Genomic DNA, 45,805 nt, shown 5'->3' on the forward strand with positions numbered 1-45,805 from the left:
TAGGCAGACCACAAACCAACGGCAAAGCTGAACGGGTCATACGAACATTGATGGAGCTTTGGCATAATCAATATGAGTTTGTCAGCAGTGAACACAGAAAGCAAGAATTAACCAGATTTCTTAATTTCTACAACACTGTTAGACCACATTCATCTTTAACCAAGAAAGATGAGATTACAGGAAAAACTTTAACTTTTACTCCTTATGAGTGGTTGGAGTTTTATTTTAAACAAAGTGTAAATAACGGGTGAGTTTCTTACATTTTAGGAAAAAAAGATTATGGCTAAAACAGTTGAACAACTTAAAGCCGAATTTGCCACAGAAGGTAAGACTTTTGTCTCTTGGGCAAATGAACGAGGCTATGACCCAACCTATGTCAGTCGTATCCTAAATGGCTCAATCCAAGCCAACTATGGCAAGGCTCACAAAATCGCTGTTGAGCTTGGCTTAAAACAGGAGAATAGCGATGATTAGTCAAGAAACCCTATCCGTCAGCCAAAGCATTGTTGTGATTGACGACACGCCACTAACCCAAAACGAGACCGAAAGCTATGACAACCTGTCCGCCCTTGAACAGCTTTTGATTGATGACTTTCGCAAGCTAGATAAAGACGACCAAAAAATCGCCTTTGGGTCGGTGCATTCTTTGGTAACGAGTAATTGGGAGTGGACACAATGAGCGGTAAAGGTACTCGTATCCTGCAAGTTTTTAAGGCATTGCACAACCATCCCTTGATTGGGATTAGCAACAAAGAAATTGCCGATAACTTAGGATTTACCCCCACTCAAGTCAGCCGTGATTTGGCGGACTTAATCAGTGAGGGCTTGGTGCAAAAACTGGATAATGGCAACTATGCCTACTCTATCCGCACCCTGCAAATCGCTGAAAATTATCGCAAACAGCACGAGAGACTAAAAGCGAGAATGGATGAAATCCAACGCAATGTCGGTATCGGGCTTTGATGGTGCGATTGGCTTTGCTAATGCCTGTGGAGAGTGCCTTTAACACAACAACAGACGGCGGATAGCGGTATTCAATCTCGCTAATCTCAAATCGCCCAAGCGACATAAGCTCGCCTGTATCATCCGCCAGCGACAATTCCACGCCATCGCCATTGTCAGGATACCAATCATACAGCCAGTCGCCATTCACATCCTCAAGCGTTAAAGTAATTTCGTCCGATTGGTCGGAGAGATAATCGGTATAAGTGATTTCCAGTAGGTATGGCGTAATGGCGTTTGTGATGTCTTTTTGCTCATAGATGACGGCAAATTTGGGCTTGTCGGTGTTTTGTATCATTGTGGGTCTCCAATGGTCAGTCTCTAAACCAAGGGGGCAAATTGGCATTTTTGGCTTGCGATTTTTGGATAATCGGCACAAAGACAGTTGTGCCTGCGGTCAAAGTTTCAGACAGGGCAAGCCGTGGATTGGCGTCCATAATCCGCCCAATCTCATCCACCGTGCCATAATAGCGATGGGCGATTAAATCAAAGCGGTCGTGTTCATTGCAGGTGTGGATTAGTACGCTACTCATTTTTTAAATAATCCTATCTTTTAAATAGTTTTAGGGGTTTTTTACTGGCGATTTTGGCGGTGAGTTTAGACACGGTGGATTTACCCACGCCCATTGCACCGATTGCCCCTGTAAAGGCGGTCTTTGCCTGTGTCAGGTTGCCACTTTGCACCGCCCCAATGCCAACGCCCACCTTGCCTAGCGTATACGCCACCGCACCGCCAAACTTGCCCATACCGTCCAATTTATCAGCATAAGCGGACAAAGCAGGAATGTTTGACAAGCCTTTGATAATGCCAGTGCCGTCTGATACGATTTCTGATAAGGTCAAGGCATAACGAGCAGGGTCATTACCAAGTTCGCCAAGCAAGGCGATTTTTGCCCCGATACCATCAAGCAGTCCGTCGCTTCTGTGCCACGCTCCCACATCTGCCATTAGGCTTGCCGTTTCAATGTCTATGGGAGCATTGATACTGTCGTCTTTAACCGATAAAAGTGGCACGCTGTCCATCGTGGCAATGGCTGGCGTGGGATTGGGGGCGGTCGGGTCGCCGATAAACTCGGTCAAATCCACATCAATGTCCATCGCCAAAGTATCGCCCGTGTCATTTTGGGCAGTGGTGGTAACGGATAATTTATCAATGATGTAAAAGCCTATCATCTGCCCTGAGCCTGTAACGAGTGCCTGTGCATCTTGTGAGATAAAGGCTTGGTGCAATGCCTGATACTGCTGACCCACATCGCCCAGTCGCCAATGCAGGCGTAAGCTGAATTTGAGCTTGTCAAGGAGTAGCCCCAAGCCTTGTGTGCGTGGCTTGCCCTGTATAACTTCGTGATGGACAAATTTGGCGTTGTGTGTGGTGGTCAAGGCGGTAAAACTGTCGGTCATAAGAAAGGGGATTTGCCCAAGCATGGCGTACATCAGTAAGCTCTCCGTAGTTTGTCTTGTTGCATTCTAGCGAACATTTTTTCAAATTCGGCTTGTGATAACTGCAAGGCTCTTTCAATTTTACCCATATCATTGCCATTTGCGTTAATGGTAGGATTAAAATGAATGGTAATGTTGCCTTGTTGTTGGTTGTTTAAGTTATTGGCATTGGTGGCGTTGGTGTTTGTCATTCTTGCTTGATGTTCACCCACACTTGTGCTGATTTGGGCGGACAGATTGCCCATTTTTGCCCCAAAGTTTGCCGTTACGCCACTTGCGACAGAGCCAATGGCGGACACAGGTTTTTGACCGCCTTTGTCAATGCCAATGGCTAAGCCCTCAGACACCCACAAGCCAAACTGACGAAACACACGGCTAGGACTATTAATGCCAAGCATTCTTTTAGCAGTGCCAGCAACATTGCCTATGGTACTACTAATCGCCCCCACAACCGCTCCCGCCATAGATTTAATACCACCAATAAGCCCTTGAATGATATTGACCCCAAAGGTGCGAAAGCGACCCACAAGCCCACTTAAAAAGCCCCAAACGGCGGAAAAGGCGGTAGAGAATGCGGAGACGGGGCTAAATCCAGCGATAACTGCACGCAGTCCTGCCACCGCCACCGCAAAGAGTGAACGAATGCCATTCCAAATACTGCCTGCCACCGCAAAGAGCGTGGATAACGCACCGCTCCACACACCAATGATGGTGCTTGCTACTGAGGCAATAATATTAACAATGCCAATAATGACTGCCCCAACGGTTTGACCCATTGACCTTGCTCCATCGCCTGCCCTTTGACTTTGGGAAAAAAATTGACCGAACCAATCTATGATTGGGGCAACAAGTGGGGAAATACTCGCCCATAGTCCACCAAGCACCGCCACCACAGGGGCGAAAGTGGCCGATAATTGACTGCCAATACCGCTAAAAGTTGCCAATAATGGGGCAACGCCTGTCATAATACCGTCCCACAGACCCATAAAGAATGAGCTAATCGGTGTCCAATATTTATAAACCACCAACGCCACACCTGCCAACGCAAGGGCAAGCCAGCCAATCGGTGTGGTCAAAAGAGCCCGACCAAAGCCCATGACCGCCACTCGTAGAACATTGAACACGCCAGAGAGTGAACCAAGCCTACCAAAGGCGGAAGTTAGGGCGGTAATGCCTGATTTGACAAAAGTCATACCTTTGCCAAATGCCAATACCGCCGTTCTTGCTTGGCGTAAAGTTAAGCCAAATAACTGCAAGGCGGACGCTGGTTTGTTCATACTAAATAAGGCAAACGCCAATCTAAACTTTTGAAAAATCCCCACAAAACCAAGCAACTGACCGCCCAAGCCAAAAATGGACAATGACAACCCATTTAACAAAAATCTGACAGCAATACCACTGGCACGAAAAGCAAACAAAGAACCCACAATCGTTACCAATCCTTTAACCAAAGCAGGATTGGCAGAAGCCCATTCAATCAGTCTGGTAACGATTGGGCTAATCTGACCTACCAGTCCCACAATGGTTGGCAATACCGCAGAGCCAACTTTGACCCCCAAATCCACCAGTTGATTTTTTAGGGTTTTGATATGATTTGCGGTTGTGGCGGCTTGGTTGTCAAATTCTCGGCTCATTGAGCCAAGATAGCTTAGATTGCCTGATGGGTCTTTTTCATTGAGTAGGTCAAGCTGTCGCCCATACTCACCAACGCTATTTGCCAACAATTGCACATCATCGTTATAGTTACTACCAAACAATTTTGTCAAAAAGGGATACTGGTCATCTTCTGGCAACTCTTTGATTTTTTGCAAAAATTGGGTGATTGCTCCTTGTGCATCTTCGTTCATCATACGGGCAAATTCGCCTGTCTTGTAGCCAAGCCTTGCTAAGTCGTCATCGTATTTGCCCGTTTTCATCATCGCCATTGTAGAGAGCATACCCTCCATTGCTTGTGCAGCAAGTTCTGGCGGTTTACCCATACTCAAAAAAGTAGAGCCAAGAGCCGCCGCCTGATTTTCGGTCAATTTTAATTGTCTAGCAGTACCGCCCACACGAGTAAGCACATTGACAATGTCGGCGGCATTTGAGTTGGCATTGTCTGACAAATGGTTAATGGCATCGCCAAGACGGTCAATGTTTTCAATCGGCACTTTTAGGACATTAGACAGCGTTGCCATTGCCTTACCAGCGTCTCCTGCCGCCATATCAAAGGCAACACCCATTTTGGCGGCGTTAGTTGCAAAGCCGAGCAGGTTTTCACGAGCCACGCCTGATTGCCCACCTGCGGCAACGATTTGTGCAATCTCTGTTCCTGCCATTGGAATGGTATGGGTCAGCCTTAAAATGTCGTCTTGCATTTGTTTGAACTGCTGTGGCGTGTCAAAATCCACCACTTTTTTGACATCTGCCATCGCACTTTCAAAGTCAATGGCAAGCTTGACAGGCATCGCAACCGTCGCCCCAAGACCCACCAAATCCATCGCTTCGCTCATCAGACTGCTACGAATTTGCCTAGCATTTTCAATATGGGCATCCACACGAGTTCGCATATCTGCCACACGATTGACACTTCTGATACTATCGCCAAGCCGATAATACTGCCCAATCAACTCGCCCACATTGCCAGACCCTCTGGTCATCGCACGGTCAATCTGTCCGCCCAGTCGTCTGTGTTCATCGGTTGCAATGCGAGTGGCTGACCGCAAGGATTGTACGCCACCGCCAAGCTGAGTAAAGGCTCTCATTGCCCCACCGATGGCGGCGGTTGCGACAATGGATATTGATAATTCGGTTGCCATAAGGTACAATAATCCTAATTATTTAAGGGGGAGTGTATGCTTGCAAGTGCGATTATTGGGTTTTTGCTTGGCTATGCGTTTGTTGCTTTGTTGCCCGCGGTGTGGAGTTTGCTTAAAATCTCCTTTGAGATTGTGCGTGCCTTGTTTGAGCTGTTTAGAGAGATTTACGAGTTAATTCGCTATGGCGTACAAGACCCCACAAAAGAACCCACCCCAAACCGCCCCTAAAAGGCGGTTTTTTGATAGCCTGCTTTGATTTGCCGTGTGGCTTGGGCTATCCATCGCTTTATCTCGCTGATTGTCATTTCTTCTAAGTCAAAATGCGAAAAGCCAAACCACCACGCAAGGTCAGCGAGCGCCTCGTCCAGCTCCTCTACTTTCCCGCCGCCATCTCCTTCATCACTTCTTGTAACTTGGCATAGTCGCTGATGTCAAGGTTATCAAGGTCTTCTGGCACAAGCCCTGTCAAGCTAGACAGTAGGTGCATTTCTTTGTCTGCATCGTTTTTGTGTTCGCTCATTTTTCGGATGTCTTTGACTTTGGCACGGCGGACACTTAGGGTGTCAAGCACTTCGCCTGTGCCAAGCGTGATGGGAAAGTTAAGGGTAATGCTAATGCTCATAACAGCTCCAATAAGTGAATAAAATGTGTGGGGCAACCGTGATTGCCCCACCAGCGTTGCACGGATTATTATAGGGCGTGGCAAAGATAGGGTCTTTTAAAGGGTTTTAAGAAAATTTTAGATAAAAAAAGTGAAAGGCTGTTGCATACAGTGAAAAAGTGGGGTATAATATCCCCCAACAGGCGTAGAAACCTGAATTACAAGCGGACATCCGCACCCGACAGACTTTGCGGTATTTTTATGTCCAAAATTTGCCTTGATGTGAAATTTTGGCAAGACTATCTCAATTATGCCGACAGGGCGGAGAATACAATACCCCACTTGTGGGGGAATAATCCCGACCGACTTGTAACGGTTTTCTAACCTGTTGGCACCCTATTTTAGGGTTAAACTTAGAAACTTTTTACAAGGAGACATTTATGTCTACAATCCTACCTACTGGCAATCGCCAAACAATGTCAAGCCGTGAAGTTGCAGAACTCTGTGGCAAAAAGCACCGCCACGTTTGCCGTGATATTGACAATCTCAACACTACCTATGAAAAAATGGGTATGCCCAAAGTTGGACACACCCCCTACATCAACCACCAAAACGGTCAAGAATATAATGAATTCTTGCTTACCAAAGAGCAATGCGTTGATTTGATTAGTGGCTATCATACCGAAACACGAATTCGCATTAACCGCCGTTGGCAAGAACTAGAAAACAACCAACACGCCCTACTAGACAAAGTGGATAACGACACCGCTTGGCTGATTGATGAACTTCAAGATGAAGTACTGCGGACACAGCCAGAGTTGTTAAAGCTCATCACTTATCGCAAGATGGGATTATCACAGCGAGAGATTGCCCTGCTTTTGGGTGTGTCTGACACCACCATTCGCCACCGCTTATCAAAACTTGCTCGCTTGGGCTTTATTGACTACACACCCAATGAAAAGTATCAACAAATGGGGCGATTGGGCTACCAAGCCAAACAAGCAAAACAGCTAACTTTGGGGGTGTAAGATGAAGATGATGATTGAAGAATGGGACACCATTCCCCTAAGCGAAGTGATTGGCTTGCTTGATGTGATGATTGATTTGGGGGCATCACAAACTGACACAGACACCATTCAGCTGTCGCACACCAGTTTTATTGACACCTTATCAATGATAAAAGAACGCCTAAAAACCGTAGAGCTAAAACTTACCCCAATGCCCTAAGCTCAAATACCAATAAACCCCCAAATCTCACGGTTTGGGGGTTTTGTTTGGGTCTGGGCTTTACGCCCCCACCACACGGCGAAAGCTCGCCAGCACATCCGTGCCACCCACACGGTATTCATTTTTAAAGGCATTAAAATAAAACACTTCTTTGCCGTCCACGAGCTGACGCACTTCGTGGGCTTGAAAAGTGCTGGAAAACTCCGCCTTTTCTTTGGGTTTGTAGCTTCCCATAGGGTTTTTGGAGAATGTGCCTGTTAGGATTGTAACCAGTGGTACTTCTGCTGCCAAGCCTTGTGCATCGTGCTTTTGAATATCAGCACGCACCATCAGCTGAACCGCTTTAAATGGATGGTAGATGGTAGCAAATACTTCTTCATAAAAGCTGTTCCAAGTGATTTCCCCTTCCATTGCTTCTACACCGCTAGGAAGTTTAATCGTACCGACCAGTCCAAGACCCTTATATTCATCTTGACTGACTTCCACATCAGGTAGCTTGATTTCACTGGCTTGACCCAGTAGGCTGTTACCATTGACATAAATATTGGCGTTAAAAATGGCGTTAATTTGCATTGTTATCTCCTAAAAAGTCGCCTTATTTCTTACCAGTCAAATTGACCAGGTATTTTCTTGTCATTACGCTGGCATTGGTAATGCGTTCGGCAGGCAGTTTTGGTGTGTAGTCATAGACGAGCGGAATTTGCCCTTTGCTAAATGCGTCCACAAGGTCGTATTCATAATCCAATGACACCGAGTAGCCAACAATGGATTTAAGTGTTCCCAAATAAGTGCGAATGCCCTCGATAAGACTGTCAATCAGAGCATCATCAATGGGTCTGTCCACATATTGCAGCTCAAACTGGCGGATAGATTCATCAATGATGTCGCCTGTACGCTGTGCCACTTCAAAGTTTTTGATATGACTGACGGACGGAAAACACGCCAAGCGGTTACCCCAAGCCCGAAAGCCTGTGCCATAGCTGTTAAAGACGGTGGTAATGCCTTTTTCGTTTAAGCGGTTGGTCTCGCTTTGTGGGTCATCAATACGAGCGGTGAGCGGGATTTCTAGGGCAGTTACACCAAGTAGCTCGTGGTTGGATTTTGAATGCCAATAGCCTTTGTCCACATCGACTTTCATACGCAGACCTGCCAAATGCGTGGCAAGGTGTTCTGTGCCAAGAATACCCACGACATACGGATAACACAGCTCGGCACGGTCGGAACTTGTGTTAAAGTTAATCGTGCCACTTGCCCCACGCCCTTGTAGGACGATGGATAAGTTGGTCCCTTTGGGGGCGTTGATGTAGGCGATGGCGTTTAGCTTGTTTGCCACGGCAATCATCGCACTGCTTGCCGTGGCGGTCTTATCATACTCTGGCACGATGATGATTTTGGCATCCGCCCCAAACTTACCAAAACCTTCGGTCAAAAGCTCCAAGCCTGTGCGTTTGCCTGTGCTTGCCACAAATCCGCCCAAAATGTCGGCTTCGGTAACTTTGGCAGGGTCGGTGTAAGTATAGCTAATGGTTGGGGCGGTGGGGCGAGCGTTAAAGGCAATCTCGCCTGTCAGCGTGTTAATGGTGTATTGGTTGGCATTTAGTACGGTTTGACCGTCTTTGACAGTATAACCCCGTTGAATGGCAGGTTTGCGGGTTTTGGCAGTCAAAGTATTAACATCTACGGTTAAGACTTCATCAGTAACGACAGTCTTGTGGCGAGCAGGGTCGCAGACATTAACCACATAAGCAAGACCTGCTTTGTAGCGTGTCCAGATATGAGAAGCATCAGGCAAGGTAAAGCCTGCTTTGGTGGCTTCATCACCACCAAACTTGGCAAAATCTTTATTGGTTTGACATAGGGTTAGCACATTGACATCACCAATGGGGGCAGTCCCCACAATGGCAGTAATTGCACCGTTTACAGTATAGACAGGACTAGAACCACCGTCAATGCGTTTGGTTTCGGTGCCGTGATGAAAAGACATAAAATACTCCTTTTAAGTTAAGGGGTTTTCTTTTTAAGGGTTGAATTTAAAGGGTCAAAGGGGCGTCTTGTGTGGACTTGCACCACTTTGGGGCGATTATCAGGCTGACAGACTTCCACGCTTTGGGTCTCGATGCGTATCTTTAACTCATATTGCCACGCCCCTCCGTCTTGATGCAGATAGCGTTCACTGACCAGATGAATTTTGTTGCAATGCTTAGGGCGAAAACCTGTGATGACCGCTCGCACTTTGTCTAGTAAAGCAATCGCTCCTTTATCGTGATGGACGCCACGCCCAAAGACCGTTAGCGAAAAGGTTAATTTACGAGTTTGGACAATGGCGTGCGTATCGTCCGTCATCTCATAATCCGACCCCTGATAGCCAATCAGTACCGCCCCAACAGCGTGCATAAAGCGATAAGTGGCAGGATTATCAGGAAATAAATCCACTTCTATACTTGGCAAATCCTGACGGAGCTTTTCTCGCACACTTGCCAAAATCGCCAAAGTAATGCTGTCTGTCATCAGTAACCACTCCAATCACTCTTGCCACGAGAGCGTACTCGGTACGCCCCACGCTCTTTGTGTAAGGCGTTTTCGTTTTTGGTAAGGTCGGTGGCAAATAGGTGCATTTTGCCATTTTGAACAAGATTTAACATTTTTAAAGCATCATCATAGGCAGTTTGCAAGGTTTTTGGCATTTCACTGGCGTTAATCCGTCGTTTATGCAACCAATAGCGGGCAATGTCGCCACACCAAGTATTTAAAAGCGTTGGCACAGATTGCAAAGGCAGAGCATAACGCCCCGCCAAATAGCCGTCCGCCACTTGGCAAGCATGGCTGATTGCTTTATCCACCACCGCCCAATCAGGCTCGATATCTTGATAATCATAGTGATTGGTAAGGTCATCACGGCTAAGCTGGATAAGCTCTACCTTGCTACACAAGGCAATCATATCTTCACGGCTGACATAAGGGGCGGTATGGGTCATTATTTAAGCCTTTTTGCGAGTGGATTTTTTGGGTTCGGCAGTTTCGCTGTTGGTTGGGGCGTCGCTAGTAACTGCTTCATCGCTGATAGCTTCACCACTTTCGGTGTCATCCGCTTGTGGGGCGACTTCGTCAAGGCTTGGCTCATCTTGGACTTCTAGTGTTGGCTCTGATTCAAAAACTGGCTCGGATACAGGTTCATCGACTGGCTCATCTGACACATCATCAAGTAGCGTGGTATGGGCAGACACCTCGGCATACACTTCGTCAGTCAAATCAATGATTTGACCTGTTTCAATGCGTACCATTTCGCCATTTTGCTCAAGGATTAAAGGCGTGTTTACTTGGACTTTTTTCATTGCTTGCTCCTTATCTTAATAGGACTTTGACAGGTTTGTTTGCACCGCTTGCCGATGATAGGGCGAGAAATTGCCCTGTTTCGGACTTGATGGCACAGCCTTGGGCGTCTGAGCCGACTTTGTCGCCTTGGGCAATCGCACCGCCAGACTCCACAATACCTACACCCAAAATTTCTACCGCCACGGACTCACCTTGTTTTGCGTCCACAGGCACAATACCAAAAATAGGGTCGTCAGCGGTGGCTTGTCTTCCCTTGGCGGATACAAAACGATTGCCGATAAGTTCGCTCATTGCCAGCATAGTAACGGCAACGATTGCTGATTTGGTTGGATTTGCCATTGTTATTCTCCTTGCAAAAGCGTGTTTTTGATGTGATAGCCGTGCAATGCCCACAGCTCGTTAATAGCATTATCAAAGGCAATTTTACGCCCAATGTTTTCATCAAATTGTTTGGGGTCAATACAGCCAGATTTACCAATCACGGTATAGCCACTTTTTAAAGTCAAGGCACACACCGTGCAGGTTTCGCCAAAGCGGGCATATTCTTCCTTGTCAATCAAGGCTTGCAAGTCTTCTTGGGTAATTTTGGTCATTTTAATCTCCAAAGGTTAAATCACATTTTCAAACAAGAAACCACACGCACCGCCCACGACAGCAGCTTTGCGAATGTCGGTATAACGCACATACTGCACCTTACCGCCTTCGCCATCATATCTGTCCACGACAGGCAACCCACGGCGACGGAAAGTATAGCCAAACGCAGGTACGCCCTCATCATTACCGCTTGGTACTTGGTCTGGGCGGACAATCAGACTGGCAAAATTACCCCAAATCGGTTTGGTTTGCTTATTGCCCACTGGGATTGATACCGCATTACCGATGAGAATTTCATCTAGCTCTAACAGCTCTTTGAGCGTGGCGACATTGAGCAGTGGCTTATTGGCACTATCGCTAATCAGCGAGCGAAGTTTGGCACTTCGGCGGATTTGGGTATAGACCTGACCGCTTAGTACGAGCGTCTTTGGGGTTACGCCTGTTGCACTTCGCACCTGCTCTTTGGCATCGTCAATGATGGTCTGAATGTCGGCATCGTCTGCTGTCCACTTGGCGGATGCAAAGTCCTTGCTGTGGGCGTTGGCATAGACCGATTTTGTTTGGATAAGGCGAGCGATTTCGGCTTCTTGGCGAAGTTGCACCCCTTGGGTGACACGGCGGGTGGCTTTGGCGTGTTCGTCAAATTGGCTCTCGTGCTGTTCACGGTAATCCACGCCTGCGGCTAAGTCGTGTTCTTCTAGCACCACAGGCATTGTCGTGGTTTTATCTAGCGTGATGATGTTGCTGGCTGCACCGACTGCTCGCTCGGTTTCATATTCCACCAGCGAACCCTTGCCAAAAATCGGCACTTTAATGCCTTCTTTATCGGTATAAACCACAGGCATAATCTGCTCGCCAATAAAATCCGACTGCATATAGCCTAGGGCAAGATTGGTTAAAACTTCGTCTTTGCCACGCAAGTTTTGTAAATGTGTTGCACTCATAAAAACTCCTAAAATTATTTAAAAATCAAGCCGTGCGGCGGGCAGCTTCTTCATAACTGATGTTTTCGGATTTCATCAAGGCGACCGCTCGCTCGTGGTGGGACATATTTTCGCTAAAATTGACCGTGCTTTTGGTAACTTTGTCGGTCAAATGTGAATGCTGTTTTGGCAAGTTGCCCAAAAATTCTTTAAAGGCGACCGCCAATGGCTTTTTGTCATCGCCTTCGCCAAAGTCAGCGGTGGTGTCGTTTGGAAATTCGGCAAAGTTTAACACTTGGGTCAATAGCTCCTTATCACAGGGCTTAATCTTGCCGTCTTTGACAAGGCTTTCAGCAAAATTGGCATTGACGGTATTTGCCACATCTCGCTCTTTTTTGGCTTGAAGGGCTTTAAACTTGGCAAGTTCGGCTTCGGCTTTTTCGGCTCGTGCCAGTGCTTCGGTTACATCTTGATTCATTGTATTCTCACTTTGGTTGCTTTGGGTTGGGGTGGAATTTAGGTCATCGGATTTGCTATCGCCATCAGTATTGGTTTTTGGTTGAGTGTTGGTGTCCACGCTTGGATTTACTGTGTCAGCTTGATTTGTAGGAGCTTCACTAAAATTAAAAAATCTGGCAAAGACGCTCTTAATATCAAAGACAAGTTTTTCACTCTCGGACAGCTCGCCAAAGCTGACAACGCCGTCGCTATTATCATTAAAGCTGACAGGCGATAAGCCTTTGACCGCAGGGGCAATGCTCCTAAAAACCCAATATGGCGTAAATACCAGTTATCAGGCTTAGGATTGCTTGGGTGTTTGGGCGGGTAGAAGCTGGCGGAGAGTTTCTTATAACGACCTTGTTTAACCAAGTCCACAAAGCCTGCGTCCATTTCGCCAAACTGGGCATACAGTTTGTCGCCTTTGGCGGATAGGGATTTGACCCAGCCATAAGCAGGGGCGTTATCGTCTGGATGTCCGATGACGATGGGGGCTTCGTGAAAGCTCGGATTGTAGCCCTTTGCAATGGCATTAAGGTCGTCAGGCGTGATGGTAACTTCTTTGCCCGAGTTATCGGCTCGTGTGCCAGCGATAAAGATTTCGTGTTGTATGGTTTGCATAACATTAACCCCATATTTTTGGGTTATTATGCAAGACTTTGTGGGATTGGTCTTTTAAAGTGTTTTAATAATTTATTTGCTAGGCACAATCTTGTATAATATGTTTTGTCTAACGACATTAACATAATTTCTACTATTGTAGATAAGCGTTTTAAGAAATTCGGTGGATACATTAAGGATTTTACTAGGATTTGAAAATGGGCGATTTTAGGGGGCTATTTTGGGGCTTTTAGGGCGTATTTGGGGTGGTGTGGGGATTTGGTGGGATAAGGGCGTTAAAAGCGGTTTTGACCGTTTTTGACCGCCTTTTGTGGGGCGTTTGGATAACATCAATCGTCCCACAAGGAGAATTGGCGGGTATTAAACTCAAATTGGCGTTGTTCTTTGATAATGGCGTAAATGCGTTGCAAGGTTACACCATACTTTTTGGCAAGGACTTCGTGGTTGTCGCCCGTGAACTCATCATAGATTTGGCGGTTACGGCGGGCGGCTTTGCCAGAGATGTTTTTGGGAATGTACAAATTCTCACCGCCAAACTCATCAAGCACGGTGTCGGTGCTTTCTTCTGCGACCGTGAGTGCCTGATGACTTGTCATGCCCTGACGGATTAGGGCGTGATAGATGATGTCATAGAGGGCTTGACTAAATTCGTGTTGGCGGGATTTGCTCATTTTGGCTTCCTTTGGTTAAGTGTTGGTTTGGTTTTTTCTACCCGTTTACGCCAGTTTTTTAAGCGTTCTATGACATTACTGGCTTGCTCACCACTCAAATCATCTATGGCGGTTTGGGTTTGATTTTTGATATAAGTTGCCAGTGCTTGCTCACTCTCATTTCTAACCGCTCCGAGTGCGTGTAAATCCAGCCACAGATGGCGGATAAGTTTGATTTGTTGTTCTATGTCAAGACTTGCCTTATCGTCTATGGGCTTTGGGTCTTTTTTCTTGTGTGTTACCACAAACCCAAGCTGTTTTAATCTTGTCAATACCTTGTTTAATTCATAGACATTCATCGCTTTGGTGCTGTCTTTGCTAGTCATCGCCACAAGGAGCGAGCGGTAGGTATCGTCATCTAGGCACAGTTTACTTTTGCCGATATGGATAAGCTGAATGAGTTTGGGCTTATTTAATGCAGTTAGTTTGGTTTTGTGTTGGCTCATTTTGATTTTCCTTAAATTGGTGATGATAAGCAAGGCTTACCCCTGCTTATCATTTGGGCTTGGTGTGTTTAATTAACGGCTTCTTTTAGCCCTTTGCCCGCTTTAAACGACGGTACTTTTTTTGCTAAGATTGTCAATTTTTCGCCTGTTTTGGGGTTACGCCCCGTGCGTTCTTTGTGGGTTTTGATGGTAAACTAGCCAAAGCCCACCAGATTGACTTCGCCACCTTTTGCCAGTTCGTCTTTAATGCTACCCAGCACCGCATTGACCGCATTCTCGGCTTGTTTTAGGGGTAAGCCGTCTAGTTTGTCATAGACAGATTTAACGAGTTCTTGTTTGTTCATAATATGTTACCTTTTAAAATGGTCTGCTAGGACAATGACAAGGCGACCAACGCTTGCCATTGTTTTGCTCTTTTGTTTTTAGGGGGGGATTAAAGATTGGCAAAATCAAGGCTAATTTGCTGATATTTTCCGTATTCATCTCGCTCATAAAACCGCATATATTCTTTTGATGAGATGACTTGGGTGGCATCACTGATGGCGGTCATTGCTTTTTGCCATTTGTCATCTGTGATGTTAAGACTACGCAAGGATAGCACTCGGCGAATGTTAATTTTGCCTTCTTTGTCCACCGCAAAAGCATTGTCAATGATGGCTTTGATGTTGTCGTTGCTGTCGGCTGTCCACTCACGCAGACATTCGTCAATCAAGGATTTTGCAACCTGCAAGCGTTCGTCAAATACAAGGTTATCTTGGATAGCAATTTGCACTTTGTATTTGCCATCAAAGCTCATCAAGCTAACATTGCCTTTTTTACCGCCAATATGAGTATCGTACTCTTGGGCGGAGAGTTCCACGAAGTTGTGAAATTCAGCAAAAAACTGCTCTTTTACCGCCCGCATTTGGATTTGTAGGCTTAGGGCTTGCCCCACAAGATTGATGACAGTTTCGTCTCTTAGCTTGTCAATTTCCTTGATTTTATCAAGGGGGATAAGGTGTCCCTTGTCGTTTAGGCGGTAGCCGTCAGGAATGGCGGTATTAGCGATTGGGGTTTGTTCGGTCATAAATTACTCCAATTGGGTTGGTTAAGGTAATTCAAGATAACGACATTGTAAAGTGTGAGCGGTCATAAACAGTCGCATTTTTAGCAAGTGGTCGTCATTGTCTTGGTTGAGTTTGAATAAATCATCTTTAGCGGTCATAATCGCCGTTGCCAGTTTTTCTTTGTCAAGCTCGCCATTTTTGATTAGGATTTGCAAGGCTTCATCAAGCAATAGCATTGGCAGAGAATACTGAGCATCGGTGTTGTCATCAATATGTATCATCATTGGCATAATTCACTCCTAAAATATCAGCACAAACACCAAGCCAATCGCCAGTACAATCACGGTCAAGATAAGCAAGGCAATCCACGCAGACTGGCGGTCTTGGCGGTATTGCATACGCACGATGTCCATATCCATTTTTGCCAGTCGCTTCTTTTCGTGTTGTAGCCACAGGTATTCGGACACCGATAGGCTTGGGTGTTTGTCTTTGGATTTAGGGTTTTGAGTGTTCATTTTTTGCTCCTTAAATGCTTTTGATAATATCGCCATCTACCTTGTCAAAACCCAAATAAACGGTTTCGTTCATAGCGTGGGCGACTAGGTTATTGACCGCCAAAGGATAAAGCAGACTGTGTTCGTGCGTGCCAGCTTTGGTGCGAGATTTGACGGTCAGACGCTGACTTATCGCATCAAGGGCGGACTCATCTAAGATTTGTTTAATATCGCCTCCTGCTCGCTCAAATTTATGCTTTAAGTAACCCGCCAATTTACCATCGGTCAAAGGCTCTAAGGTGGCAATCTCACAGCGTTGCACCACTTCACGCACGGTTGGGTTATTTTCAGCCAATTTGGTGGCAAGCTCGGTCTGTCCAATCAGCACAATGCCAAGCAAGCGGTCAAAACCTGCTTTTATTTTAGGTGCTTTAAGGTGGGAATGGGCAAGCCGTGAGCCTCCTCAATGACAATCAAGTGGCGATTGCCCGCCTTGTGGCTTTCGGTTAGAGCCTTGTGGATTTGACGAAAGCGAGCCTCTGGGCTTCTTTTGGGTTTTTCGCTTGGAGCAACCGCCTCCAAGATACTTTCGGCAATGTGTACCGATTTTAAGGTTTTGCCCTTGATGTCATTATCCTCCATCGCCAGCACATACGGTTCAATAATAACGGTAGGCTTGCCGTTCTTAAAAAGTCGGTCGTGCAAATCCTCATGCAGGGTAGATTTGCCTGCACCGCTCTCGCCAATGACCGCAAGAAACCCGCCATTACTTGCCACATCATATAGGCGTTCACGGATATAGCGGACATCATCGGATTTAAAAATATCGTCTGATGAGCGGATTTCGTCATCAAAGGGGTCTTTGGCAAGCCCAAAATGACGGCGAGTTTGGGGGTTTAGGGTGGATTTTCTAAGTAGCATAAGTTCATCCTTATCTTGACTTATGGGAGTTTTTGGGTTTTGGCTTTGGGTCAAAATGCTTGGCACGCTGACCCCATTTTTAATAAAATGGTTGGCAAGATTTGCCTTAAATTGTTTGGTATTTTTGCTTGGAAACACACCGTGAACCACAGCATTGACAAGAGCCGTTTTGCTAATACCCAACTCATTTGCCACGGTCTGATAAGATTTTCCAAGTTCGTTAAAGGCGGTTTTCATTCCTAATCCTTATGCAATTTTTAAAATCTGTTTAAAGGTAGACTCTTCGCACAGTTCACTAAACACTTCATCAAGACCGCTTGCGTGAATGCCATCAGGGTAGCGTTCTTGTAGTACCTTGACCGCCAAGCTCCAATCCGCCCCCAGTGCTTCTAAGCGTGGTTTTAGTTGCTTGGCGATGTCCACTTTGGATAGGACAGGCTCGGCAATCGCTCGCTCATAACGGCTTTGCTCCACGCTCTGCACGCCTTTTTTGGGCATGTACAGCGTGTTATCATTGTCAAGTACCGTATCGTTGTGCTTATAGGGGTCAAGTTTGCCATCAAAGGGTAGAGCCTTGGCTTTGCGTTTGATTTGTGCTTGTTCAAGCGTATCTGTCCCCATAGCGATTTTTTGCAATTCTTTGGCGTGTGTTTGGGCTTTGGTGTCATTATGAGCCTTATAGCCTTGACCCACGATGATGGCATTTTCACGAAAGCCCATCTCATCAAAGACCACTTCTGGCACAGCCACCCAATTCTCGCCAACACCATCTGCGGTCGGTACACAGACCCTAGCACCGTCCACTTCCCACGGATTTTGGGCGACTAGGATTTTTTGTCCGACAAGTACAGGCAATGCTGAGACATCGTACACCTTGCCCTTGTAGCGAATTTCAAGCTCTGGGGTGACTTTGGCTTCTTTTAGCACAGACAAAGCAAGCGATTTGCAATACTCGGCAGGTGGAGCGATGATAAGCTCGTCCGACTTTATCTTTTGCCACGCTTTATAGCGAGTCATACCGTGGCGTGAGTGAATGGCTTGGCTATTAAAATAGCGTAGCCACTTATCACACAAGGCATTTAGAGTATCAATGTCATTCACTTCCACAAACTTTAAGCCACTCTCAAAATGCGTCTCGACAATGTCGTTGGCTTTTTCCACTTGCCCTTTGGCTCGTGGGTTATTAGGCTTGTTGATTTGCACCATTACATCTAGGGCTTGGCATAAGGTCTTAAAAGCCGAGCTGGTGTTAGCCGAACCGGGGTCTAGCATAACCATCTTTGGTACGCCACGGATAGGGTCTTTGCCAATGTCGGCTTTGGGCGACATCATACGAATAAAAAAGTCGCACAAATTTGCCGAAGTTTCCCCACCAAAATAATAATGACAATAAATCACCCCGCTGGCGTGGTCTGTACCTGTGTATCGCCACACACGGTCATTGATGATTTTGACGACATTGGCGGGCTTGTTTTTATAAAATTCGTCGTGACTTGCCACACGCAGTCCTGTATCTTTACCTGCTCGTGGCAAGTAGTACAAGACGCACAGACTGGGGTCAATTTGCCACAGATGATTGGGGTGTAGGCTTTTCATCGACACCACAGGGGCAGGCTCTAACAGTTGATCTGGGTGCAGATGATAGGCTTTTAGCCCACGCACAATCGCCCCTACCGACAATGCCGTTCCGTCTGTGTGGCACGCCTGTATCATACCGTTAGCACGAAGCATCGTTACCGCTCGCTCCACCGTCATAATACGTTTGCCATTTTTTCGCATACCCTCCATTACCACGCTACTGATGAGCTTGGCATCATCAAGGGTCAAAGTCATCTCGCCTTTATCACTTCTTGCTTTGCGAGTAGGTTTGACCGCCACACTTTCTAGCTTGCGATACAGTGTTGAGACGCTCATACCCAGCTCGTCCGCTTTGGTTTGTAGGTAGCGTGATTTTTCGCCACGCCCTAGGTTTTGGGCGGTTTTGGCGATTTCGCTTAGGCGTTCTATCAAGGCTGGATTGTCGGTTGCCATTGTTTTGACCCTTATTGTTATCTTTGCCAATCACCCATCATCTTCATCAAAAGGCAATGGCATACCCCGCTCATGGACATCTGTTTCACTCGTCTCATCGGTTAGCCAGCTTGGTACTTCATCGGTTGGTGTGTCCGTTGGTAGCAGGTATTGCCCACGCAGGATTTCACAGTCTAGGATGAGCTGATTGATAGCCCCCACCATCAAGGCGGTATGGTCGCTTCCGTGTGCTTCTTTGTGAGCCATAAACCCATCAAAGATGTCTTTTAACTTACTAATCTCGGAGCGAGCGGAAACTTCTGTACTTGCCAGTTGTGCCGATAATTCACGAGCGACATCCGCAGGTTTGGGCTGTTTGTTTTTATTTTTGGCGAGTTTTTCGGCAAGCTCATCAATCTTGGCATTTTTCTCGCTCATCACCTTGTCTTTGGCTTTGCTGTCCTCACGAGCTTCACGGAGGGCTAGGCGTAGCTCCTTGATGGTCATTCTATCCACATCGTCCAGCGTATTGCCGTTAATATCGCCACCTTCAGCAAGCTCCACTAGGGTGTCATCATCTTCCACCAAAAGCTCCAACAGCTTAGATTTGCCAAGTGTGATAAGTTTGGGCTGGGCTTTTTGCATTTGTGGGGTGGCAAAGCGTTTGGTTGCTGACATCAGTCTTCTTGCTTCACGCTCTTTTACGCCAAGCTCCTGTTCAGCAATCTCCATAAAACGACCGTGTTCGGTATGTTCTTTTAGGACAATTAACGCCTTGCCAAGCTCAAACATACCCTCTAAGGTTTTGACAACCGCTTGACGACCTCGTTCAATCCAAGTGGCTTCGTTATACACCTCGCCATTGCCCCATTGCTCCATCACCTGCATACTGTGCAGGGCTTGTTGGTTGATGACATCAGCGGTGATGACTTCTACGCTTGTGGCTTCACTCATTTTTTAATACCTTTTGTTGATGTTATTTTTCTTAAAACGGACGATGTCGTCCGTTTTGCCTAATAGCAAAGTCTATAAAGACACCACGCTTGCCGACATTGTCCGCACGGTGGCAAAACGCCTAAATCTGTCTCTAACAGGGCAAATTCGTGAGATTAAAATCACCACCGTAACCCAGTATCAAGAGCGAGATGTGGAGTTTTTGACCCGCCTTGGCAAAACTTATGGGCATAGCTTTAAGATTGTGGATAAGACTTTGGTTTTTTATGACAATGAGAAACTTGGCGAAAATGAAGCGGTGGCGGTACTGGACAAAACATCGGTCATTGATGTGCGTTTTCGTGATGTCATCAAAGACACACCAAGTGAAGTACAGGTTTCCACCTACAACACTCAAAAGAAAGAAACCATTACCAAAACCGCCAAGCCCAAACCCAAAAGAAAAGGGGCAAAACCTACCACCACCGACACCCTAAAAATCACCGCCCCCAACAATGCCACAGACGGCGAAGCACAAGCAATGGCAAATGCCCACGCCCAAAACCAAGCTGATGAACAAATAGCAGGGGAAATTGAGCTTGTCGGCAATGCTATGCTGGTGGCGGGTCAGACTTTGCTTGTGAATGATTTTGGTAAATTTAGTGGCAAATATTTGGTGAAACAAGCTCGCCGCACCCTAAGCAATCAAGGATTTTTAACCACGATTGAGATTAAAATGCTTGAATACATTGACCCAAAAGATAACGAAACGCAGGAAAATACCAATGAATTACGCCCATAACAACCTATCCGCCACGCTCCAATTTGGCGAAGTCAGTGAAATTAACCCAAAGACACACAAAGTAAAAGTAACTTTCAATGCTTTGGACGGCATGACAAGCGACTGGCTCCCTGTCACCACAATGGGAGCAGGTGACAATCAATTCTACGCCTTGCCCGATGTGGGGGCAACCGCTGTGTGCTTGATGAATGCGAGTGGCGATGGCGGTGTGGTCTTAGGTGTGATTTATAACGACAAAGATACCACACCAACCGATAATGGTGAGCTGTGGATTAAAAAATTCACAAACGGCACAACCATCAGTCATAATCGCCAAAACGGACAAATCGTCATAGAAACAAGTGGCGATGTGTTAATAAAATCCGCCAACCAAGTAAAACTAGATACGCCTGTTACTGAATGCACAGGCGATATGAATGTTGCAGGCACAGTTAGAGCGGGCAATGATGTAGTCGCAAGTGGCACAAGCCTTAAAAAATATACGCACAGCGGTGTCGCTGGTGGCAATAGCCGAACAGGTACGCCTTAGATTTTTCTTAAAACTCTTTAAAAGACCCAACTACCCAAAACCCCTACAATACACCTAAATCACTTTGGGTGTATTTTTTTGTAGGTCAAAATGACAACCACCAACCACCGCCATTGGCAACTCGCACACGACAGCACGGCAATGACTGACATTGACGACATTCATCGCTGTATTGAGATTATTTTGACCACAAAAAAAGGCTCTGATGTCCTTCGCCCAACCTTTGGCTCGGCTCATTTGGACTATTTGGACGCACCGACTGACATTTTAATCCCCAATGTGGTGCGTGAAATTCATTTGGCAATCCAAACTTGGGAAAAGCGAGCGGTCATCAAAGACATTTATTTTATGGGGCAAGCATCGCATTTGACGATGATGATTGATTGGCAAGTGGCGGACAGTGTCAAAGGCGAGATTTATAAAAGCGAATTTATACTTTAAAACATAAGAGCATAGGGGCAAGGCGTGGCATTACCAAAACGAGAAAATCTTAAAATCGTGGACGATGACATTGGCACAATTTTAAGCCAGACAATCAAAGACTACGAAAACCGAGCAGGCAAAGTACTACAACCTGCTCATATTGAACGCCTGCTCATCAACACCTTTGCCTATCGTGAACTGTTGCTTAGAAAACAGCTTAACGAAGCCTATCGCCAACAGCACATTCCTTACGCAACAGGGCTAATGCTTGATGTCGCTGGGGCGGATTTTGGTACGCATCGCCTGTCTGCACAGCCTGCGGATACCGTCTTAGAATTTAGTGTAAAGCCTGATGAGATTGGCAATTTAACCATTCAAATTGGCAAAGGTACACAAGTTTTGGCGGGCAATGTTGCTTTTGCTACCACAGAGAGCGGACAGCTGACTCAAAACCGCCCAAGTATCCGTCTCAATGCTATCTGCACCCAAACAGGTACGCTGGGCAATGGCTATGCGGTGGGGCAAATCAGCACGCTGGCAACTCGCCCACACCCCACCATCACAGTGTCCGCCAAAAATACCACCATTAGCCAAAATGGGGCGGATATGGAAAATGACGACAGCTATCGTGAACGGATTATGCTTGCTTTTGAGCGGTTTAGTAATGCAGGCTCAAAGGGGGCGTACGCCTACTTTGCTCGCTCTGTTAGCCAAGAGATTATTGATGTCTATGTGGGCAATGCCAAAGACCGCCAAGGAGAGCCGATTGGTGGCACGGTGGCGGTGCATTTGCTGGGCAAATCTATGCCCATCTCGGATAACTTAATTCGTGAGGTCGCCAAAGCCCTAAATGATGAAAAAGTACGCCCCCTGTGCGATACAGTAACGGTCAATAGTGCCAAAGTGGTTAATTTTACCCTAAATGCTGAGCTGACCGCCTTTACAGGGGCAAATGTTGATGAAGTCTTAGCAAATGCCAAAAGTGCTTTTAATGCCTATAAGCAGGAAGTAGAAAGCAAATTGGGGCAAGATGTCGTTCCCCTAAACATCGCCAAAACTTTGCAAGTGGCGGGCGTTTATGATGTTAAGCTGATTAGCCCTACCTTGACAGCCATTGCCCCTGACATGGTTGCTATTTGCAATCACATCAATATCCGCATTGTGGGGCAAACCGATGGCTGATACCTTAACTGACAATTCGCTCATCTATGCCGATGTCATCGCCAAAGAGCAAACCTTTACCGCTTTGGCGGATTTGGGGCTTGCCCTTGATGAGTTGCCGATAGATAAGCTCTTAATTCGTCTGATTGACCTTGTGGACAGCTCACATTTGCCGATTTTGGCAGACAGTATGAGCGTGGTGGGGGTAGATGGCTATTGGCTTGCCGAGAGCGATGAAGCAAGGCGAAATCTCATCAAAGGGGCGTATGACCTGCACCGTTATAAAGGCACGCCGTGGGCAGTCAAGGAGATTGTCAGACGACTTGGCTTTGGCAATGCCACGCTTGAAGAGGGCTTTGGTGGCAAACGACATAATGGCGAAATCACAAGGCGAGATGGTGTCTATAACTATGGGCATTCTGACCGCTGGGCGTATTACCGCATTATCATTCACGAACCTATTACCCTTGAACAGGCGAACCTGCTTAGAAAGACTTTGTCCGCCTTTGCTCCTGCTCGCTGTATCTTGTCCGCTCTTGATTTTACACAGGCAAGCATTCGGCATAATGGCAAAATCATCCGAGATGGCAGATATACTCGTGGCACAGCTTAAACGACTTTAATTTGTAAGGAAAAGATTATGGCAAATCTTAGAGAGACCTCAACTTGGGAAGCTGGTATTTATCAGCTTGAAACTTCCGACCCCGTGATGGGCGGGGAAAACGGCATTGATAACAGAGCACCAAGACAGCTTGCCAACCGTACTCTGTGGCTAAAAAATGAGTTGGCAAGGCAGATTGGGGTGGTCAATAGTGGCAAACTTGGCAAAACCGAAAATGCGGTATCAGCAAGCAAACTTGCCACTGCCCGTAACATCGCAATGACAGGAGACGGCTCGTGGAGTGTGAATTTTAACGGCTCACAAAATGCCACAGGTGCGATGACTTTGGCAAACTCTGGCGTAACCGCAGGCTCTTATAACTCAGTAACCGTGGACGCAAAAGGACGGGTAACGGCAGGCTTAGCCCAAACGCACGGACTTGTAACCGCCACTACCGCACAAGGGACAGCGAATGTCGCCACAGGCAACAGCAATACCTTTTTGAACATTGTGGCAAGTGGCGTGGGTCGAACTGCATCTGTTGGCTCATCCACCCAAATTACAGGCACGAATGGTATTACCGTCTCATCAGACACGGCTGGCAAGCTCATTGTCAGGCAGGTGCTTGCCAATAGTTTGACAGACACTTCTACGGCAAAGGCTTTGACTGCCTTGCAAGGCAAGGTGCTTGATGAAAAAATTTCAGCATTGGATAATCGTACCGCAACTTTGCGTGGACAGCTTGGCACAACTGACTTAAACACCCTAACCGCCGCCGCTCATACGGGCATTTGGTATCAAGAAAATAACAACAACGCTACCACAGAACGCAATTATCCAGCGGCTCGTTCTGGGATTTTGTTTGTTTTACCGTCAGTTTGGCAGGGGCAACAACTTTATTTTCCTTATAACGAAAACGCTTTGTACACTCGCTATATCAATAACAGCAACAGTTGGTCGGCTTGGTACAAAATTGGCGAAACCATTAACAATCTCACAAGTGCCAGCACCACCGCCAGCCTATCCGCCAATCAGGGAAAGATTTTGAACGAAACCAAGCTGGACAAGGCAGGTGGCGTGCTAACTGGGGCGATTTCAATGCCCACTTCGGTAACTTCAATGCCCGCCAATACCGCTTTTGCAATCAGCTATGGGCGAATACAAGGCTATTCTAATTTGTATATCAACGCCAACACGGACAACTCTGGTAATGAGGCGGTGGTGATTACCAGCGGAAAGGGACTTAGTGCCAACAAAAATGACGGCTTGGCGGTAGGGTCTAATTATCTGACTTGGCTTGGAGCAGCAGTCGCCACTGTCAATAGCAATGTGGCAACCGCCACCAAACTTGCCACCGCCCGCACCCTTGCCATCACAGGAGATGGTACAGGGCAAGCCAATTTTGATGGGTCAGCCAATGCCAATATCGCCCTGACCCTTGCCAGCTCTGGCGTACGAGCAGGCTCATACAACTCTGTAACCGTGGACGCAAAAGGACGAGTTACCGCAGGACTGACCCAAACACACGGGCTTGTCACCGCCACCAGCGCTACAGGTACAGCAAACACCGCCACGACAAACACCAACACATTCCTAAACATTGTGGCAAGTGGCGTGGGCAGCACGGCATCGGTCGGTTCAAGCACGCAAATCACAGGCACAAACGGCATCAGCGTATCATCAGATACTGCTGGTAAATTGATTGTTACTCGTGATAGCAACTCACCCACGGCAACCAAGCTACAAACTGCTCGAACTCTATCCATCACAGGAGATGGTACAGGGCAAGCTAATTTTGACGGCTCAAATAATGCCAATATCGCCCTGACCCTTGCCAGCTCTGGCGTACGAGCAGGCTCATACAACTCTGTAACCGTGGACGCAAAAGGACGAGTTACCGCAGGACTGACCCAAACACACGGGCTTGTCACCGCCACCAGCGCTACAGGTACAGCAAATACCGCCACGACAAACAGCAACACATTCTTAAACATCGTGGCAAGCGGTGTCGGTACGGCAAACTCGGTCGGTTCAAGCACGCAAATCACAGGCACGAACGGTATTACGGTATCAAGTGATACGGCAGGTAAACTCATTGTTGCTCGTGATAGTAACTCGCCTACCGCCACTAAGCTCCAAACCGCCCGCAAAATCGCCTTAACAGGAGCGGTCACAGGAAGTGTCAATTTTGATGGGAGTAGGAATGTGAGTTTGGCAACTGCCTTAAAAGGCATAGACAGACGAGAATATACAGGCACGCTCACCCCAAGTCATAACAGCTTTAAAAGCCAAAAAGTACCCATTACAGGCTCAGTAGAGGTGTTACCTAATGGGCGTATGGTGCAGTATTTTACTTTTGTGTGTCCTGTGGTTTATTTTCATAAACACGGTCTGTCAGCTTTTTATCGTGAGAAATTAGGCGTTCAGACCTTCGCTGCCGCAGACAGTCCACACCTAGAACTACCCTTATGGACGCCAATGCCTAATAAGGTGCAAGAAGCACATATTTACTTAGGAACAGCTGGTAATCATTATAGTTATGGTGAAGCCTTAGAGTGGATTTATGATTGGGACGCCATTTTAAATCATCAATCCAACATCAAGGATAAGGCATACTTTGCCTTTCGCCGTTGGGATGGAACTTCTGATGAGATTATTACTTTTACCATTGTTGTGGAGGGTTACTAATGCCTTATTTAATCAATCCCTTAGAAAATGGTAAATTTGAACTCATTGATGAGCATTTTATCCATCTGTATGATGTGGATAAAGACACCCTCATATCCATGAGTGATAAAGAATATCAAATTCATCAAACCAAAGCCAACCATCTAACCACTTTTGAAAATGGGGAATTCGTCTATCGTGATGAAGTGGTTGATGAAAAAATCATCAAAAAACAGCAACAAGACAGCATTTGGAAAGCCATCAAACAAAAACGCCACACCATCACTCGTGGCGGGGTTTATGTCAAATCGGTCAAAAAGTGGTTTCATACGGACGATAGCTCTCGTACGCAGTACTTGGCTTTGCAGATTTTGCCCGAGCTACCGTCAGAGCTTATGTGGAAAACGATGGATAACAGCTTTGTCAAATTAACCAAGCCACTCATTACTGAGCTTGCGATGACGATTTTACAGGCTGAACAAGCTGACTTTGCCAATGCCGAAAAGCACCGTTTGGCAATGTTGCAGGCACAAAATCCCTTAGAATACGATTATTCAAAGGGTTGGAGTGCCATTTATGAACAAGGAGCAACCAATGAATAAAGTTTATCTTGCTTGTTACCGTGGGCGTGGCGATAAGCTCACTCACCGCCTATGCGATGGCATCACTCGCTTTTTTACTCGTGGCAAATACAGTCACACCGAGATTGCCATTGCCTTGCCTGACGGTCGTTACCAATGCTATTCATCAAGCGTGCGTGAAGGTGGTGTCCGCACCAAAATAATGCCCTTAAATCCTGACAAATGGGACTTAATCGCCCTTGATGGCATTTCGCCCGAACAAATTACCCGTTATTACCGACAAAATCACGGCTCGGATTATGACCTTTTGGGAGCGTTGGGCTGTGTGGCAGGACTACCACAAAACGCAGATAAATTCTTTTGTTCTGAGTGGTGCTATAACGCAATTTTTGGCTCAAACCAAGGCTTTCGGTTTAGCCCCAATCAGCTTGCTGAGATTGTTCGCCATTTATCCATTTTGGATAACTAATTTTTGGTTTTTTTAGGAGATATTTATGTCAAAACCAAGCACATACCCAACCAAACTTACGCCCAATTTTAGCTATCGTGAGATGACTAGAAGTAATACAGCCATTCGCCACGGCATTGATAACACGCCAAATCCTACTGAACTTGCCAACCTTATCTATACCGCAGAGCAGTTAGAAAAAGTGCGTGCTTATCTTAATGACAAGCACAAACGACCCATTGGCATTATGGTCTCATCAGGGTTTAGAAATGAGAGAGTCAATACACTTGTTAATGGCTCAAAAAATTCGGCTCACAAATTAGGACTTGCTGCCGACTGTGACGCCACAGGTTTTACATCGTCCACCTTTGCCAAAGAAATTGTTGAAATGCGAGATAAAGGCTTGATTGCTTTTGACCAGTTGATTTTAGAATACCCAAATCGTGGTGACGGTGCATGGGTACATATTGGCTTCAAAAAAGATGGGAAAGGTCAAAGAAACCAAGTTTTGACAGCAGTCAAGCGTGGTAAAAAGACCGTATATTTACAAGGTTTACAGGAGAACGCAAAATGATGACATAATTGCTAATTATGAAAGAAAAAGACGGTCGGTATGACAATGCTGGAACATTGCCATACCAGCCACGCAGGTTGAGTGCGTAAGCCCAAAGAACCGCCTGCTTAGCTAAGCGGCGTTATTTTACCACAAAATCCATAGGATTACGCAAAAAATGAAACAGCGTTGCACAAAATGCGATAAACTTTTAGCCGTTGGCACAGGCAATTTTGCCATTAAATGCCCTCGTTGCAAAACTTTAAATCAAATTAACACCCAGCAATCCCAAGTAAAGCCTGATATTGACAAAGGGCGTCGCACAAATGATGGCTGATATTAATTTACAAATAATCTAAATCCCTAATTTTTTGAGTGTCCTGAACGCCTTTAACTTTAAAAGGATAAGTTTATGACACTCAATTCACTTTCCACCAAACACCACAAAACCGCTCCCTTGCCATTCACAGGGCAAAAGCGAATGTTTTTAAGGCACTTTGAAAAAATCTTAAAAGACAATATCCCAAATGACGGCGAAGGCTTTACAGTGCTTGATGTCTTTGGTGGTTCTGGACTGCTTGCTCATAATGCCAAGCGTATCTTGCCCAAAGCCACCGTCATTTATAATGACTTTGACGGCTATGTCGAGCGTTTGGCTCATATTCCCACCACTAATCGCTTACGCCAAGAGCTGTTTGAAATCTTAAAAGGCGAGCCAAGAAGCGTGAAATTATCAAGCACTGCCAAAGCCAAAGTCTTAGGCCACCTTCGTAAAAGTGCCGACAACGGGACTTTTGTTGATGTGCAAACGCTGGCAGGTTGGCTACTGTTTAGCGGACGACAAGTTGGCAGTCTTGATGAGTTTTTGGCAGAGTCCACCTTTTATAATCGCATTGTCAAAACTGATTATCCAAATGCAGATGGCTATCTTGACGGGCTTATCCTTGAATGCCTAGATTTTGAAAAGCTACTACAAAAATACCAAGACACCCCAAATTGCTTGCTTCTGCTTGACCCACCTTATCTATGCACCGCACAAGGGGCTTATGCCAAGCACGGCTATTTTGGTATGACAAAGTTTTTAAGGCTTATGCAGTTTGTGCGTCCACCTTTTATCTTTTTTAGCTCCACCAAAAGCGAGTTGATGGATTATATGGCTTATGTACAGCGGTATGAGCCTAACACTTGGCAAAGGGTTGGTGATTTTACCCATATCAAGGTCAATTCATCCATCAATGCAAAAGTCAGTTATGAAGATAACATTTTGGCAAAATTCTAGGGCTTAAATTTGCAATTTAATTGCAAAAAAGACTGGACTATGCCTGATTAGTACGGCAGTATGTGCCTTATAAATTAACAAGCAAACAGGTGAAAATTATGTTAGATGTTCAAACGGTTTCAAATTTTGTCCAAGAGTATGGCGTGGTGGATTTTGGGTCAGAACTAGACGATGGCAATGCTTTATGGTTTCGTGGCTCTGATGACCATTTTACCCTAATCGCTCTAAGCGATGACAAAGAGATTGTAATGAGTGTTTGGGATAATGAAGAGTGTGGCGAGCTGATTGATGAGATTGAAATTGATAGCATTGATGAGCTTGGTGCTTACCTAGACAAATATGCTCTAACAAACAAGACAGACACTGACACTGACACTGACACTACAATGATTGATATTTATGTCAAACTTATTAAAGAAAAGCTGGCGGAAAACAACATCAGCTTAAACTTTGAAGAGTGCAACCAAGCTGAGAGACTCATCATCAGGCACATTGAAGGTGAACTTACCAAGATTGTGGAGTTTTTAAGATAATCCAAACCCAAAAATAAATACCCCAAGCTGTAAAAGTTTGGGGTATTTTTTATGGGAATTGGTCAAAATGAAAATATCTTACACCCAGTGAAAGGAAATCAAAAAGCGATTTATTGCAAAAACGGGCGAGATTTTTCGCGGCGGGCATCAACAACTTTGTTAATGCCCTATCAGGTAATGACACCATCATCTATCAAAAAGGCGGTGGGCGTGACACCATCCTAAGCACTGACAGCTTAGAGAGCAAAGACACTTTGGCGATTGATGGCTATGATTTGTCAGAGGCGATGTTTGTGCGTGTAACCAACACAGCAAGCAATCATAACATGCTCCAAATTCGCTTTAAGGGCACAAACGACCAAATCACGCTCATAGATTACTTTGCAGAACAGGTAGACGGCTTTGACAATCGCATGGATGAAATCACCTTTACAAAAGGCGGTAATACCACCACGCTATCTCAAAGCGGATTTGAGGCAAAAATATTTGCCCAAACCAATAACCACGCCCCTTGGGTGAACAAACACCCAAGACCCATCAAAGGTGAGATTGGCAAAGCCCTATCCATCACCTTTGATAAAGACACCATAAAGATGCGGATGCTTATGACAGCGAGCTGTCTTATCGTCTCACACTTGCCAGCACGGGAGCTGATGGACGCTACGAGCCACTACCTGACTGGCTCTCCTTTGACCCCAGCACGCTCACCTTGACAGGCACACCACCCAAAGGAACGGCAGGCAACCTTCAATTCATCTTATGGGGTGAAGACAGCTTTAATCACAGTGCAGGGACGTATGTCAATCTAAGCGTTGTGAATGCACCATCAACGGATATCACAACCACCCCCAAACCAACAAACCCAGCCACGCCCACCACGCCACAAACAGGCAATCTTGTCAAAGACACCAAAGGCAACGACACCCTAAAAGGCGATGGCAAGGACACCACCTTTGTCTATACAGGCGGTAAAGACACGCTTACTGACACAGGAGGAAAAGACACTCTTGTCTTTGGTAATGGCATTACCTTTAACCAAGTGGGTTCAGGGCTAATGCAATCAGGCAATGACCTTATTTTACGGGTGAATGGCAGTACCGCCAACCAAATTACCCTAAAAAATTTCTTTGCAGACCAAAGCAGTATCATTGAAACCATCAAGTTTGAGACAGGTGGTCAGATTGATTACAAGCAAATTTATGGGTTGTTTGGTAAAACCGTACCAACCGATACACCTGCCCCAACAACAAACGACACCACAACACTCACCACGCCCACAGTCAGCCCACAAAACAACTTTGTTGGCACCAATAAAGCGGACAAACTAACTGGTGCCGATGGCAATGACCAATTACAGGGCTTAGCAGGGGCAGACACCTTAGATGGCAAAGCAGGACATGACATTCTCATCGGTGGCACAGGCAACGACACCTTAATGGGTGGTACTGGTAATGACCTATACTACTTTACCAAAGGCTTTGGCAAAGACACCATCGTTAATACAGGCGGTGGCTATGACAACATCTACTTTGATGGCATAAGCTTTAACCAAGTTGGCAGGGGTCTTACCAAGATGAATAATAACCTTATTCTAAAAGTATCTGGAAGCACTGATAAGCTGACCATCAAAGACTTCTTTACAGGAGGCGACAATGCTGACATCAATATCAGCTTTGCTGACGGCGGTAGCATTAGTGCCACAAAGCTACTTGATCTGTTCAAGTCAAGTAAAACCGCCACCCATAAAGACATTGACGGCTTTAACAAAGCACTCGATGTGTCTTTAGCACTAATGGAGGAGTTTAAGACCCTCACCACAGAGGGTGGTACGACAATTATTTAAGTTTGACTTTACTTGTGTTTTATCTTACGCCCTCAAATTTAGGTTTGGGGGCGTTTTATGTGGGTTGTTTGGGGTGGCATTTTGCAGTTGGTTAATGCACCCAGCCCAAATCCATGAATTTTTTATGGAAAAAACATGGAAAAAGCAAAAACCAATTTAAAAATGATAAAATTTGTGTATAATTTAGTTTGCTTAGGGCGTGTTGAACTTTTATATTTGTAATGAAAAATGAGAAAAATCGCACGTTTTTCAAGGAAAAAACGCAGACTGATAGTCGTTCTATCAGACAAGTTTTTGACGATGAAAAACGCCCGACCACTTAATCCGTAAAATCCAAGACCATCTTTAATCTTATAAGATTAAGTGGTCGGGTAGCCATTTTTCATGCAAAAATAGACCAAACCATCAAATTTTATCAAAATTCCAATAAAATGTTATCAATGTTCAGCACGCCCTATTATCCAGATTAAAAGCACCAATAACCCACCCAAGGACACATCATGCCCAAAATACCCCAAATGCCTAAGCCATCCCCCAAAGCACTAAGCCTAGCCATGGCAGGTGTGCTGCTCTGTGCCTGCCAGTCTACCCCCAGCACACACAGCACCACACCCACGCCCGCCCATAACATCACGCACATCGACAAAAGCCTGTCACCATCCAAACTGGCACAGCACGACCTAGTCACAGCACTACGCCGGCACATGAATGCCGAGCGTTATGCGGTGTCCACTTATCATTATGCCGTCCAGCCCCTAGCAGTCAGCGAGATTGACAAAGACTCGGACAGTGCCTTTACCACCTTTATCAAGGTCATGGATTATAAGGACAAGGCTCACAAGACTGACGATGACACAAGCGAGCCTTATATGACCATCAGCGACTATTTGGGGGAGGATAGCGAGCTTGGCGACTTGCCTTATCTACGCTATGATGATGAACAAAATGGACTCACCCCCGACACCGTGACCCGTGCGGTCGGCATGAGCGAAGAGTATCAAGCGGTGTCAGATGAGATTAAAATGCTATCAGTTGAGCTAGAAAACCATACATTTACGTCTGCCTACATAAACATGGGTGATTTTGTCAAAGACAATGGACGTTTTGACCAACAAGCTTTTAAAAAGCACATCAATGACTTTGATCGCTCTTTTCAAACCAACGCCAATGCCTTGCTTGCCACCGCCCAAGGCTACCAAAAACAAGACATCCACCAACTACAAGCCTGTGCCACCACCTTTAAACAGAGTGCCATAAATACCGCCAAGCACATCACGACAGCTGATGATATTACAAATCATGGCAATGAGTTATATTCATTAGCAACTTCTGTGAATGCTTGTACTCATGCTGTTACTGGCGGAACACAGTTACTTCATCCTTATCATTACATCTCCAACCAAACAACCCAGCAAGAGTTGCAACAACAAGCAAGTACCAAAGAGTGTGCCACTCATGCCACCGCTCAAAATCAGGCTTTGGTTCAGTCAGGCAAAGACCACATCAAGCATGCCGATGAGTTTAATGCAATTCATGAAGAGTATATATCGTGCCATGAGCCATGGGTAGAGTCTGCCATGGATGATGACTATTATGAAAGCCATGACCCCTACTCAGGCGTGTTCGGCTCACTTCGTGCCTATCGTGAGATGAAAGAACAAGAGCGTGAGCAGGGCAAGACAGACGTAAAAAGCCGTGATTATGGGCTGTCGTCCTTGCTTGGGGGAATATTTAAAATGAACCGAACCCCCGAACAGGTCACCGCCCAAAACCTATATCAGTATCAGCACCTAAGTATCCAAGGTCTCTCCCACCATGAACCGAGTGCCAAACGCAGTCAACATTTGTGGTCGATTGACTATGACAGTCCCACCGCCACTTATTCCATGCAACTGCCTGTGCGTGCCGACCACGCCAAAGGCGAGCTGACCGCCGATGTCTCAGCCGTCTTGCCACTGGTCGCACTCATCAGCCCCAGGCACGCTCCCCTACCCAAAGACGTGCCAGACGGTCTGATGTCCTTTGTCCTGCCTGATGAATTACAAAAACAGATACCTACTGACGTGATTTATACGGCAATCTCTGACGGCATCATCGCAGGCATGGACGGACTAAATGGCGAGAAGTTTACGCCCATGGACATCAGTCAAGACGCCTTTGCCAAAGAAGTCGGGGCAAGTCGTGCCATCAAGGTTGAGTTTGGTACCAAAGAAATGGGCAAAGCCTACGCCATCATCGCCAAGCACGTCGGGCGTGATTTGCATGCTTATGTGGACAAGCACCCCGAGCATTATGCCGACAAAGTCAGCGACCACACCGACGCTGACGGCAACCCCATCAGCACGCCAAACACCATCAAATCCATCATTGATAACTTTACCATGCTAAACAGCAGTTATCGCACAGATGACGTGGGCGGGCTGTTCGGGGTGGTTGAAGGCATACTGCCTTTTGCCTTGAACACGACCAGCTATGTCTATCTTGACCGCCAAGGCAACATCATCGCCACCCAAACCCTCAGCAGTCTGGACGAGCACATCAGTGGCATGACCACCCAAAGCCTAAACCAAGTCCGCTATGACAAGGGGCTGTTTGACAAACACGCTTTGGCACGCCAATTTAAAGACGCCTTTGCTAAAACGACCGCCGTGGACGGCATGGCACTCATCAAGCAAGCCAAAAAAGAAAACGAACAGCAATATGAAGCACTCATGGCACGCTATGGTTATGATTATGAGCTTAGCCCATCAGATGACCACGAATGCGATACAGCCTGTGCAGCAGCCGAAACGGCAACGGCGGCAGAAGAAGCAAGATAACCATTTACAAGGCTTGCCCCATTCTTGGCTTGATTTGATTAAATTGTATTAAATTAACTTGATTGGTAAAATGGATAAATCGGTAAAATCGGTAAAATTGCCAAAAAATGGTATTGCCATACTGAAAATTTATCTTTGTCATTTTAACTTTACAAATCAATACCTTATCATCAGCCAAGATTGGGACTTATCCCGATTAATATACTCATTAAGGAAAACCATGAAAACACCACCTTATCGCACACTAAGTTTGGCTGTTGTCAGCTGTCTGATGACCGCCTGTGCCACCACGCAAGCTCCACAGTCCGCCACCACAAGCCACGACCAGCACGCCAAAGCAGTCCTAGCCAAAGCAGTCAAATCACAACTTCGCTCATCATTTAGCTATGAGACGAATGCCTATGTCTCTAACGACATCCGCCGTCACGCCCTAAAAGACGTCACCGACAGCACGCCAGCTGACGACTGCGAAGCGGTGCATGACCATGCTTATGTCCGCCTACTTCAAACTGCTAAGACGGACAACCTGCCCATCAGCGATGACAAATACCAAGCCCATCGTACCAAAATCAAAGACGACTTTTTGGCATGCCGTGATAAGCAAGAACAAGCGTCCGCCTATCAGTCTTTTGACTTTGAAAATTTTTATGAACAAAGCGGACAGCTGACCCCCGATGAGCAAGAACAGGCATTCATCCACGCCATCAGCACTCACCTAGATGGTCAGACCAATGAGCCATCCGCCCGTCCTGCCTCGTCCCTAGACGCCAAAAAAGCCGAGCTACTGCACGAGTATCTCATCGCCCCATCTAGTGTGCGTGTGGTCGGCAGTTATCAACCCCTACAAGGCAAATTTACCGCCTTGCCCATGCTAGACTACACCGCCAAAAACCTGCACATGTCCATCAATCAGCCCCTATACATCGACCTAAAAGCAGGGGGTATTTATCTGTGGGCGGATAACTTTGCTCTACTAAACAGCGAACTGCTTGACGCCAAACTGGGCGACAGCTGGCAAGGCAAATGGCTGTACATCCCCATCAATGACGGCAGTCTGCCCGAGAGCTTTACCCGTGATTTAATCAAAGCCTACCTAAACGCCAAAAAAGAGAGCTTTATGGCACTGCCCCAAGACGGCTTTGTCATGGCGGGGGCAGATGAGCTTAGCCAGTTGCCGTTTATCGCCAATAACCTGCCTGCCGATAAACTAACTCTCATCCAAAACACGCCCACCATCATCAAAAATAACGCCAAAGAGTCTGCCAAAGCGTACAGCAATTATGTCTTTGCCGACACACTCTACCAAGAGATGACCGCCAAATATCCAACACTTACTCAGCAGATGCCCGATTTTTATGAGCGTGAGATTATTGACGGTGAGAGCGTGATTCATGTGATAAATGCCGATAGCGACACCGCCCAGACAGAGACAAAGGCGGAGACGGACACCGCTAATAACAGCCGTGATGACTTTGTGGTCAATAGCGAGCTACTCATGCGTGGGCTATTTTTGTATCTGCAACGGCAAATCGAGAGCTACTATGGCGAGCTACATAGCACCGATGGCACACCCCAAGAAGACCGCCCTATTTCTAAATATGCCCCTGCCACGCATTATGGTGTCTCACATGGCAAAATCGCTTGGGTACATCAGCGTCACTATCTGACCGATGACACGGTCGGAGCCAGATACATGGACAAGGCAGGCGTGACGGGCAGTGAACCGCTGTTTGTGGATGTCTTTACCCAAATCTTTCAAAACGCCAAACACGTAAATGAGTTCGCTCGTCTGCCATCTGCCAGTCAAACGCCCAATGCCGACAACAGCATCAATCTCTTTGCCTACCAAGACACCCTACGAGCCAGATTCAAGGAGACAGGCGAGAAGCCACCTTTTATGGAGCATTCCTCTCGTTATGCCTTAGGCAGTGCCAGTAATGATTATGGCTATGGCGATGATAGCTATGATGGCGATGATTATGGTGATTACAGCGATGAGCTTTATGAAGATTATCTTGATGAAGACATGGATAATAACGGCAAGCCAAGTGATAAATGAGTGTGTTTGGCGATTTTAACCTATATAAAAAAGGGGATATACTCTATCCCCTTTTGTGTATTACACTCAACCAACTTGATATTTACCATGGGTTTGTAGGGGTTGGCTCCGCACACCCTTTGATGATATTGCTATACAGGGCATGCTCAGCACACCCCTACGTCCACACATCATTGTATTTGTAGTAATTTTAAGGTTTCTTGGGTGTATATGTTGTATAAAGCCTTTTAAAAGGTTTGCTGATATTTAATGCGGAAACGGTCGCTGTTTGTCCGCATCTATCCACACCTGCACCCATTCATCAGGCGGTAGGCTCACCCCGTCATAGCCAAGCGATGATAACACCTGTGCGGTCGGTATGGGTTTGCCCGTCATAAAGTTGGTTACTGCTGTACGAAGTAGTGCATGACAAGTGCATTTGCCACCCACCCACATCGTCTGCTCCATATAAAACCACTTATCATCAATGGCACATACCCGAGTTTTCATCAGCACTTTATCAAAGAGTCGCACACGTTTGCGATACTGAATGGTACTGCCTGCCACCACCAAACCCCACCGCTTTTGTACGAGTTTTTTGCCCAGACCTGTGCGAATGGCAAAGTCATTTCGCCCTAGGTCAAACAACGTCAAAATCCGCCCATTGTTCATCTCAAAAAAGTTATCAATATCATTCACATTGGCGGTAAAACGATACTCGGTCGTGTCAGTTAGACCTGCCACCGTGCCTGACTTTTTGCTTTTGTGATAAGCGGTTGCACTGCTGATGATGTTTTGGGTTAGGCGTAAAAATGGATACATAATATACTCAGATTTTTATAAATGGATTAGCGATAAACGATTAGCCTTTACGTTTGGCGGCAAGCATTGCCTGAATGTTTGCCAAATAGTCTGTGGCGACCTTATTCGGGTCGGCAGATTTTTGGCGTTTGGCAGGATAATCAATGTGGTCGCTTGGCAACTCGTCCAAAAAGCGTGACGGCGTGGTCTGACGATACTCTTTGCCCGCCCTGCGTTTTTGGGCATACATCAAGGTCAGCTCATGCCTTGCTCGTGTGATGCCCACATACATGAGACGGCGTTCTTCTTCGACCGTCTCCGAGACGATAGAGTTACGGTGTGGCAAGATGTCTTCTTCGACCCCAATGATATACACAAAATCAAATTCAAGCCCCTTAGCGGCGTGCAGGGTCATGAGATTAACTTTGTTGGTATTTTCTTCTTCTTGCTGTTGTTCTAGCATGTCTAGTAGCACAAGCTTACGAATCACCGCCTCAATGCTTTTTTCATCATCATCTTCGGCACGGTCTATGAGTGCATGAATGGACGAGTACAGGGATTCGATGTTGTCAAGGCGGTTTTTTTCTTGTTGGGGTGTTTTGCTGTCTTCTTTGATGTAGTCAATATACCCCGTCTCCATAATCATCTGACGCACCAGTGGCATGGGGTCGGGATTATCATAAAGCTCACGGGTATAATGCTCAATAAACTCTCCAAAACTGGCAAGCGTCGCCCCTGCCTTTGCCCCCACTGCCGATTTTAGCCCTGTATGAGAACAGGCAGACAGTAGCGATAGGCTGTGTTCTTGGGCGAACAGTCCGAGCTTTTCTAAGGTTGCCGAACCCATGCCACGTTTGGGCGTATTGATGATCCGCAAAAATGCCGCGTCATCATCAGGATTTAGGATAATCCGCAAATAACTCATGACGTCCTTAATCTCCGTGCGAGCAAAAAATGACGTACCGCCCGAGAGCTTATACGGCACTTGTAGTGAACGCAGTTCGGCTTCTAGCACCCGAGCCTGAAAGTTGGAGCGATACAGCACGGCATACTGCTCCCATGAGTTGTTATGTCTTAGGCGGTGCGTCACTATCTCTTTTGCCACACGCTCCGCTTCCACCCCATCATCGGGCGAGCTTAGCACCCGAATCAGCTCGCCATGCCCTTTATCCGACCACAGCGATTTTTCAAAAATATGCTCATTATTGGTAATCACGGCATTGGCAGACGCCAGTATGCGATTGGTAGAGCGGTAGTTTTGTTCTAGCTTGACAACGTGCAGAGCAGGGAAATCCTGCTTTAATAAAGCCATGTTCTCAGGCTTTGCTCCACGCCACGCATAGATAGATTGGTCATCATCGCCCACTACCGTGAACCTTGCCCGAATGCCTACCAGTAGCTTGATAAGCTCATACTGAGCGGTATTGGTATCTTGGTACTCGTCCACGAGCAGATAGCGAATGCGGTTTTGCCATTTTTCACGCACTCGCTCATTGTCTTTTAAAATACGAGCAGGTAGGACAATCAAATCATCAAAATCCACCGCATTATATGCTCGCAAATTCCGCTCATACAGCCCATACAGATGAGCAAAAATCACATCTTCGGGGTCGGTCAGTGTCCGCTCGGCATCTTCGGGGGCGACTAGGTCATTTTTCCAATCACTAATCATCTTAATCGCCTTACCCACCATGTCCGCACGCTCCGCCCCTGATAGGTTATCACGCACCATCAGCTCGGCAAGCAGGCGTTTGCTGTCATCGGCGTCCATGATACTAAAATTGCCTTTTAGGGGCGTGTTAATGAGTTCATAACGCAAAAACTGCAAACCAAACTGGTGGAACGTGGACACCGTCAGCCCACGAGTTTTCTCGCTTGGCAAGAGTTTTTTGACACGCTCTTTCATCTCCCTTGCCGCCTTATTGGTAAAGGTCATTGCCGTGATACGCTCAGCAGGCGTGTTGCAGTTTTGGATAAGATGAGCGATTTTTTGGGTAATCACAGACGTCTTGCCTGACCCTGCCCCTGCCAGAACGAGCAAGGGGCCTGAAACATGGGCTAGGGCTTCTTGTTGGCGGGGGTTTAGTTGGCTCATAATCTAAATTCTTCGGGCAAATGGTTGGCTATTATAATGGATTTTGGCAAATTGGGCAAAAGTTTGTGGTAAATTTATCGGCAACATAAAGCATTCTTATGTCATATTTTTTGGTTAAAATTTATCCATATTACATAAAAAGGTGCGTAACACGCACCTGATGATTTTTATTATTTAAAATTATTTCAAATCAAGTTAAATAAAACAAACACCACACTGCACACACGCCCAAGACAATCCCCATGCCATTGATTTTGGAGATTTTTTCTTTAAAAATAAATAACCCCACAACCGCCCCCAAACATATCACGCCGATATTCATGCCAGCAAATACCAAGGTCGGGTCATCTTTATAGGCTTGATGAGCTTTGATATAAAATAAAATATTAAAAAAGTTTAATGCCCCAAGTAAAATCCCACCAATCAAACTTTTACCTTGCCATTTGGTTTTATTGATTATTAGATAAATAAATAACAAGACAAATGCCAATATAAAGCTCACAAGTAAGGTATTGGCAAAGGCATTACCCAATTTTGCCATTTGTTTAAATAAAATATCAATCACGCCATAGCCTGCCCATACTCCGCCTAATATTAAAGCGGTGTTTTTGATATTTAATGAATTATCTGTTTTGGCATGATTGGTTTTTAGGCTGTTTTTTAAATTGGTTTTTGGATTGGGTTTATAAGTTAGGGCAATGAGTGATGAAAACGCCAAAATAATGCCCACACCTTTGGCAAGTGTTAAACTTTCGCCAAAAATGGTAAATGACGCCAATATCGGCAAAAATAACGCCAAACGCTGTGCCACGTCCGATTTGGCAATGCCAACGAGTTGCACCGCCTTTGCCATGATGATAAATACGCTCGGCAACAGCACGCCCAAGGCGATGACGATAAATGTCCCGTTTGCCATAATTTCACTGACATTTAAACTAGGCTTTAATAAAAAAATACATAAAATAATGGCGGTGATATAATTCACCAAAATGGCTTGGGCAATATCAATGTCTTGACGGCGTGCCACTTTTAAAAAAATAGACACCAACACACTGACACAAATGGCAGAGAGTAGAAAAATCATGGATGAAATATTTTGTTACAAATTGGTGTGATATTATAACCATAATTGGGCGTTTGTCAAGTGGCGTGAATAGATGTTCACCAAATTAACCAAGATATCCACCCTTTTATCCAATTCTCCATTTAAAATCATCAATATGATGTGTGATAATAAAGCATCAAACTTAACAAAAATACGATGCGATGAACATAAAAATTTCTATTCTTTTATTCATAATGTTACTTTCTGCCTGCACCAATCACAATCAAAATTCAAAAAACACGATTGAACAAGATGTCAATATCACCAATGGCAACAAAGATAACAACAAACCACCGCCAGCATTACCAACCAATGATGAATTATTAAGCTCCCTAAAATCTAGTGATTGGCAAAAATTAGCGTTAACTTATGAAAATACATCCAATCAGTGGCGATTGATTGTGGTAAGTGATATAAATTTTAACAACCTAAATTTGCCGATTGTTAAAAAAGATGATTTTATATTGATTTTTGAAAAAAGTGTAGAATTAGACAATCATTGGATTTATATGCCCAATAATTGCAACAGCATGAAGGGTGAATTTGTACTCACCAAGACGGGCATAAAAATTCAAGGTAGCCTACCAACAACTAAAATGGCTTGCTCACCACCACCTAAAGATTTAGATGACAACATTATCCATACTGTTATTTTAAATGGTGATTATGAAATTTATCAAAAAGACATGCAAAATATTTTAAAAATAACCCACAATCATCAATATTGGCTATTTATCAACACAGTTGCTACAAAGCCTAGCTTATGACAAATTTCAAATTCGTTAGATGTGATATTTATTTAAAGCAAAGCGAATATTTAGGTCATAGTTAATATCAGTTTGATAAGGCATGGCATTCTGTATTTTGATGATTTAGAGAGTATAAAACAGATAAATCACAAATGCAAATCATGTCCACATCTATCACAAAACTTAGCATTGGATGCATGCCCGAATTTACCGCATTTTGGGCAGGTGATGGGGTGTAGCTGTGGTCGCATGGTGCGTGACAGCTCAGCGGTAAAAATCCCTGTCGGTACGGCAATGATGGAGTAACCCATAATCATCACCATGCTTGCAATCGCTTGCCCTATCGGGGTCTTGGGTGAGATGTCGCCATAACCCACGGTTGTCAAAGTCACAACCGCCCAATAGATGGATTTGGGGATGCTGGTGTAGCCATTTTCAGGGCCTTCGACCACGTACATGACCGAGCCAAAAATGGTCACAAGCAGTAATAATGATAGGAAAAAGACGATGATTTTGTGCTGACTGGTGCGAAAGGCAGCCGCCAAAAACCCTGCTTGGTGCATATAGGATTTGAGCTTAAACACCCTAAAAATCCGTAAAATCCGCAAAATTCGCACCACCAAAAGATACTGCGTACCCACAAAAAACAAGCTAATATAACTTGGTAAAAGTGCCAACAAATCCACAATACCATAAAATGACAACACATACCGCTTGCGATTGGGCGATGAGTACACACGCAACAAATATTCAACCGTAAACAAAATGGTAAAAATCCATTCGGCATAAAAAAATACCCTGCCGTACTGCAATCGCAAATACAGCACGCTGTCTAGCATAACCACCACCACGCTAAGACTAATACCAATAAGCAATCCAATATCAAACAGCTTGCCCAAAGGCGTGTCTGTGCCTTCGATGACGATGTGGATTTTCTCTTTTAAGGACAGGCTTTTTTTGTAAACAGGGGCTTTCATGCAAGATAGAATGAGAGAAAGATGAGTGTATTTTATAATAAAGTTGGGGCTTGGGATAGTATTTTTACAAAATTCTTGTTATGATTGATACGTTTTAGGCTTTTTACATTTGATTTATCATGAGAATCATCATCTTAATGCTACCCCTTGTCCTGACCGCTTGTATGAACATGGCAGATTTTTCTGAAAGTAAGCGTCAAACACTCCAAACCTACCCGACTTACAACCCAAATTGCCAACGCCATATCCCAGCCCCACGCACACCACAAGGCTATCCTGACATGAGTTCGCCTGAATATCAAGAAACGCATCATCGCACACATTGCCCCTAGCAAATATTGGCAAATTCGCCCAAACCTTGTATAATAACCCATTTTATTATTTTCATTTAAAAGGTGCATTCTATGGCAGGTCATAGTAAATGGGCGAACATTAAACATCGTAAAGCCAAACAAGACGCCGCAAAGGGCAAAATCTTCACCAAAATCATTCGTGAAATCGTCTCCGCCAGTAAAGGTGGCGACCCAGACCCTGCCAACAACCCACGCCTGCGTGCCGTGCTAGAAAAAGCCAACGCCGCCAACATGACCAAAGATGTCATCAAGCGTGCCATTGAACGTGGTCAAGGCGGTGGCGAGGGCGACAACGTCCAAGAAATCACCTACGAAGGCTATGGCGTGGGCGGTGTGGCGGTCATCGTTGAGACCATGACCGACAATGTAAACCGCACGGCGGGCGAGGTTCGCCATGCGTTTAGCAAGCACGGTGGCAACCTAGGCACATCAGGTTCGGTGGCGTATTTGTTTAGCAAGCGTGGCGAGATTATTTTTAATGACGTATCTCTTGAAGATAAAGTCATGGAGATTGCCCTAGAAGCAGGGGCAACGGATATTGAAAATGACGGCGAGAGTCTGCTTGTCATTACCGAACCCAACGACTTTGGGGCGGTGGTGGACGCACTAGCGGGTGCAGGTCTAAAAGCGGACAATATGGAGGTTACAATGTCGCCAAGTACAACTGCGGACATTGATAACATTGATGACGCTCAAAAAGTGCTAAAAATGATTGACATGCTAGAAGATTTGGACGATGTCCAAGAAGTCTATACTAATGTGAATTTTAGCGATGACGTGATGGCACAGCTTGACGCTTAATTTGCCTATCGTGATGTTTGGATATGGCAGAAGTGTCATATCCAATTTTTGTTTTTAAAGGGGTTTTATGAAAATCGCAAATCAAGTAAACCAATTAGAAGATAAAGATTTTTGCCGTCAATTTATTCGTGCCAATAATGCCATTGAAGGATTGTTTTTATCTGACGATGATAAAAAATTTATGGATACCATTGACCCTAATATTTCTGATAAAGAATTTGAAAGTTTGTTATTTGCTCATTTAAATATTAAAAGCATTGTATGTTAATAGGCTCATCAAATTCCGATGAAAGAATTGCCGAGCGTTATTTTTATGGCGAAGTGGGCAAAAGTGCTTTGGTAAATAAATTTGGCATTCAAGACCAACAAGAATTGTTAAAATTGTTGCCAAGTTTTTGGGTAATTTAAATGCCATTCACCCCTTTATTGACGGCAATGGCAGAACCCAAAGGCAAACTTTATTGTTAATCTGTCATCAATATCATTTTACAATTCAAATCAATGATTATTTAAGTCAAAAATATTGGTACAGGTCCGCCGAACAAAGCCATTATTATGGCGATGATATGGGATTTGAAGAGATTTTAAGAAATATTATATTGGAAACTTAATATGATAACATTAGACCTACCACCACAAATTGAACAGCATATCATTGAGCGTGCCGAACAAAAAAGTTTGACGGTCAATGAATTGATTTTGCAATGGGCAAATCAAGATAAGAAAAATAATTCCATTTTATTAACCGATTTTGTCAAAACCTTACCTAACCGCTCTCATATTGGTGATGGATTGGCAATTCAAAAGGCATTGCGTGATGAATGGGATTAAGTATTTATTAGACACTTGCTTTATTATTGAATTGTACAATGGTCATCAAGAAGTGGTTAAAATCATTGAAGAAAACAAAATTGATTTAACTTATTGTGCCATTAGCCCAATTAACCGAATGGAAGTTTTGGGATTTGGTGATTTGGCAGATAATGACAGTCAAAATTTGGAAAAATTATTGGATATTTTAATGACTTTACCAATTGACAGAAAGATAGAAGACACCGTCATTGAATTAAGAAAACGCCACAAAATTAAATTGCCCGATGCCATTGTATTAGCAACCGCATTAACCCACAATTTAGAATTATTAAGCCTTGATATAGGTTTAATAAACAAATACCAAAAAGAAATCACCAATTAAGCCGATTTAAATAATTAGGAAACCCAATGACCACCCTATCCGACTATGTCCGTGCCATTATTACCGCCACCGTTTATGATGTCGCCATTCGCACCCCGCTTGAAAAAGCGGACAAACTCTCCGCCCGTTTTGGCAACGACATTCGCTTGAAACGCGAAGACCTGCAACCTGTATTTAGCTTTAAACTGCGTGGGGCGTACAACAAAATCAGCCAACTCACGGCAGAGCAAAAAGCAAAAGGCATCATCTGTGCCTCGGCTGGCAACCACGCACAAGGGGTGGCGTATTCGGCAAATCGCTTAAAAATCAATAACTTAATTGTAATGCCCAAAACCACGCCCGACATCAAAGTGCAAGCAGTCAAAGCCTTTGGTGGTACGGTGCATTTGCATGGCGACAGCTTTGACGAAGCCAACCGCTATGCCATTGAAAAGTCGCAAACGGACGGTATGACCTACATCGCCCCCTACGATGACAAAGCAGTCATTGCAGGGCAAGGCACGGTCGCCCTTGAACTCTCCCAAGACTGGAGAGAGATGGAATATGTGTTTGTGCCTGTCGGTGGCGGTGGTTTGGTGGCGGGGATTGCGTCCTTTTTGGGCGAGATTGCCCCGCACATCAAGGTCATTGCGGTGGAATCCGAAGGCTCTGCTTGCCTAAAAGTCGCCCTAGCCGATGGCGAGCGAACTCGCTTACCGCAAGTGAGCCTGTTTGCTGATGGCGTGGCGGTCGCCCAAATCGGTCAAATCCCCTTTGAAGTGGCGGGTCTCACCAAATCCAACGGGCAAGGCAAGGTCATCGATGACGTGATAACTTGCAATAACGATGAAATTTGTGCCAGTGTAAAAGACATTTTTGAAGAAAACCGCCACATCGTTGAGCCGTCTGGGGCGTTGGCACTGGCAGGGCTAAAAAAATATGTCAAACAGCACAACCTAGCAGGTAAAAACTGCGTGGCGATTGTCTCGGGGGCAAATATGAACTTTGACCGCCTACGGTACATTGCCGAACGCACCGAGATTGGCGAAAACAAAGAAGCGATTTTTGCGGTGCAGTTGCCCGAAAAAACGGGGGCGTTTTTGGACTTTTGTCGCACCTTGCAAGGGCGTAACATCACCGAATTTAACTACCGCCTAGACAGCACAAATCCAAGCGTTGCCCAAGTGTTTGTGGGCATTGGCTTAAAGGACGGTCAGTTTGAACGCACCACGATTATGGACAATCTGGACAAAGGGGGTTACACCGCCTTTGACTTGACCGATGATGAAGTCGCCAAAACGCACATTCGCTATTTGATTGGCGGACACGGTCGGCTAAATGATGAAAAATTGTTCCGTGTGATGTTTCCAGAACGCCCCAACGCTCTATTAAATTTCCTTGAAAAACTCGGGCAAGATTTTAATGTTACCCTGTTTCACTACCGTAATCACGGGGCGGCAGAAGGGCGAGTATTGGTCGGCTTGCAGGCAGCCGCCCATTCATCACGGCAAATTGTGGACGCATTGACTGAGATTGGTTATGATTGTGAAGATTTAAGTGAAAATGTGGGCTATGGGGTGTTTTTGAAGTAAAAATATAGAATAGACATCCTGCAAAACTACCCAATCCACCCAAACACGAGCTTTACCCTAAGTTCAAATCTTGCCAATGATTTACGATAGGTGGTTGAGAACATTTTAAAGGCCTTAAACTTGGCAAAGATATGTTCTACTCTCACCCGTGTTTTAGACAATAATGCGTTATAATCTTTGGCTTCTTGTACAAGTGGATATTTCTTAGTTTGTTTTAGTGGCGTAAAGGCTTGCTTGTATAAATGCTGTATGCCTTGATAACCACTGTCTGCTAGGATAAACTT

General features: G+C 45.4%; 62 protein-coding genes and 1 pseudogene. 32 read left to right on the top strand and 31 right to left on the bottom strand.

What is annotated here, in order from left to right:
* The 4 genes from K941_RS17495 to K941_RS16815 form a co-directional block, all read left to right on the top strand.
* On the top strand, nucleotides 1-251 hold a 251-nt coding region (locus K941_RS17495), incomplete at its 5' end, for an integrase core domain-containing protein (RefSeq protein WP_036387820.1).
* A gap of 28 nt (nucleotides 252-279) precedes the next feature.
* Nucleotides 280-474 (top strand): DNA-binding protein, encoded by a 195-nt coding sequence (locus K941_RS0107395; RefSeq protein WP_036387822.1) that lies wholly within the window; start codon nucleotides 280-282, stop codon nucleotides 472-474.
* Nucleotides 467-679, top strand: a complete 213-nt coding sequence (locus K941_RS0107400; RefSeq protein ID WP_029103118.1) for a hypothetical protein — start codon at nucleotides 467-469, stop codon at nucleotides 677-679. The genes K941_RS0107395 and K941_RS0107400 overlap by 8 nt, the downstream gene beginning before the upstream one ends.
* Nucleotides 676-963: a helix-turn-helix domain-containing protein gene (locus K941_RS16815; protein ID WP_084137704.1), complete on the top strand. Its 288-nt coding sequence runs from the start codon at nucleotides 676-678 to the stop codon at nucleotides 961-963. The genes K941_RS0107400 and K941_RS16815 overlap by 4 nt, the downstream gene beginning before the upstream one ends.
* Here the strand turns inward: K941_RS16815 and K941_RS17090 are convergent.
* The 4 genes from K941_RS17090 to K941_RS0107420 are packed head-to-tail and all read right to left on the bottom strand — an operon-like array spanning nucleotide 863 to nucleotide 5,240.
* Nucleotides 863-1,300 (bottom strand): phage late control D family protein, encoded by a 438-nt coding sequence (locus tag K941_RS17090; RefSeq protein WP_029103119.1) that lies wholly within the window; start codon nucleotides 1,298-1,300, stop codon nucleotides 863-865. The two genes, K941_RS16815 and K941_RS17090, sit on opposite strands and share 101 nt — an antisense overlap.
* Before the next feature lie 16 nt (nucleotides 1,301-1,316).
* Nucleotides 1,317-1,535, bottom strand: coding sequence for a tail protein X (locus K941_RS0107410; protein WP_029103120.1), 219 nt, complete (start codon nucleotides 1,533-1,535; stop codon nucleotides 1,317-1,319).
* 13 nt (nucleotides 1,536-1,548) lie between these two features.
* Nucleotides 1,549-2,436 carry a phage tail protein gene (locus K941_RS16385; RefSeq protein WP_051225944.1) on the bottom strand — a complete coding sequence of 296 codons (888 nt, stop codon included), beginning with the start codon at nucleotides 2,434-2,436 and terminating at the stop codon, nucleotides 1,549-1,551.
* Nucleotides 2,436-5,240, bottom strand: a complete 2,805-nt coding sequence (locus tag K941_RS0107420; protein WP_029103121.1) for a phage tail tape measure protein — start codon at nucleotides 5,238-5,240, stop codon at nucleotides 2,436-2,438. The genes K941_RS16385 and K941_RS0107420 overlap by 1 nt, the downstream gene beginning before the upstream one ends.
* Nucleotides 5,241-5,276: 36 nt before the next feature.
* On the opposite strand from K941_RS0107420, the gene K941_RS0107425 reads away from it, so the two are divergent.
* A complete protein-coding gene (locus tag K941_RS0107425; protein ID WP_029103122.1) occupies nucleotides 5,277-5,468 on the top strand; it encodes a hypothetical protein in 192 nt (63 codons plus the stop codon).
* On the opposite strand, the gene K941_RS18095 is transcribed toward K941_RS0107425, so the two are convergent.
* Nucleotides 5,465-5,608: a GpE family phage tail protein gene (locus K941_RS18095; protein WP_084137705.1), complete on the bottom strand. Its 144-nt coding sequence runs from the start codon at nucleotides 5,606-5,608 to the stop codon at nucleotides 5,465-5,467. The genes K941_RS0107425 and K941_RS18095 overlap by 4 nt on opposite strands.
* Nucleotides 5,609-5,613: 5 nt before the next feature.
* Nucleotides 5,614-5,862, bottom strand: coding sequence for a phage tail assembly protein (locus tag K941_RS0107430; protein WP_036387824.1), 249 nt, complete (start codon nucleotides 5,860-5,862; stop codon nucleotides 5,614-5,616).
* Between the two features lie 419 nt (nucleotides 5,863-6,281).
* Between K941_RS0107430 and K941_RS15115 the strand changes: the two genes are divergently transcribed.
* Complete coding sequence (locus tag K941_RS15115; protein WP_051225945.1) at nucleotides 6,282-6,869, top strand: Rha family transcriptional regulator; 588 nt, start codon at nucleotides 6,282-6,284, stop codon at nucleotides 6,867-6,869.
* Nucleotide 6,870: 1 nt separating this feature from the next.
* Nucleotides 6,871-7,068, top strand: coding sequence for a hypothetical protein (locus K941_RS0107440; protein ID WP_029103124.1), 198 nt, complete (start codon nucleotides 6,871-6,873; stop codon nucleotides 7,066-7,068).
* Between the two features lie 60 nt (nucleotides 7,069-7,128).
* Here K941_RS0107440 and K941_RS0107445 read toward each other — a convergent pair whose 3' ends face one another.
* The 20 genes and pseudogenes from K941_RS0107445 to K941_RS0107535 all read right to left on the bottom strand — a co-directional run bounded on the left by K941_RS0107445 (nucleotide 7,129) and on the right by K941_RS0107535 (nucleotide 19,618).
* On the bottom strand, nucleotides 7,129-7,641 hold the full coding sequence (locus K941_RS0107445; protein ID WP_036387826.1) for a phage major tail tube protein: 513 nt from the start codon (nucleotides 7,639-7,641) through the stop codon (nucleotides 7,129-7,131).
* A gap of 22 nt (nucleotides 7,642-7,663) precedes the next feature.
* Complete coding sequence (locus K941_RS0107450; RefSeq protein ID WP_029103126.1) at nucleotides 7,664-9,052, bottom strand: phage tail sheath family protein; 1,389 nt, start codon at nucleotides 9,050-9,052, stop codon at nucleotides 7,664-7,666.
* 17 nt (nucleotides 9,053-9,069) lie between these two features.
* The gene (locus K941_RS0107455) at nucleotides 9,070-9,576 is read right to left on the bottom strand and encodes a Gp37 family protein (RefSeq protein ID WP_036387828.1); all 507 of its coding nucleotides are present in this window, start codon (nucleotides 9,574-9,576) and stop codon (nucleotides 9,070-9,072) included.
* Complete coding sequence (locus tag K941_RS0107460; RefSeq protein WP_036387830.1) at nucleotides 9,576-10,043, bottom strand: gp436 family protein; 468 nt, start codon at nucleotides 10,041-10,043, stop codon at nucleotides 9,576-9,578. The genes K941_RS0107455 and K941_RS0107460 overlap by 1 nt, the downstream gene beginning before the upstream one ends.
* A 3-nt stretch (nucleotides 10,044-10,046) precedes the next feature.
* Nucleotides 10,047-10,400 (bottom strand): hypothetical protein, encoded by a 354-nt coding sequence (locus K941_RS0107465; protein ID WP_029103129.1) that lies wholly within the window; start codon nucleotides 10,398-10,400, stop codon nucleotides 10,047-10,049.
* A gap of 10 nt (nucleotides 10,401-10,410) precedes the next feature.
* Entirely contained in the window at nucleotides 10,411-10,740 is a 330-nt protein-coding gene (locus K941_RS0107470; protein ID WP_029103130.1) for a DUF2190 family protein, read from the bottom strand.
* Between the two features lie 2 nt (nucleotides 10,741-10,742).
* On the bottom strand, nucleotides 10,743-10,994 hold the full coding sequence (locus K941_RS0107475) for a Gp49 family protein (protein ID WP_029103131.1): 252 nt from the start codon (nucleotides 10,992-10,994) through the stop codon (nucleotides 10,743-10,745).
* 15 nt (nucleotides 10,995-11,009) lie between these two features.
* Complete coding sequence (locus tag K941_RS0107480) at nucleotides 11,010-11,939, bottom strand: hypothetical protein (RefSeq protein WP_029103132.1); 930 nt, start codon at nucleotides 11,937-11,939, stop codon at nucleotides 11,010-11,012.
* Nucleotides 11,940-11,964: 25 nt separating this feature from the next.
* Complete coding sequence (locus K941_RS17500; RefSeq protein ID WP_051225946.1) at nucleotides 11,965-12,495, bottom strand: hypothetical protein; 531 nt, start codon at nucleotides 12,493-12,495, stop codon at nucleotides 11,965-11,967.
* A gap of 8 nt (nucleotides 12,496-12,503) precedes the next feature.
* Nucleotides 12,504-13,037, bottom strand: coding sequence for a hypothetical protein (locus tag K941_RS17505; RefSeq protein ID WP_051225947.1), 534 nt, complete (start codon nucleotides 13,035-13,037; stop codon nucleotides 12,504-12,506).
* A 329-nt stretch (nucleotides 13,038-13,366) separates the two neighbouring features.
* Nucleotides 13,367-13,708: a Mor transcription activator family protein gene (locus tag K941_RS0107495; RefSeq protein WP_029103133.1), complete on the bottom strand. Its 342-nt coding sequence runs from the start codon at nucleotides 13,706-13,708 to the stop codon at nucleotides 13,367-13,369.
* A complete protein-coding gene (locus K941_RS0107500; RefSeq protein WP_036387832.1) occupies nucleotides 13,705-14,193 on the bottom strand; it encodes a gp16 family protein in 489 nt (162 codons plus the stop codon). Before K941_RS0107500 ends, K941_RS0107495 begins: the two co-directional genes overlap by 4 nt.
* A 68-nt stretch (nucleotides 14,194-14,261) precedes the next feature.
* A pseudogene (locus K941_RS15125) lies at nucleotides 14,262-14,537 on the bottom strand (HU family DNA-binding protein).
* An 89-nt stretch (nucleotides 14,538-14,626) separates the two neighbouring features.
* Nucleotides 14,627-15,259, bottom strand: coding sequence for a DUF3164 family protein (locus K941_RS0107510; protein WP_036387834.1), 633 nt, complete (start codon nucleotides 15,257-15,259; stop codon nucleotides 14,627-14,629).
* A gap of 21 nt (nucleotides 15,260-15,280) precedes the next feature.
* On the bottom strand, nucleotides 15,281-15,529 hold the full coding sequence (locus tag K941_RS0107515; protein WP_029103136.1) for a hypothetical protein: 249 nt from the start codon (nucleotides 15,527-15,529) through the stop codon (nucleotides 15,281-15,283).
* Between the two features lie 9 nt (nucleotides 15,530-15,538).
* On the bottom strand, nucleotides 15,539-15,754 hold the full coding sequence (locus K941_RS0107520) for a hypothetical protein (protein WP_029103137.1): 216 nt from the start codon (nucleotides 15,752-15,754) through the stop codon (nucleotides 15,539-15,541).
* Between the two features lie 10 nt (nucleotides 15,755-15,764).
* Nucleotides 15,765-16,133, bottom strand: coding sequence for a hypothetical protein (locus K941_RS17740; protein ID WP_228130383.1), 369 nt, complete (start codon nucleotides 16,131-16,133; stop codon nucleotides 15,765-15,767).
* A 17-nt stretch (nucleotides 16,134-16,150) separates the two neighbouring features.
* Complete coding sequence (locus K941_RS15130) at nucleotides 16,151-16,891, bottom strand: AAA family ATPase (protein WP_228130384.1); 741 nt, start codon at nucleotides 16,889-16,891, stop codon at nucleotides 16,151-16,153.
* Between the two features lie 9 nt (nucleotides 16,892-16,900).
* Nucleotides 16,901-18,685, bottom strand: coding sequence for a DDE-type integrase/transposase/recombinase (locus K941_RS0107530; protein ID WP_115341124.1), 1,785 nt, complete (start codon nucleotides 18,683-18,685; stop codon nucleotides 16,901-16,903).
* A gap of 30 nt (nucleotides 18,686-18,715) precedes the next feature.
* Entirely contained in the window at nucleotides 18,716-19,618 is a 903-nt protein-coding gene (locus tag K941_RS0107535; RefSeq protein WP_051225948.1) for a hypothetical protein, read from the bottom strand.
* 19 nt (nucleotides 19,619-19,637) lie between these two features.
* Between K941_RS0107535 and K941_RS15135 the strand changes: the two genes are divergently transcribed.
* From K941_RS15135 to K941_RS0107620, 16 genes are all read left to right on the top strand, one after another.
* Nucleotides 19,638-20,399, top strand: a complete 762-nt coding sequence (locus K941_RS15135; RefSeq protein WP_084137706.1) for a phage late control D family protein — start codon at nucleotides 19,638-19,640, stop codon at nucleotides 20,397-20,399.
* Nucleotides 20,383-20,928: a phage baseplate assembly protein V gene (locus tag K941_RS15140; protein ID WP_036387836.1), complete on the top strand. Its 546-nt coding sequence runs from the start codon at nucleotides 20,383-20,385 to the stop codon at nucleotides 20,926-20,928. The genes K941_RS15135 and K941_RS15140 overlap by 17 nt, the downstream gene beginning before the upstream one ends.
* A 90-nt stretch (nucleotides 20,929-21,018) precedes the next feature.
* Nucleotides 21,019-21,369 carry a GPW/gp25 family protein gene (locus tag K941_RS0107550; RefSeq protein WP_029103140.1) on the top strand — a complete coding sequence of 117 codons (351 nt, stop codon included), beginning with the start codon at nucleotides 21,019-21,021 and terminating at the stop codon, nucleotides 21,367-21,369.
* A gap of 24 nt (nucleotides 21,370-21,393) precedes the next feature.
* Complete coding sequence (locus K941_RS0107555; protein WP_029103141.1) at nucleotides 21,394-22,533, top strand: baseplate assembly protein; 1,140 nt, start codon at nucleotides 21,394-21,396, stop codon at nucleotides 22,531-22,533.
* The gene (locus tag K941_RS0107560) at nucleotides 22,526-23,125 is read left to right on the top strand and encodes a phage tail protein (protein ID WP_029103142.1); all 600 of its coding nucleotides are present in this window, start codon (nucleotides 22,526-22,528) and stop codon (nucleotides 23,123-23,125) included. The genes K941_RS0107555 and K941_RS0107560 overlap by 8 nt, the downstream gene beginning before the upstream one ends.
* Nucleotides 23,126-23,152: 27 nt before the next feature.
* On the top strand, nucleotides 23,153-25,801 hold the full coding sequence (locus K941_RS16400) for a pyocin knob domain-containing protein (RefSeq protein WP_029103143.1): 2,649 nt from the start codon (nucleotides 23,153-23,155) through the stop codon (nucleotides 25,799-25,801).
* Nucleotides 25,801-26,382 (top strand): DUF4376 domain-containing protein, encoded by a 582-nt coding sequence (locus K941_RS0107570; RefSeq protein ID WP_029103144.1) that lies wholly within the window; start codon nucleotides 25,801-25,803, stop codon nucleotides 26,380-26,382. The genes K941_RS16400 and K941_RS0107570 overlap by 1 nt, the downstream gene beginning before the upstream one ends.
* A complete protein-coding gene (locus tag K941_RS0107575) occupies nucleotides 26,375-26,830 on the top strand; it encodes a hypothetical protein (RefSeq protein ID WP_029103145.1) in 456 nt (151 codons plus the stop codon). The genes K941_RS0107570 and K941_RS0107575 overlap by 8 nt, the downstream gene beginning before the upstream one ends.
* A 25-nt stretch (nucleotides 26,831-26,855) precedes the next feature.
* Nucleotides 26,856-27,383 (top strand): D-Ala-D-Ala carboxypeptidase family metallohydrolase, encoded by a 528-nt coding sequence (locus K941_RS0107580; protein WP_029103146.1) that lies wholly within the window; start codon nucleotides 26,856-26,858, stop codon nucleotides 27,381-27,383.
* Between the two features lie 157 nt (nucleotides 27,384-27,540).
* Nucleotides 27,541-27,699: a Com family DNA-binding transcriptional regulator gene (locus K941_RS18100; protein WP_080949100.1), complete on the top strand. Its 159-nt coding sequence runs from the start codon at nucleotides 27,541-27,543 to the stop codon at nucleotides 27,697-27,699.
* Between the two features lie 75 nt (nucleotides 27,700-27,774).
* A complete protein-coding gene (locus K941_RS0107590; protein WP_029103147.1) occupies nucleotides 27,775-28,641 on the top strand; it encodes a DNA adenine methylase in 867 nt (288 codons plus the stop codon).
* Nucleotides 28,642-28,739: 98 nt separating this feature from the next.
* Complete coding sequence (locus K941_RS0107595) at nucleotides 28,740-29,174, top strand: hypothetical protein (protein WP_029103148.1); 435 nt, start codon at nucleotides 28,740-28,742, stop codon at nucleotides 29,172-29,174.
* Between the two features lie 113 nt (nucleotides 29,175-29,287).
* Nucleotides 29,288-29,887, top strand: coding sequence for a hypothetical protein (locus K941_RS0107600; RefSeq protein ID WP_029103149.1), 600 nt, complete (start codon nucleotides 29,288-29,290; stop codon nucleotides 29,885-29,887).
* The gene (locus K941_RS16405) at nucleotides 29,884-31,017 is read left to right on the top strand and encodes a calcium-binding protein (protein ID WP_029103150.1); all 1,134 of its coding nucleotides are present in this window, start codon (nucleotides 29,884-29,886) and stop codon (nucleotides 31,015-31,017) included. The genes K941_RS0107600 and K941_RS16405 overlap by 4 nt, the downstream gene beginning before the upstream one ends.
* Before the next feature lie 500 nt (nucleotides 31,018-31,517).
* On the top strand, nucleotides 31,518-33,836 hold the full coding sequence (locus tag K941_RS0107615) for a hypothetical protein (protein ID WP_029103151.1): 2,319 nt from the start codon (nucleotides 31,518-31,520) through the stop codon (nucleotides 33,834-33,836).
* Nucleotides 33,837-34,056: 220 nt separating this feature from the next.
* Nucleotides 34,057-35,895 (top strand): hypothetical protein, encoded by a 1,839-nt coding sequence (locus tag K941_RS0107620; protein WP_029103152.1) that lies wholly within the window; start codon nucleotides 34,057-34,059, stop codon nucleotides 35,893-35,895.
* Between the two features lie 246 nt (nucleotides 35,896-36,141).
* On the opposite strand, the gene K941_RS0107625 is transcribed toward K941_RS0107620, so the two are convergent.
* The 3 genes from K941_RS0107625 to K941_RS0107635 all read right to left on the bottom strand — a co-directional run bounded on the left by K941_RS0107625 (nucleotide 36,142) and on the right by K941_RS0107635 (nucleotide 39,854).
* Nucleotides 36,142-36,696 (bottom strand): acyl-CoA thioesterase, encoded by a 555-nt coding sequence (locus tag K941_RS0107625; RefSeq protein ID WP_029103153.1) that lies wholly within the window; start codon nucleotides 36,694-36,696, stop codon nucleotides 36,142-36,144.
* 40 nt (nucleotides 36,697-36,736) lie between these two features.
* The gene (locus K941_RS0107630; RefSeq protein ID WP_029103154.1) at nucleotides 36,737-38,770 is read right to left on the bottom strand and encodes a UvrD-helicase domain-containing protein; all 2,034 of its coding nucleotides are present in this window, start codon (nucleotides 38,768-38,770) and stop codon (nucleotides 36,737-36,739) included.
* Between the two features lie 190 nt (nucleotides 38,771-38,960).
* Nucleotides 38,961-39,854 (bottom strand): membrane protein, encoded by an 894-nt coding sequence (locus K941_RS0107635; protein ID WP_029103155.1) that lies wholly within the window; start codon nucleotides 39,852-39,854, stop codon nucleotides 38,961-38,963.
* A 182-nt stretch (nucleotides 39,855-40,036) separates the two neighbouring features.
* Here K941_RS0107635 and K941_RS0107640 point away from each other — a divergent pair, with 182 nt between their 5' ends.
* A complete protein-coding gene (locus K941_RS0107640) occupies nucleotides 40,037-40,642 on the top strand; it encodes an META domain-containing protein (RefSeq protein WP_084137707.1) in 606 nt (201 codons plus the stop codon).
* A 128-nt stretch (nucleotides 40,643-40,770) separates the two neighbouring features.
* Here the strand turns inward: K941_RS0107640 and K941_RS0107645 are convergent, their stop codons facing one another.
* Entirely contained in the window at nucleotides 40,771-41,601 is an 831-nt protein-coding gene (locus tag K941_RS0107645; protein WP_029103157.1) for an ion transporter, read from the bottom strand.
* Nucleotides 41,602-41,720: 119 nt separating this feature from the next.
* Here K941_RS0107645 and K941_RS17095 point away from each other — a divergent pair, with 119 nt between their 5' ends.
* The 8 genes from K941_RS17095 (at nucleotide 41,721) to ilvA (ending at nucleotide 45,521) form a co-directional block, all read left to right on the top strand.
* Nucleotides 41,721-41,933, top strand: coding sequence for a hypothetical protein (locus K941_RS17095; RefSeq protein WP_147287575.1), 213 nt, complete (start codon nucleotides 41,721-41,723; stop codon nucleotides 41,931-41,933).
* 72 nt (nucleotides 41,934-42,005) lie between these two features.
* The gene (locus K941_RS0107650) at nucleotides 42,006-42,755 is read left to right on the top strand and encodes a YebC/PmpR family DNA-binding transcriptional regulator (RefSeq protein ID WP_029103158.1); all 750 of its coding nucleotides are present in this window, start codon (nucleotides 42,006-42,008) and stop codon (nucleotides 42,753-42,755) included.
* Between the two features lie 67 nt (nucleotides 42,756-42,822).
* Nucleotides 42,823-43,023, top strand: coding sequence for a hypothetical protein (locus tag K941_RS0107655; RefSeq protein WP_029103159.1), 201 nt, complete (start codon nucleotides 42,823-42,825; stop codon nucleotides 43,021-43,023).
* On the top strand, nucleotides 43,017-43,163 hold the full coding sequence (locus K941_RS17100) for a hypothetical protein (protein WP_156892311.1): 147 nt from the start codon (nucleotides 43,017-43,019) through the stop codon (nucleotides 43,161-43,163). Before K941_RS0107655 ends, K941_RS17100 begins: the two co-directional genes overlap by 7 nt.
* Nucleotides 43,151-43,366: a Fic family protein gene (locus tag K941_RS18105; RefSeq protein ID WP_036387839.1), complete on the top strand. Its 216-nt coding sequence runs from the start codon at nucleotides 43,151-43,153 to the stop codon at nucleotides 43,364-43,366. The genes K941_RS17100 and K941_RS18105 overlap by 13 nt, the downstream gene beginning before the upstream one ends.
* 1 nt (nucleotide 43,367) lies before the next feature.
* Nucleotides 43,368-43,586: a hypothetical protein gene (locus K941_RS0107665; protein WP_029103160.1), complete on the top strand. Its 219-nt coding sequence runs from the start codon at nucleotides 43,368-43,370 to the stop codon at nucleotides 43,584-43,586.
* On the top strand, nucleotides 43,573-43,950 hold the full coding sequence (locus K941_RS0107670; RefSeq protein WP_029103161.1) for a PIN domain-containing protein: 378 nt from the start codon (nucleotides 43,573-43,575) through the stop codon (nucleotides 43,948-43,950). Before K941_RS0107665 ends, K941_RS0107670 begins: the two co-directional genes overlap by 14 nt.
* Before the next feature lie 26 nt (nucleotides 43,951-43,976).
* Entirely contained in the window at nucleotides 43,977-45,521 is a 1,545-nt protein-coding gene (gene ilvA, locus K941_RS0107675; RefSeq protein ID WP_029103162.1) for a threonine ammonia-lyase, biosynthetic, read from the top strand.
* A 26-nt stretch (nucleotides 45,522-45,547) separates the two neighbouring features.
* Here ilvA and K941_RS0107680 read toward each other — a convergent pair.
* Nucleotides 45,548-45,805, bottom strand: a 258-nt coding sequence (locus K941_RS0107680; protein WP_029103163.1) for a transposase family protein, incomplete at its 5' end; no start/stop codon positions are given.

It is taken from the genome of Moraxella caprae DSM 19149 (assembly GCF_000426885.1).
GTDB lineage: Bacteria > Pseudomonadota > Gammaproteobacteria > Pseudomonadales > Moraxellaceae > Moraxella > Moraxella caprae.

Excerpts from the sequence above, each read along its gene's own strand:
- K941_RS0107395 (WP_036387822.1), top strand. The coding sequence starts at position 280 with ATGGCTAAAACAGTTGAACAACTTAAAGCCGAATTTGCCACAGAAGGT.
- K941_RS0107400 (WP_029103118.1), top strand. The coding sequence starts at position 467 with ATGATTAGTCAAGAAACCCTATCCGTCAGCCAAAGCATTGTTGTGATT.
- K941_RS16815 (WP_084137704.1), top strand. The coding sequence starts at position 676 with ATGAGCGGTAAAGGTACTCGTATCCTGCAAGTTTTTAAGGCATTGCAC.
- K941_RS17090 (WP_029103119.1), bottom strand. The coding sequence starts at position 1,300 with ATGATACAAAACACCGACAAGCCCAAATTTGCCGTCATCTATGAGCAA.
- K941_RS0107410 (WP_029103120.1), bottom strand. The coding sequence starts at position 1,535 with ATGAGTAGCGTACTAATCCACACCTGCAATGAACACGACCGCTTTGAT.
- K941_RS16385 (WP_051225944.1), bottom strand. The coding sequence starts at position 2,436 with ATGTACGCCATGCTTGGGCAAATCCCCTTTCTTATGACCGACAGTTTT.
- K941_RS0107420 (WP_029103121.1), bottom strand. The coding sequence starts at position 5,240 with ATGGCAACCGAATTATCAATATCCATTGTCGCAACCGCCGCCATCGGT.
- K941_RS0107425 (WP_029103122.1), top strand. The coding sequence starts at position 5,277 with ATGCTTGCAAGTGCGATTATTGGGTTTTTGCTTGGCTATGCGTTTGTT.
- K941_RS0107430 (WP_036387824.1), bottom strand. The coding sequence starts at position 5,862 with ATGAGCATTAGCATTACCCTTAACTTTCCCATCACGCTTGGCACAGGC.
- K941_RS15115 (WP_051225945.1), top strand. The coding sequence starts at position 6,282 with ATGTCTACAATCCTACCTACTGGCAATCGCCAAACAATGTCAAGCCGT.
- K941_RS0107440 (WP_029103124.1), top strand. The coding sequence starts at position 6,871 with ATGAAGATGATGATTGAAGAATGGGACACCATTCCCCTAAGCGAAGTG.
- K941_RS0107445 (WP_036387826.1), bottom strand. The coding sequence starts at position 7,641 with ATGCAAATTAACGCCATTTTTAACGCCAATATTTATGTCAATGGTAAC.
- K941_RS0107450 (WP_029103126.1), bottom strand. The coding sequence starts at position 9,052 with ATGTCTTTTCATCACGGCACCGAAACCAAACGCATTGACGGTGGTTCT.
- K941_RS0107455 (WP_036387828.1), bottom strand. The coding sequence starts at position 9,576 with ATGACAGACAGCATTACTTTGGCGATTTTGGCAAGTGTGCGAGAAAAG.
- K941_RS0107460 (WP_036387830.1), bottom strand. The coding sequence starts at position 10,043 with ATGACCCATACCGCCCCTTATGTCAGCCGTGAAGATATGATTGCCTTG.
- K941_RS0107465 (WP_029103129.1), bottom strand. The coding sequence starts at position 10,400 with ATGAAAAAAGTCCAAGTAAACACGCCTTTAATCCTTGAGCAAAATGGC.
- K941_RS0107470 (WP_029103130.1), bottom strand. The coding sequence starts at position 10,740 with ATGGCAAATCCAACCAAATCAGCAATCGTTGCCGTTACTATGCTGGCA.
- K941_RS0107475 (WP_029103131.1), bottom strand. The coding sequence starts at position 10,994 with ATGACCAAAATTACCCAAGAAGACTTGCAAGCCTTGATTGACAAGGAA.
- K941_RS0107480 (WP_029103132.1), bottom strand. The coding sequence starts at position 11,939 with ATGAGTGCAACACATTTACAAAACTTGCGTGGCAAAGACGAAGTTTTA.
- K941_RS17505 (WP_051225947.1), bottom strand. The coding sequence starts at position 13,037 with ATGCAAACCATACAACACGAAATCTTTATCGCTGGCACACGAGCCGAT.
- K941_RS0107495 (WP_029103133.1), bottom strand. The coding sequence starts at position 13,708 with ATGAGCAAATCCCGCCAACACGAATTTAGTCAAGCCCTCTATGACATC.
- K941_RS0107500 (WP_036387832.1), bottom strand. The coding sequence starts at position 14,193 with ATGAGCCAACACAAAACCAAACTAACTGCATTAAATAAGCCCAAACTC.
- K941_RS0107510 (WP_036387834.1), bottom strand. The coding sequence starts at position 15,259 with ATGACCGAACAAACCCCAATCGCTAATACCGCCATTCCTGACGGCTAC.
- K941_RS0107515 (WP_029103136.1), bottom strand. The coding sequence starts at position 15,529 with ATGCCAATGATGATACATATTGATGACAACACCGATGCTCAGTATTCT.
- K941_RS0107520 (WP_029103137.1), bottom strand. The coding sequence starts at position 15,754 with ATGAACACTCAAAACCCTAAATCCAAAGACAAACACCCAAGCCTATCG.
- K941_RS15130 (WP_228130384.1), bottom strand. The coding sequence starts at position 16,891 with ATGAAAACCGCCTTTAACGAACTTGGAAAATCTTATCAGACCGTGGCA.
- K941_RS0107530 (WP_115341124.1), bottom strand. The coding sequence starts at position 18,685 with ATGGCAACCGACAATCCAGCCTTGATAGAACGCCTAAGCGAAATCGCC.
- K941_RS0107535 (WP_051225948.1), bottom strand. The coding sequence starts at position 19,618 with ATGAGTGAAGCCACAAGCGTAGAAGTCATCACCGCTGATGTCATCAAC.
- K941_RS15135 (WP_084137706.1), top strand. The coding sequence starts at position 19,638 with ATGTTATTTTTCTTAAAACGGACGATGTCGTCCGTTTTGCCTAATAGC.
- K941_RS15140 (WP_036387836.1), top strand. The coding sequence starts at position 20,383 with ATGAATTACGCCCATAACAACCTATCCGCCACGCTCCAATTTGGCGAA.
- K941_RS0107550 (WP_029103140.1), top strand. The coding sequence starts at position 21,019 with ATGACAACCACCAACCACCGCCATTGGCAACTCGCACACGACAGCACG.
- K941_RS0107560 (WP_029103142.1), top strand. The coding sequence starts at position 22,526 with ATGGCTGATACCTTAACTGACAATTCGCTCATCTATGCCGATGTCATC.
- K941_RS16400 (WP_029103143.1), top strand. The coding sequence starts at position 23,153 with ATGGCAAATCTTAGAGAGACCTCAACTTGGGAAGCTGGTATTTATCAG.
- K941_RS0107570 (WP_029103144.1), top strand. The coding sequence starts at position 25,801 with ATGCCTTATTTAATCAATCCCTTAGAAAATGGTAAATTTGAACTCATT.
- K941_RS0107575 (WP_029103145.1), top strand. The coding sequence starts at position 26,375 with ATGAATAAAGTTTATCTTGCTTGTTACCGTGGGCGTGGCGATAAGCTC.
- K941_RS0107580 (WP_029103146.1), top strand. The coding sequence starts at position 26,856 with ATGTCAAAACCAAGCACATACCCAACCAAACTTACGCCCAATTTTAGC.
- K941_RS18100 (WP_080949100.1), top strand. The coding sequence starts at position 27,541 with ATGAAACAGCGTTGCACAAAATGCGATAAACTTTTAGCCGTTGGCACA.
- K941_RS0107590 (WP_029103147.1), top strand. The coding sequence starts at position 27,775 with ATGACACTCAATTCACTTTCCACCAAACACCACAAAACCGCTCCCTTG.
- K941_RS0107595 (WP_029103148.1), top strand. The coding sequence starts at position 28,740 with ATGTTAGATGTTCAAACGGTTTCAAATTTTGTCCAAGAGTATGGCGTG.
- K941_RS0107615 (WP_029103151.1), top strand. The coding sequence starts at position 31,518 with ATGCCCAAAATACCCCAAATGCCTAAGCCATCCCCCAAAGCACTAAGC.
- K941_RS0107620 (WP_029103152.1), top strand. The coding sequence starts at position 34,057 with ATGAAAACACCACCTTATCGCACACTAAGTTTGGCTGTTGTCAGCTGT.
- K941_RS0107625 (WP_029103153.1), bottom strand. The coding sequence starts at position 36,696 with ATGTATCCATTTTTACGCCTAACCCAAAACATCATCAGCAGTGCAACC.
- K941_RS0107630 (WP_029103154.1), bottom strand. The coding sequence starts at position 38,770 with ATGAGCCAACTAAACCCCCGCCAACAAGAAGCCCTAGCCCATGTTTCA.
- K941_RS0107635 (WP_029103155.1), bottom strand. The coding sequence starts at position 39,854 with ATGATTTTTCTACTCTCTGCCATTTGTGTCAGTGTGTTGGTGTCTATT.
- K941_RS0107640 (WP_084137707.1), top strand. The coding sequence starts at position 40,037 with ATGAACATAAAAATTTCTATTCTTTTATTCATAATGTTACTTTCTGCC.
- K941_RS0107645 (WP_029103157.1), bottom strand. The coding sequence starts at position 41,601 with ATGAAAGCCCCTGTTTACAAAAAAAGCCTGTCCTTAAAAGAGAAAATC.
- K941_RS17095 (WP_147287575.1), top strand. The coding sequence starts at position 41,721 with ATGAGAATCATCATCTTAATGCTACCCCTTGTCCTGACCGCTTGTATG.
- K941_RS0107650 (WP_029103158.1), top strand. The coding sequence starts at position 42,006 with ATGGCAGGTCATAGTAAATGGGCGAACATTAAACATCGTAAAGCCAAA.
- K941_RS0107655 (WP_029103159.1), top strand. The coding sequence starts at position 42,823 with ATGAAAATCGCAAATCAAGTAAACCAATTAGAAGATAAAGATTTTTGC.
- K941_RS17100 (WP_156892311.1), top strand. The coding sequence starts at position 43,017 with ATGTTAATAGGCTCATCAAATTCCGATGAAAGAATTGCCGAGCGTTAT.
- K941_RS0107665 (WP_029103160.1), top strand. The coding sequence starts at position 43,368 with ATGATAACATTAGACCTACCACCACAAATTGAACAGCATATCATTGAG.
- K941_RS0107670 (WP_029103161.1), top strand. The coding sequence starts at position 43,573 with ATGAATGGGATTAAGTATTTATTAGACACTTGCTTTATTATTGAATTG.
- ilvA (WP_029103162.1), top strand. The coding sequence starts at position 43,977 with ATGACCACCCTATCCGACTATGTCCGTGCCATTATTACCGCCACCGTT.